Source organism: Streptomyces sp. CBMA156, assembly GCF_014596515.1.
Taxonomy (GTDB): Bacteria; Actinomycetota; Actinomycetes; order Streptomycetales; family Streptomycetaceae; genus Kitasatospora.
Genome location: NZ_MSJQ01000291.1, coordinates 57,672 through 115,342, shown reverse-complemented (window position 1 = coordinate 115,342; position 57,671 = coordinate 57,672). Strand labels below are relative to the sequence as shown.

Sequence of the window (57,671 nt, the reverse complement as noted above, 5' to 3'; positions counted from 1 at the left end):
CCACACAGCAGAGCAGGAGTCCGACCATGTCCGCCATCACCGAAGAGCAGAAGGTCGCCGCCGTGTACCGCCTCGGTGTGATGACCGCCAAGCACCCCGCGCTGAAGGGCCGCCTGGCAGACACCCGACTCGAACTTGCCGCGGCGATCATCGCCTTGGACGCGGTCGAGGAACGCATCCAGGGCGGAGAGAAGATCCACTCGCTCCAGGAGCAGACCGCCGTCGAGCAGGCGAAGAACGACTATGCCCAGGCCCTAGCCGAGCTTCTGCGGGGAGAGTCATGACCGCCGCAGAGAGCACAGCCCCGACCGCGCTGTTCCGTTGGAGCTGATCTGGCACCTTGCCCCTCCAGCGACGCCGCGTTCCCGTATTCGCTTCAAGCCTGGGCCTTTGGGCCCGTCTGCCCTGAGCTCCACGAGCTCCGCCGGACCCACTTCACCGCCCAGGCCGGCTTTCTCGCCAGATGACTGCGCGTGCGCAGCAACGTCGGCATCACCCCGTCGCGCCCAGAATGAGAGAGGCCCAGCGCCATGTACAACACCCCCTTGCGCCAACGCCTGAGTAACTCGGCGGTCACCGTCGCCGCTATCGCCATCCTGGCCACGGGCCTGGCTGTGTGGAGCAGCCACACTGGAGAACAGCGGAACCAGGAACGCGCCGAGGTGGCAAACACGAAGATCGTCTACGTCCCGGACCCCGCGCAGAAGCTCCTCAGGCGCACTGACGGCTCCTACTACAAGGCAACTCCGCACACCGGCTCCTACGACTACACGACCATCGAAGATCACGACGTCGTCGTGCACAGAAGCGTGTCGGCAGAGGAGCGCATAGCTCAGCCGTCGTTCCTGTGGTACCACTCGACGATCACCAACGACATCACGGTCCGAGTTATCCAGCCACACGCAGCAGACCGTACGCCGCGCGTCGAGCGGTTGCGCTGCACGGTCGAGCCCGTCGATGCGTCGAAGCCGAGCTACACCGGCGACCCGCACGACGGAAGTCGGCTGAAGATCGGATCCGACGAGGAAGGCACGGACGCAGGAAGCCTGAGCAGTCTCTTCTCGAACGGCGGCCGGCAACTGTGCCGGGACCAGATCACGATCCTCGTGGCGGACGGCGGCATCCAGCCGTAGCTGAGTGGAGCTGACCTGTGTGCGCAGGCGGTAATCCCGCGAACTCCCCCGCCCCGCCTGCTGAGCATGACGCTCGCCGGGTGGGGTTCTCTCTACTTCTGCCTGACAGCGGAGCTGATCCTGAATAGTTGTGTGCTGGGGGGCCGACCGTTGCCCTCCACCGTCACGGGGATGAAGCCTTCCTGGCAGCTTTGTGCGAGCCGCTGAACTCGCTTCCGGCGCCACCCACTGACCATCTGAGGAAGGCCAGGCCCGTGCTCGGCCAGCCGGACAAGGATTTCCGATGCCCATCGAACCCGACGTTGCCGCGCTCCTGGCCAGGCTCCCGGAGCGCATGCCCGAACTCCCCGTCGACCCGCGACGGAAGCTGCCCATCCCGGCTGTCTCCCAGCACGGCGACTCCCACGACTTCACCGCCATCAACGGCGAACAGAGCCTGTGGCTCGCCCAGCAGCGCCGCTGCGCGATCTGCGGCGGTGACCTCGGCTACTGGGTGGCGTTCCTCGGCGGGGAGAAGACCTTCCAGCTGCGCGGCTACTCCGACCCACCCATGCACCCTGCCTGCGCGGAGGCGTCCCTGACGCTGTGCCCGCACCTGCGGCTGGAGCGCGCCCGGCGGGCGAGCGAGAACCACGCGCTCGCCGGGGCGACGACCGGTGCCGGGTGGATGGAAGCCAAGCCACAGCGGTGGGTACTGGGCATCACGCGCTCCTACGACATTCTCATGTCGCCTGCCCGGGGAGGCGGTCAGATTCCGATGTTCCGCCCCGCACCATTCAAGGCGCACCGCGTGTTCGGGTACGGCCCTGACGGGTGGATCACCGAACTCTGACCCTGCGGTGGGCGGCTCTCACGGTGTGGCGGGGCGAGACCCAACCCCGGCTCGAATGCCCGCGCGCACCGGGGTGGACGCGTGGGAACGAGGTCGGGGAACGAAGCAGCGCCGAGGGCGTTCCCCCGGTTGGGACGCTGGCGGACGATAGCTGAGGTCCCCACCGAACCCCATCGTATGGAGCACCGTGCTCCTGCGGTGGGGTTCTTCTTTTTTGCAAGCAGATCGGCGAAGCCGATCTCGGGCGCCTCCCAGAAGAGCACTGCCTGCTGGTCAGTGCCGGGCCCTACCGAGCCTTCACAGTCCCTGTTCCACGCTCCGCGGGAGGCAACCATGTCCGAGAACAGCGAGCGCGTACTGCTGCACGTCAAGTTCCTCAACGACCAGATCGAGCCGACCGTCGAAGGCGTCCGCACCGGCGCGAGCCTCCGCATCGTCGCTCGCACCGCACCCGATGGCCGCGTGACCGTGTCGGGCTCCGTGTCGCACCGCGTGCACCGGATGCGCGCCTCCGGAAGGGTCTTCCGCCACTGGCAGACCCAGCAGGCGTTCTCGCTGCTGCGCACCAAGGCGGACCTGGTGGTGCTGCGCGTGCTGGAGAAGACCAGCCGGAAGAACAACACCCAGCACCTCTTCGCCGGCGGCGAAAACCAGCTCGCAGGGCTGCTGTACCGGCTCGGGGAGCAGACCCTGCTGACTCCGATGGGCAACTACACCTGGGACGCACACCGTCAGGACACCCGCTTCGTCGAGGGTCCCGATTTCCAGGCCGTCCAAGGCGGGATCCAGACCCAGATGCGCTCGATCCTTCAGATCCTCCAGAGCGAAATCCTGCACCTGATCGGCGACCTCCCGGCCGCCGGCGAGCGGTTCCCGCTGCTGAAGGAGATCTCTTCCTTCGGGCTCGCACACTCGGGCCAGAAGCACTACCTGGACGCCGAGGACTACAAGACGGTCGCAGAGAACGTGTTCGGCAAGACCCGGTACCGCAAGCCGCTGGCACGCGAGATCCAGCGCCTGACCGAACACATGCTGGCCGGGCAGGGCCGGCATTATCAGTTCCACGATATGAGCGTGCTGAACTGGTTCCGCCTGTTCCGCGGGTTCGTGCCGATCGACTGGATCATCGAGTCGATGCGCCGCACCGAGACGACCCACTACATCGGCCTCAAGCCGGCCGAGCTCGTGCAGGCCCGTGCGCTGTTCCGCCGCGTGCCACAGCCGATCCTGCGGCGGGTCCTCGCCGAGCCGGTCGCGCAGAGCGTCCGGATCATTGGGGACACCGTACGGGACCTCGGCAACGCCCAGACGCAGCTGCGCGACTTGTCCCTGCTGCCCGAACTGATCAAGGCCCGGGGGCAGCGCCGCATCCGCGGCGCTCAGGACCTGGAGACCCTGGTGCGCTCGATGCCCGAGACTCGGGTGGAGAGTCGCTCGCTCGCGCGCTCGAACCAGGCGATCAGCGCCATGATTGGCGAGATGAACGCGCTGCGCGAAATGCACAGCTACAACGCGCAGATCGTCCGGCCTGAAGGCCGTGACCTGCCGTTCGCGACCTGGGAGTTGTGGAAGGACCGAGCGTTCCGCGCGGCCGCCGACGATTTCCTGATCGAGCACCGGCGGGCGCTGATGACAGCCCAGCAGCGCGAATACGAGGCGCGGATCGAGCACGACCGCCAGGAGCGGCTTTCCCGTGAGAAGGAGCTGGCCGCCTGGGCCGCGCACGTCGCCGAGAGGCTCGACGGCATGCACGTGGGCGGGTTCCGGCTCGTCGTCGCCCGCGACACGGACACTCTGACCCGGTGGGGATCGCAGCTCAACAACTGCATCGCCGCCTACACGCACAGGCTGGGCCTGGACGTCTTCGTCGCCGTGATCGACGACCAGGGCGACTCCACCGGCCGCGTACGGCTCAACATCGAGATCAACCACGAGGACGGCATCATGCAGTTCCTCGGCACCAACAACCGCGACGCGGCAAGGGAGCTGGGAGAGAGCGCTGCCCAGCAGGTGCTCGACGCCATCACCGGCGTCGGGATCCCGGTTCACGATCACGCGCTCGGACTGCAGCAACTCGTGCTGCCGGTCCAGGACGCGGTGACCGCGTGATCGAGCCCTCCCCGGCGCAGCACGGGCTGCGCCGGGGAGGGCTTCTGTCCTGCACAGGTGGAGATCCGAGGCTGCGGAGCCGGGCCGACTTCGCGATTCTGGCCCCGACCTCGAGGAGACGACCGTGACCCAGACCAATGATCTGAAACCGATGTTCCGAGACGAACCCGGCTTCCTCTCCGACTTCGACGAGACGTCCTTCGAGACGACCCTTGCTCGCCGGAGGCGGCACGGTCGCCTCAGGCGAGCACGCCTTCAACGCACTGAAGACGATCGACCCCGTCGAGCGGGCCCGCGTGCTCGGCGAGGCCACGCTCGGCGGCGCGAAGCGCGAGGGCCGGTGCGTCTCGCTGCGCCCGGGATGGAACACCGGCGGCCGTGTGCGCGCGATGCAGCAGGTGCTCGTCGCGAAGTTCGCGCTGCCCGACCTGACCGCCCGGCTGGAGGCTACCGGCGACCTCGAGCTTGTGGAGACCAACCGCCGGCACGACCAGTTCTGGGGCTCGTGCTTCTGCCCGGCCCATGTCGGGACGCCGGGTCGGAACATGCTCGGAGAGCTGCTCATGGCGATCCGGGACCGCCGCCGGCAGAGCGCCAGCGGAGAGGAAGTGATCAGGGCCCAGCCGTCTGGAGTTCTGTGTCCTGGGTGGCGGGGCTTCTCGTCTCGTCTGCGTGGATCGGCGGAGCCGATCCGGATTCGCTGCCGAAGAACACCATCAGCAACCGACTTCGAAAAGCGGCCATGACCACGAACACCCAGAACCTCGCGGGCATCCGGTGTCCGAAGTGGTTCAGCGAAGAAGCGTTTGCCGTCCAGATGACGATGAACGTGATCACGTTCGACGACGGAGTCAGCCTCCTGGGTGTCTCCCCGCCGGACAGCGGCCACTTTCCAGGCCGCGTCATTCGGGACGACGGCGGATCCACGGACGACGAGCCGATCCAACGCTTCGTGCGCCGTGGCAGCTGCGGGCACCGCGGCACGGTCGATGAGCCCCCACACGAACGCCATCGCCGCAACCTGACTCGCACGGGCACAGCACACAAGGGCAGCTGATGACCGACCAACCGGCAGAGGAGACCGGGATGAGCGAGATGATCACACCGGCGAGCGCGGTCGCGAAGGCGCTGCAGGCGCTGTTCTGGACATACCCCACATACTCGGGCGACATCCCCGCTGCTGCGGCGCTGACCGTCGCCGACCCTGTCCCCGCAACCAAGCACCGCATCGAACTGCAGCCAGTGGGCCTGGTCAAGCTGCAGCGGATGGTTGAGGCGGAGGCCGACTCCCGCCACCGGGCGCGCCTGGGCGAGGACGGGCTGATCTACCACGCGAACGGCGAGGTCGGCATCAAAGCCAGTGCCGAGATGTACGCCCAGGAGGTCGACGGTCGGGACGACGAGGACGAGGAGGCCGAACTGTCACTAGGTGAATGGATGTGTGTTCACCACGGGACCGGTGGCGGCCCCGGTGAGGACTGCCCGGACTGCCGCGAGCACTGGGGACTCGACCCCGTTCGCCCGCAGTGATCCGTCGGCGGGTATCGCCTTGCCGGCCGGCGACACCTCCGCCACCTCCGGGACCGGGCGCCTTCATCAATGGCTCCGGATGACGTGGCTGCGCGGAGCCCGAACCGGTTGAGACAACTGATCAGAGACGCCCGGAGGCTATCGATGCCGCCGCAGCGTCGCGACCAAACACGGACCTCAGGAGAATCCACCACCATGAGCTTCCTCCGCAGTATCGGTTTCATCGAGTCCGGGGAGCAGGAGCGCGCCCGGCTGGCCACGGCCCCCGAAGGCTCGCTGAACCACTACCTGTCCACTCTGCCCGTGACCATCAACGAGTGGCCCAAAGACCTGCTCGTCGAACTGCCCCGGCGGCAGCCGCACACTGACCGGGCCTACCGTGTCGTCGTCGTTCCGATCGAGTTCCGTGAGGACACTCTGCCCGAGGGGGTCGAGGAGGAGCCGCTGCCGCGCAAGCTTCACCCCGGCTCCTGGTTGTGTGCCGTGGTGTTCTCCGAGCACCCGGACTACCCGGCCGGCGGTTTCCGCATTTCCGTCCCGGGCGCCCAGATCGCCCGAGGCCGGAAGGTTGACCTCGCGAAGGCTCTGGCCTCGTTGCCGTACGTGTCCGGCGATGCTCCGCACGCGCCGGAACCGCAGTGCGGCTCGTGCGGAGCATCGCCGGTCTGATCACCCGCTAACCGGTTCACGGGCGGGATCACCGGTCACAGTCCGTGTGACAACGCGCAGTGTGAGACGCGCCGAGAAGCGCGCAGCCGAAGAGGCCGCGGCGGCAGCGCACGTGTGCGCCGATCAACTCTGCTGCCTTCCGTTCTAACCTCGATCGTTGAGAAGATATCGCCGACGCGTGCCAACATTGCCGTCTGGTACGCCCTCTGGATCCGCGAGCCCGAGCAGGCTGACACACCGCGCCTGTTCGGCGGTCGTGACCTGATGTGCTGGTGTCGTGTCACGCCGACGTACTCCTCTAACTCGCCAACGGGGCCGGCCCGTGAATGAGCCGCCCACGGGTGCCGAGGCTGCAAACGTGGGATAAAGCACCGCATCCCATCAGAGTACGAACCAGTCTGTGTCCGCCGCATCAACGGCATCCCGGACCGGATCCGCACCAGCAGCCGCGTTGACTAAATGCCCGCCCAGGAGGAACTCGTCCTCGAATACCGTGCAGTGACCTTGTGGAGTTTTTGATGAACAGCACTGATTCCCGAGCCGTTCAGTTCGCCGAGTCCCGATACCACAACGGCTATGGGGCGAACGTCGCCGAATCCTGGGACGAACTCCTACCGAGCACCCGACAGTTTCTCGTCAGCGAAGCCGAGTCATGGCTGGGCGCTGCCATCGCAGCCGGACTTATGCCGCCCGCAGCTCCGATCGCCGAGGAAAACGGGCTCCGACCGTGTAGCCACGACGACCCCCACGAGCGGCACGACCGGCCCGGCGTGTGGTGCCCCGACATCGACACCGACTGACCGTGACCACCGAGTGATGCAGCCCCGTTGCTGCTGGAGGGAATCCGCCGGAGGTCTTTCAAGCAACGTGGCCTCGAATCGACAGGAAATCCCGAATGGGACGAGTTGGGGGAGAGGGAGCAGCATGAGGCACGGGCAGTGCGCTGCAAGGCAGCGCCGGGAGTCTCACTGCCGAATCCATCGCATCGGCGCCGGGGAATCCGCCATGACTGCCTCACCCTCCGCCCTCCCAAGAGAGGCCGTACCTGTGTCTGAGCACATCGTGTCCATGCCCGGCAGCACCGACCGGTTCGTGATCACCGACCGGCCGCCGCTCACCCTCACCGATCGTTACCGGCCCCTACCTGCCGGCATGGACCACACCCACTTCACCATCGTGCCCGCCCACCAGGTACGCGCCGGTGACATCGTCGCCGCGTTCTTCACCGACGGCCCCGGCGTCCGGTACGCCGAGCATGTCACCGAAGCGTTCACGGCACGCCCCTGCCCTCTCGGCCCCTGCTCGACCCAGTGCGAGTGCGAGGATTGCGCCACATGCCCGGAGGAGTGCGAGACGTGCGAGGACACCGCCGCGCGCGGTCTCCCGGCAGACCAGTACATAGCCCTGGCCGCCGCCGATCAGAAAGCGGACTGCGTCATCGTCGCCCGTGACACGCCTGTCGGGATCGTCTCCGCCAGCATCGCCGTCCGCTTCCCGTCCCTGGACTCCGCCCCGCCGCTCCCGGACCTGTTTACCCTGGACGACGGCCAGCACGGCCCCTACGAAGCGCTGCCCGTTACCCGCACGTGGCGCCCGCAGGACGCCATCAGGGTCACCCGCGCCACGGCCGAGCAGATCGTCGCCGACCTTCCCGCGAGCCGCGCCGGCCGTGGCATCCGGTTCCAGTGGATGGGCGACTGGCTGCTCATCACCGGCAGCCCCCGCTCCTGCCCTCACCCGTTCCGGGAGATCGTCGAACCGGACGCGGACGGCCGCTACCGGATCGGCGGCCTGTGGGCGTGGAAGGAGTGGCCCGGCGGGGACGTGGACCCGCAGGTCGACACCGAACCGGACCCCACCGAGGCCAGCATGGAGAAGATCTACCCCGATAACCCAACCCACGACGAACTCCCGCCTACTTCATGACCGTTGGAGCACGACCACTACACCACTCCACGGGACACGACCCCTCCGCGCCTATTGACTTCTTCGAGCCCCGCGCCCACTACGTCGACGAGGACGGCTTCAAGGCCCCCGAGTAGACGCGCACCTTCCAGTGCGAGCACATTGCCCTCCACCCCTGCCCGGGTGCCGGCCCGCGTGCCTTCGGCTTCGTGCGCAACAAGGCCCCGGACTCCGAGTGGTTCTCCACCGCCCTGACCCCGGCCGACCGCATCACGGCAGGGGCAGGCCAGTTGCGGAGCTTGCCCGGCTCCGCTCCACGGTGTGCCCAGCACCGGGCGACCGCCCGGTGCTGGGCCAGCCAGACCGACTCTCGCTGACCGCCGGGGCGATCCGTGGCGCCCTGGGCCGGATCGCCGAGCTGCTGGACGAGCCAGAGAACCGTCCGTGGCACCGCGACGTGCTGGCTCAGGACCTGGCCGCGCAGCTGCGGACGGCGCTCGACCACGCGCACGCCGTCGAGGCGACCGGGCAGACGGACGAGCAGCGGGCCAGCCGCACCTACAACCACATCCTGGCCAGCACCGTCGCGCTCACCCTCGTCCTGCCGCCCGACGGGGACTAGGTCACCGTGCACATCGAGCACACCCACGGCCGCGGCGACCGGCAGCAGAGATGGACCGTGCTCCGCTCCGACAGCCCGCTGCTGGACCCGGAGCTGGATGGCGCGGAGCACCTGGCGATCCAGGCCGCGCTGGCGACCCTGGCCGAGACCCTAGGCCAGCACCTGCTGTTCGACGACGAGAAGGACCAGAAGTCGGTGTCGCCGATCCGGATCCGATATACCGCAGACGACGCGGGCCCGCGTCTGGACCTGCCGCCCGCCCCCTTCAACCTGCTTGCCCCGCGTATGCCGCAGGACGAACCGTGCTGACCGTCGTCGACGCCGTCCGCGGCCCCGGTCTCGACACCTCCGACACCCCCTGGGCCGACCATGCAGCCGCCATGGCCGACCAGTGGCTCCACGATTTCGCGTGGCGGGGCATGCCCCTGGCTGAGTTCGTCACTGGTATCGACGTCTCCTTCCAGAGCGGCCCCGCCACGCCGCTGTGGCGCAGCAAGGGCCTGGGCCACCCCCTGCCGTCCGACCCGGCGCCGACCGAACTGGGGTCCCTGGACAACGCGCCTTTCGACATGTGGCACCTCTGGTGGTTCCACCTGGTCGGCGCCTGGCACCTAACGGGAACGTGGCTGCACCCCGAGACCTCCTTCAGCATCGACCAGTTCGCCTTCGCCGAGCAGCAGGCCCACCTCTACGTGGGCTGCCACGACCGTGAGAACCCAACAGCACCCCGCAGATACGATCCGAGCCTCAACCCCGTCACCAACGACCAGGGCGTGGTCGTGTTCCCGCTGCGGACCTTCCGCACCCTCGACTTCCACGCCGCCGGGTACGGTCCGGAAGCGTCGATGCTGCTGTGCGCCGGTACCGCCGTGGCCGAGTCCGCGATCCACGAGGCACTGGAGATGCACCAGCTGTTCCCGGGCCAGCCCGTCCTCGACCCGCACATCGCCGGTCTCACCATCGACGTGACCGTCCACTGGGCGTCCGGCACGATGCCGACCACCGGCTGGGCCCACGCCCAGTGAGCTGCATCTACTCGGGACAAGAGTCGTTCAGGCTGAGCAGCGGGGCTCCTGCGTCGCGAGAGTGGGCCTACCCCTGAAGCGTCCTCCTGTCCGACGGGGGCTTGATCCCTCGTCGGACAGGAGAACGCCGGAGCTCGTACCCGTCAGCTGACATCGTGAACATCATCGGAAACAGCTCCTCGGCGCGGGGCTCCATGAGACTGCGCAGCGTCGCACCTTTCGCGTTGACCAGCCCAACGCCGGCCCGCAACGCCTCAGAGGTCCGTCCGAGCCTGTCGTACCGTCAGACGACGACTCCGTCGCCGGCTTGCAGCTCCGCGACCAGCTCGCGCAGCCCTGTGCGGTCAGCGCCTGCTGTGGTCCCTGAGACGCCCTCGTCAGAGAAGATCGGGACCGCGCCGACCGACTTCACGTCTCGGCACGCTGCAGATCCGCGGATCCGCGCGCCGTTGCCACGTAGCCGAACATCCTTGTCGGCTGATGCGGCTCCGTAACACTGTGCGGCATCGCACCCCTCTCCTCGATCGCAGCGGCGGCGTCGCCACCCCCGACCTCGCGGTTGGAGACGGCCACCTCGTCGTCCGGCTCCAGGTCCGCGATCACCTCATCCAGGACCGGACGGTCGGAAGCCGTCGACTCCTGAAGCCGTCGCCGGTTCTCCACGGCTGTCGCAGAGTCCTCGAACGCGCACGTGTACAGGTTCAGCGTCTCTTCACGGGCGGACTCGGCACGGGCTGCGGCGTCCTCCATACGCTCGCACTCGGCGACGAAGTCCGACAGGGCGCCCGCCGCGCGGTAGACCTCGGCCGTCTCCTCGTAGTGGGCTGCGTCCGGCTTCGCGCGGTGCACGTCGTCGTACGCCTCCTCGCAGGACCGGACGGCCGACCACACGTCCCCGGCAAGCGCATCGTCCTCGCGGACCCGCTCTCCAGACTCCCGCGCCCGCTCCAGGTCGCCGACGGCGAGTACCACCGCCGCGTAGACACGGGCGCGGGCTGTCGTCAGCCGCTCCACCGCCGCCTCCCACACAGCCGCCGTTCGTCCGGACGCCGCGCGCTCTGCCCGGGCCTCGTCGCGTTCAGCCAGCCCGGCACGATCGGCCCCGGACCGAGCCTCCGCACGCTCGCCGTCATAGTGTGCGTCCCAGTACAGGGCATGTTTGAAGTCCTGATTGCCCTGGTGTGCAGTCTGGGCGGTGGTGAGTGCCGCCCACTCGACAGAGGCGTACTCCGCAAGGCGGGTCGGCTCCCCAAAGCTGTTGTGCGGGTACTTGGACCAGCCGGCCAGGTGCTTGCGGTCGTTGCTGGTGCCAAACCCCTGGGGTTCTTGCGGACGGCGGCCGCCGCCTTCCGCAGAGCCTCGGCGCCGCACCCCTCGATCTGGTCGGCCACGGCCAGAGTGAACGCCACGGCGGCGGCGTCGACACAATCACCGGCCATCAGCGAGGCTGAGGTGTACCGCGACGGGAAGTAGACCGACCGGTCCGAGTGTTTCGACTTCCCCCAGGCGTCGTACTGCGCCACGAACGACCGCAACGGATCGCCGTGCCCGGCGTGCGTGACGCCGTCGTAGTCCGTGTGGCCGTCGAACCATGCGCACCAGGCTCGTGAGGAGTCCGCGAACATTTTGATCAGCCCGGCGTACCCCCGCGCCGACGGCTCATGGCCCGACTCGGCCAGCCACCTGAGCCACTCGGCCTCCCGGGCGTTCAGCCACTCCTGCGCCTCCTCGATGATCGGAGCGGCGAGCGCCTCCCCGGCCACCTTGACGTGCTCCCCGGCCAGCACGATCGCACGCCGCCACGACGCGCACCCCCGGGCGTCGTCGCCGTTCGTCTCCACCAGCCACGCCCGCGCCGCGCTCACAGCGCCGGTGGCCGACCGCGCCACGGTCTCGGCTTCCGCGTAGGCGGCGGAGACCAGCTCTACCGCCCGTGTGCCCGTCGGCGTGGAGCCGTCGAGGGCGTCGAACACATTCCGCGCGTCGCACAGGGCGGCACTGACCTTGACCACGGCACCGTCCATCTGCCGGATCCACTCCGCGGCGTCCTTTCATCCGAGCCATCAACTGGGCGACGTCGTAGGGCGTATAGAACTGGCCGAGCCGCTCGTTGCCGAGCTCCAGCTCCATGTAGAGGTGGCCTAGTACTCCAGCCGTAGATCGTGATCTTCATGGCTGGGTGGCGGCTTGCCGTCGGTAGTGGCAGTCGCGGGCGCGGGCGCGGGCTTGGTGGCGGCGGCGCCAGTGCGACCAGCGGAGTCGGTGTGCGAGGCCGTGGGCCGGGCTAGTCAGGGTGGTGAACAGGCGCTGGATCTCGTTGCAGGTCAGGGGGATCAGGTCGTCGGGAGCGGGATGGTTGCGGCGTTCGGCGGCTGCGGTGACGGCGAGGAAGGCGTGGGCGAGCATCGCGAGGGTGACCCAACGGTGCCAGGAGGTCCAGCGGCGGACCTGGTGCTCGTCCAGCCCCGCCAGGCCCTTGCCGGCCTGGAATGTCTCCTCGACCGTCCAGCGTCGCCCGGCCACCCGCACCATGTCGGACAGCGGGACGGAGCGGGGTGAGAAGCAGCGGTAGAAGGCGAGTTCGCCGCTTCGCTGATTGCGGCGGACCAGCAGCCACCAGTGCCCGGGCCGATCGGCAGGTCCGTGGATGTCGACCTGGGCCCAGTCGTAGTACCGCTCGCCTTTGGCGCCCGCTCCGGCCGAGCGCCGCTGCCAGGCCCGCCTCGGAATCTTCGCCGCGATGGCCTTGGCCGGGAACTCCCCCGCGTCGGTGGCGACTTGGTGGGTGCTGGAGACTGCCAGGACGTAGCCGGTCCGGCGTTCTTCCAGCGCGGTCCGCAGGTGCGGGTTGTCGCCGTAGACCTCGTCGCCTGCTACCGAGCGGGCGGGAGTGCCCGCGTCGAGGGCCCATCCGATCATCCGGGCCGCCAGTACCGGCTTCGTTGCGAAGACGAGGTCGTCGGGGATGCCGGCGGCCCGGCAGCGGTCGGGGTCGCCGGTCCACGATCGCGGCACGTACAGGGCCCGGTCGATCGCGGCGTGCCCGCGGGCGGCGGAGTAGACGAGGTAGACGGCGACCTGGGAGTTCTCGATCCGGCCGGCGGTGCCGGTGTACTGGCGCTGGACGCCGACCGTGGCGGCGCCCTTCTTCAGGTCGCCGGTCTCGTCGACCACCAGCACGGCCTCGTCGTCGGCCAGGTGCTCCACCACGTAGGCGCGTACGTCGTCGCGGACCGCGTCGGCGTCCCACTTCGCGCGGTGCAGCAGGTGCTGCATACCGTCCGGGGTGGCGTCGCCCGCGTGTTCGGCCAGGGTCCAGCAGTTCTTCCTCGGCAGGTCGGACAGCAGGCCCAGCACCAACGCCGTTGCGCGGCGGCGTGGTTCGACCCGGGCGAACCGGCCCGCGATACGGCCCGTCAGCTGGTCGAACATCGACCGCCATCGGGCAGGCACTACGCTGTGACCTGCGGCCACCGCCTGATCTTCGTTTGTCGACACAACTCACGATGATCAACGGTGGCCGCAGCCGTCTCCGCACCGGCCCCGACCGGCAAGATCACGATCTACGGATGGAGCGCACACTACTGTGATCGTCCGCCGGCGGCAGCGATGGACTGCCATCACGTACGGTCTGCGGCATGACGGTAGAGGAACCGAAGACCCCAGTGCCTCGGGTACAGCTCGTTATTGGCATCATCCGCAGAGGCAACGAGGTCCTGCTCGTGCAGGAGAGCCTCGGCGCCGACGGCGAGATTCTCTGGTCGCTGCCCGGGGGCGGGGTCGAGGACGGCGAGCTCATGCACGAAGCCCTCCGGCGCGAGATACAGGAGGAGACCGGGCTGCTGGTAGGCGATCCGGTGCGGACCGCCTTCCTCATGCACATCGACTCCCAGCGGTACCCGTCGGCGCTGGCCGTTGCTTTCGAGATCGACGAGTGGTCCGGGAGCGTCCAGCCGGAGGACGACGACATCAAACAGGCCGCCTTCTTCCCTCTATCCGACGCGCTGAAGCTGCTCGGTGAGTTGGACAGCGCAACATAGCGGGAGCCCATTGTTGGCTATCTGACCGGGGATGCCGCGCCGGGGACCACCTGGCTGTACCGCAACCGGGGAAAGGTCGAGACGCTCGTCGCCCGTTGGTGACGCCAGGCACGGCCCGCATGGAGATCACGAACTACGGCTGGAGTACTAGCACCAACGCCGTTCAGTTAAGCCGGGCTGGGTGGCGTCAAGGGTCGGTCGTGAGCAGGTTGATGATGATGGTGGCCTTGTAGGTTGTCCGGTCGATGGCGGGTCCGCGTGCGTTGTACTTGGAGATCGCTCGTTTGACGATGCGGTCTTTGGTGCGGACCCGCCGCTTGGGCAGGAGCTGGGCCAGGACGTGACGGCCGATGACTCCGACCAGGTCGATGGTGGTGTCGGCGATGATGCCCGCGGCCAGCACGAGCTGGTCGCGGGCAGCGGACAGGGCGATGGTGAAGCCGGCCCGGTCGGGATCGGTGCCCGGGACGCTGTCGATGGCGTCGGTCATCGCGGTCCGCAGCGCCTGGTAGGCGACCAGCAGTGCCCAGATCTCCTGCTCGACTCCGGTCGGGGTGCGGGCGCGCAGGACCCGTCCTCCCAGGATCGTGGACTTCAGCTCTGCGTAGGCCGTCTCGATCTCCCAGCGCTCGTGGTAGAGCCGGATGAGCTCTCGGGCCGGGTGCGTGGACGGATCGGTGAGGGTGGTCAGCAGCCGGTAGTGGCCGGTGCGGACCCCGCGGGACGTGACGATGCCGATCTCGGCATCGATGACCCGCACGGTCAGCGCGCCGAGCCGGGCCAGGAACGAGCCGTCCCGGCAGCGGGCCACCGGGGGGAGCCTGCGTCCGTTCTTGCACCGCACCAGCAGGTGTGCGCCGGTGGCGGCCAGGCGGTTGAGCAGGTCCGCGGCGGCGAAGTTTCGGTCGCCCAGCAGCAGCATCCCGGCCCTCAGATCACCTGCCAGCCGGCCGGCGTACTCAAGCTCGCCGGTGGTGGCCGGGCCGAACACCGCCCCGATCACCGCCCTCGTCCCGCAGGCCACCAGTGCCGCCAGCCGGACCTGCGGATAGCCCCCGCCTCCGTTGTTGCACCGGTGCTTGGCGAACACCGCGAGGTTCGCCGGGGCATCCGGCACCGGCAGAAGTGTGCCGTCGACCGCCACCACGCACAGCCCACGCCACCGTGTCTGGGCCGCCGTCGTGGGTGCTGGGCCGCGTACCAGGTCGAACAGCGCCTTCAAGGGCGCCGGCCCCAGACGTTGGCGGGCCTGCCGTAGCGCGCTGGCACTCGGCCTGGTCGGCTCCGAGCCCGTCAGACCCGCGCACATCCGGTCGAAGACCTGCCGGTAGCCCAGCCCGGCGAACAGCGCCCCGGCCAGCAGCAGGTACACGGTGACCCGCGCCGGCACCAGCCGGACCCGCTGCTGCACCGTCTTCGTCTCGGCCAATACCTCATCGACCATCTCGAAGGGCAGGATCCGGGTCAACTCGCCGATATGACCCGGCGCGAACGCCCCGGTGGCTCCCCCGACCGTCCGCGTTGTGGCAGCCTGTTCCAACAGCGGAGCTCCCGTGGTGAGGATGTCTTGGAGTGACAGACCTCTTCTACGGGAGCTCCGCTGCTTTGCCTACCGCCCTTGACATGCAGGCCCCACACCTAACTGAACGGCGTTGGTACTAGCACGTCACGGGGAGCGTGCTGCAGCTCCATGGCCAACAGCGCCATGGCGTGCGCGAAGCGATTCAGCTCTTCTCCGCCGTAGCGACCGGCGATCTGGAGGTACTGCCTTTCGCGAGCTTCCCAGGACGTGCTTCCGCGGACGTCCACGGCGTTGCGCAGAGCAAGCGCCGCCATCTCGACAAAGTGGTCGAAGACATCGCTCATCCGCTTCGCGCCGGTGTTCGCCGCCAGCAACTTCACGATCTCGCGTAAGGCGCTCACGACGTCGGCTCGATGGTGCTTGTCTCGGCCGTTGCGACCTTCGAGACGGCACTCAGCGCCTCGCTCGTCACACCGCTTCCTTGGTGCGCTTGCCCCCGGTCTTCGCAGCGAGGGCCTGCTGCTCGACGTGGCGGGCCGCGATGTACAGGCCCTCGCGGTTCAGGTGCCGCGAGTAGCTCGAGTCGAGGTAGAGCACGGGCACGTCGCCCGCGGCCTTCAGCAGCGCCGGGTGCAGCAGGTGCTTGATCGGACCCGAGCCGCCGCCGTAGACGTAGACGACCTCGGTCGTCGCGCCGGCTTGCGAGAGGACATCGCCGAAGGAGGAGACGATCTCGTCGACCAAGTAGCCAGCTTCGTCCTCGACGAAGCCGGCGGCCCGCTGGTGACGGTTCCTCACCAGCACGGACGGCTTCGCGTGGAGGAAGTCCGCCAGCTGCTTGCGCGAGGAGAACTGCAGCGTGGCGTCCGACTCGCTCATACGCTCCATGGCGTTCATCAGCGCGGTGCCGTAGCCCTCGTCGAGCGTGGCGGCAGCCTCGGCGTTGAACCGCCCGTCGGTGAAGACCGGGAAGTTCACGGTGCCCTCGCCGACGTCGACGCCGATGGTGTGCTGGACCGCCACCAGATCGGAAGCGGAGACACTCTCGACGATGGACGCGTCACGGGCGCGCAGATCATCGAGAAGAGCCTGGGCCAGCGGCTCGCCCTTGTCGGTGATGGCGAACTGCGCGGAGGCACCCTCGGCCATCACCTGCACGTCGACGAACTGCAGGCGCACCGAGACCGGGGTGCTGAAGTTCTTGATCGTCACCAGGTGCACCGCAGGGTCGGAACTACCCAACAGGCCGACGAACTCGGCGGCGTAGGCGTGGCGGCGTGCGACGAACTCGGAGATCGGCAGCGCCAGGCCGGCACGCACGTGCACGCGCAGCTCGTGATCGGGCAGCGCGTCGTTCTCCCTGACGTAGTCGCGCAGGGCCTTCGCGGCGAAGACACCCAGGACCAGGACCTTGCTCAGCTCCTGATCGGCCTTGGAGTGCTTGCCCAGCACCTCGAACTCGGTGAACTTCGAGCCGCGTACGCTCAGCGCCGCCCGGCCGAAGATCCGGCGGTCTGAAGCCGTCACCAGGGGAGTGGTGAGCGAGCAGTCGATCTGGTTGTAGAAGTCGCCGGCCATCACGGTGGCCGCATCCGCGTCGGGGAGCGGCACCTTCGGTGAGGTGCGGGAAGTCGAGACGACCGCGCTGGGCAGATCGATCTCGTCGAAAGCGTTCTGCTTCGTGTTCTGGATGACGCCCTTGACGTAGCCGTTGCCGACGTCGATGCCGCCGGTGAGGGTGATGATGTCGGTGGTGTTCGTGCTCATGGATTCGGTCCCTCGGTGTCTGCGTTGTCTGTCTGGAAGGTGGGAGCCACCGCGTCACTCAGCGCCGAGTGCTCGCCATGATTTCGTCGATGGACGCCTGCTTCGGCGGCTCCGGCGGTGGGATGGGGGCGGAAGCCCCGGTCGTCTCGACCAGTGCGGGGGCCGGCTCGGGCCGGGGCACCGGCGCTGGGGCTGTCCGCTCGACGACGACGTCGGCCTGGTCGGTGACGAAGGGTTGCTGCTGTGGCTGGACTGGCCGGACGGCCGGACGGGGCTCGGCTGTTGCTTCGTCGTCCTCACGCTGCTCGGCAATCTCCAGCGGAGGTCGGCCACGCCGCGGCAGCTGATCGACGGGCTTGTAGAAGACGTCGATATACCCGTCGCGCTGAATGGACTCCCGAATGAGCTGTCGCAGCGACTGTGAGATGTTCTCCTGCCGATCAAGCCACTCGATCACCGAGGTATCGGCAGCGGGCACGGTCCAGCGAACCTTACGAGGTTCACCCGACTGATTTGCCATCGCACTCACCTCGCCCGGCTGCTTGCTCATGCACTTCATCCAGTCGCTCACCGAATGTCTCGCGCCCTGCCATATGGACTCACCGCCTTCCATGTTTCTGCTCGAATGCGAGTTGATGCAGCGTCACTCTAGTGGCTCTATTGAGTCGTTTGCAAGTCCCATTCCGTACGCGAGTGAGGCACTATTGAGGTCCCTGTCGAGTACTGGCAGGTACACCAGCGAGACGCCGTCGCGCCCCACCCGGGACGACCGCATGCAAGCCGCCGACGCCGTGCGCCGACAGGCTCTACGTGTGACGTGACGAGGGCTCCCGCAGGATATCCGCGAGACACGTGAGGTCACTGCGCCGTCCCCGGGGGAACCGCATTCGAGTGCATATGGCGTCCCGCGGGCGTCCTGGCTGTGGCTCCTGAAGGAACTCACCGGTCGCCGCTGCCCAGTCGTGTACTCCACGAGCATCGCGTGCGACACCGGGACGGCATTGTTGGAGCGCTCGCGACACGCTGTGAGGACACTCCTGGGACTCTGAGAGGGACAGTGGCGACAGTCCGCGTCTCACGTGTGTCGCAATCGCGTCTCCTGTACGTCCCAATGGGTCGCCTCGAAGACGCGAAGGAGACGCCTTTCGCTGCCGTTTCGTAGGAAGGAAACGCTTGTCTGCGCTTCACGCCGAATCGCGGCGGTCGGTAAGCGGTGGGTGCCATCGGCTCGCTCGATGGACGGACGGGACGGGTGTTGTGCCCGCCGTTCCTTGAGTCGGCGCTGTCTCACCCAGGCGCCGCGCCCGGCCGCGGCAACTCTGCCGCCAGCTCCTCGCGAGTGAAGCCGATCGACTGGTCACAGGCACCGGGGTGGTCTTCGACGAGCAGGCACACCTCAGAGACGACGACCTTCTCGCACCCCGGCGCGATCCGCAGCTCCCGTCGGCCCTCGTCGTCCCAGAACAGCCACCACAGCGCGAGTCCCCCGGGCTCGTACTGCATCTGCGGACACACTGCGTGCTGCGCAGCGGACCCGTGTGCACCGAAGTCGCAGCCGAGCGGCTCGGTATCAACCTCGAAGTCCGCGCCAGGCAGTGCGTTCAGGGCGCGCACCTCGTCGTCCGTCGGCGCCACTTCCGCTGTGCAAGGCATGGGCATGGGGTTCTCCGACTCCAAATCGAGTGACAGCGTCACTCTTCAGGCTCGGTAGACACCGGAAACGGCAATAGATCTTGAAAGTGTCATGGCGACCTGCATCACAGTGGCTTGTGGGGTGGGGGGCCCTGGGCACCGCAGTCAGTGCCACACGATGGTGCAAGGCCAGCTGCGCTGGCCGCGGCGCACGATGGAGCGGAGCGCTATCCAGAACCGAAGCAGCAGCGTCGCGAGAGACCGGATCCACTGCGCGGCGAGGGCTCTGCCATGTGCGGCAGCAGAGCGATGAACCGGGGTTGCGCCCGTCGGGAGCAGACCCGTACCCCATGTTCATCCGTCCACGTTCGTGCCTTACGTGGACGGATGAACATGGGGTACGGCCGTATCACGGACGGCAAAACAACAGTACAGCCCCAAGGCGCAATGACCAGGGGAAACAGGCCGTACCGTACCCCCGCTGCTCGCCGAAGGGGAGGGGTACGGGTGCAAGGGGTACGGCCTGTTTCCCCTGGTGTTCCAGGCATTCGCCAACGCTCCAGCCGTGGAACAGCGTCGGCCACGACACGGAAGCGAAAGGGCATAAGGGAACCTGATAACACGTGTCCTGCGGACCCTTGCTTCGCTCGGCCTCTCCTCTTCGCTCCGAGGGCGTGTTGGCCGGCATAGCCGATGGGTTCCACCGTTCGCTTCGCTCACCGGTCCGTCGGTCGTCGGCGCTCCCTCCGGCTGTGCCCAGCGCTGTGCTTGAGACAGGAAGCCCGCCTGGTGCTGCGCGTCCGGCTCAGGTGAGAAGTGACGACCCGTGCGACGGCCCGCTATGCGATCCATCCGGGATCAGATCACGCCGGCAAGATCTTTCGGATCGTCGGCCAGCGGGGCTGGCCCGGGAGCTGGGTCGACCACGAGATCACGCGGACCCCACCGGGATCCGCACTCAATGGTCACCACCCGTACCCGAGCCACGAAGAGGCCCATCATGGCGCAGTCCCAGCCCGAATTATCGCCCCACGACACCGGCGCCCGGTGCGAGCCGAAGCTGTGGCAACCGAACGATGAAGCCGTCGCCGAAGTGATGCGCTCCGGCGAAGCCGAGGACATCGGCAACGTCGACTTCACCAACGGCGAGGGCAGCACGATCGTCCCGGTGCACGTCTCCCGCGGGATGTACACCGTCCACCTCATGCCGATGTGGAGCGACGATCGAGTCCGGGCTGAGCTTCACCGGGAGATGGGCCTGGCAGTCATCGAACCCTGTAGCAGTCGGCCGGTATGAGCCAGCGACCGGCCGCCAGACCTGCCCGGGCCTCAAGGCCGCGGCTCTCGACTCCAGCTGCGGAGACCACCGAGACACAGAGAGAGGAGGCTCGAATGATTGCTGAAGTGATTCAAGAATCGTTTTCGCACGTCGTCCTCGTCACCGGTTCCCGCAGCTGGAACGACGAGAAGAGCATGTGTGAGACGTTCAACGACGCCTGGCGCGAATGGGGCCCCGAGAACGTCACCCGACCAGTGCTCCTCTCGGGGCACTGCCCCGAGGGTGCCGACTCCATGGCCGAGCTGTTGTGGCAGGACGCAGGCTTCGAAGTCATCCCCTTCCCCGCCGATTGGTCGACCCGCGGGAGAACAGTCGGCTTCCGGCGCAACTAGGAGATGGTCGACGCCGCCCAGGTCTTCCGTGAGACCGGGGCTCAGGTGCTGTGCAGGGCCTTTCTCGACCTCTGCCGGATGCCCGGATGCCCACAGCGAGGTCAGGAGCAGCTCATGCCGCATACGCCGGGGCACTTCTCGCACGGCACCATCCACTGCAGGTCTCGAGCGCGAGCCGCAGGGATCAAGACGACCGACGTGATCCATCCGTCGCCGCCGCCGTTCTGAGACGCGTGAAGGGCCCTGCAGTGTGCTGCAGGGCCCTTCGGGGCTGATGGGGGATGACGGGGGAGGCCTGGAGGCGAACACCAGAGCTCGGCGCTACTTGCTCCGATCGATGCCGTGCGCCTCGTCATAGGCCTTCTGGACCTTCTTCGGGATGCGTCCGCGCTCTGCGAATTCGTGACCCGCCTGCTTGGCCCACTCGCGGATCGTCTCGCGCTCCTCGACGGTCGTCTCGGGCACGATTCGCTTCTTGGGCGCCGACGGCGCCGGCGGCGAGGGCGGCCCGGCCTTCCGGCTGACCTTGAGGTACGACTGCAGCGCATCCTCAAGGTCCTTCTTCTCCTCAGGGGTGAGGTCGACTTCGTACCAGGTGTCACCCAGGCCGAAGGTCACGGTAGCCGCATCCGGCTTACCACTGAGATCTGACTCGACAACGGTTCGAATGGCCATATCAGCGACAGTAGCCGATACGTAAGAATCTTGGAAAGTCTGTCGTGGTCATTCGGGATAAGTGCGTCACTCGAAGCCCGAATGAGACCCGAAAACGCTGCTAAATGAGCAGAAGCAATGAATGACACTGCTAAAATCACAGCATGGCCGGGGTTGTTGCATGCCCGTCCGCCACCGACCAACGAGTCCGGATCGAGAGGTCCCCACCATGCCGATGCTCCGCACCGTCGACGACTATTCGCTCACTGACGAGGACACCGACCTCTTCGAGCTGCTGTGCCGGCGCAGGGGGTGGTCGGATCAGTACCTGAAGGACATCGAGTCCACCGAGCACGACGAGCTCCTGGACCTGGCCGAGATGGTCGAGGCCCTCCATGACGCCCGGACCGGGGGCAAGAAGGTCACCATCGCTCCCGACTTCGACATGGACGGCATCGCCTCCGGCGTCCTCGGCTACGCCGGCCTGTCCGAGCTCGGCTTCGACGTCGAGCTGCACCTGCCCGACTACCGCCGCGGCCACGAGCTCGCGCCCGAGGACATCGCCGAGATCCATGCGAAGTGGCCCGCCACTCGGGTCCTGCTCACCTGCGACGGGGGAGTGAACTCCCACCGGGGCATCGCCGCCGCGCGTGCCCTGGGCTGGACAACGCTGGTGACCGATCACCACGAGGAGCTCGCGCCGGGCTCGACCGCGGACATCACCGTCGATCCGTGCCGGATCGACGAGACCTACGCACACACCGGGATCTGCGGTGCCCACGTGCTCTACCAGGTGATCGATGCCTACACCCGCGCGCACCGGCCCGAGAAGCTCTGGGAGATCCATCTGCTGCGCCTGTTCGCCGGCCTGGGCACCGTCTCCGATGTCATGCCCGCGCTGTACGAGAACCGCCAGTTGGTGCGGGATGCGATCTCGATTGCCCGTCTGCTGCGCGTCGCCGCGCCGAAGACGATTCCCAATTCCTGGGGTGGGTTCGACGCCGACCCTGATGCCATCGACGTCGAGCAGTCGATCCTGATGCAACTGCTGCGCACCGAGCCGCACCACCCCGTCTTCCTCCGGGCCTTCGAGGGCTTCGCGATCGTACTCAAGGCCTTCGCGCAGGCCGGCAAGATTCGAGACATAGGCGACCTCGACGAAGGCTTCTTCGGCTTCTACCTCGCCCCGGCGATGAACAGCCCCCGGCGCACGGGAGCCTCGCTTGAGCCGTGCTTCGCGGTGTTCACGGCTGCCGGTGCTGACGTCAAGCTCAAGGCCACCCGCCAGGTGATCGAGACCAACGAGCTGCGCAAACAGCTGGTCATCACACACATGGAAGAACTCGTCACCGAGGAGCAGCCCTTGGCCCCGTGGGTGTACTTCTCGGACGCTTACCCAGGCATGTACGGCTTGCTGGCCAACCGGATGATGGAACTCAACGGCCACCCGGTGGTCGTCGTCAACAGGCCCGCCGGACCCGACGATTTCGTCAGCGGCTCAGGTCGCGCGCCGGGGTGGTTCGACATCATCGCCCGCCTGGAGCCGCACGACGGTCTCAGCGCCATCGGGCACCAGCAGGCCTGTGGTGTCCGCGTTGCGAAGGCCGAGAAGCTGGACGACCTCGTCGCCGTGCTGCGGGAGGCCACCCAGGTCGCCCAGCTCGCCGTCAGCACCGCCGGACGGAACGCTGATCTCGTGCTCGGCCCGGATACCGACTGCGACGTCGGCCTCGAGGACCTGCAGCCGCTGTTCGAGCTGGTACGCCGGACCGAGGGGCTCAAGCCCTTCGGGCACGGCTTCACCGAGCCGGTCGTCGAGATCGCGATCGAGCCCCTGGGCCTGCGCGTGGACCGGATCGGATCCGAATCGCAGCACCTGCGCCTGGTCACCCGGTCCGGCCTGTCCTGTCTGTGGTGGAACGTCGCCGAGGAGAAGTTCGACGCGGTCCAGTGCTTCGTGCGGCGCGCCAGCCGCACCGAACTCGGCACCCTGCGCTTCACGGCGACGCTGCAGCTGAACACCTTCCGAGGCGACACCCGCGTCCAGGCCGTCATCAACGAACAGATCAACACAGCTGCTTGAACCCCGCAGAGGAGGGGACCATGACATCGCCGCCGATCACTTCGCGTCTGCTCGACATCGGGTGGTGCGCCCTCGTACCGTTCGCCGTCGTCGCGCTCTACCTCGGCCTCGGCACCTTCGCGGTCCTCCTCATCGGAGAGCCGATCGTCGCGACCTCCGTCCTGGGCATGCTCTTCGTCGTCCTGGTCGGCTGGGTGAGGATCCAGCGGCCGCGGTGGCTCGCGCATGCGCCGACCCCGCGGCCGGAGTCGGAGATCCCACGCTTCGGCTGGACCGTCCTCGGCTGCGCGGTCCTGGCCTTCCTCGCCGGTCAGTCGCTGGCCGTGTGGATCCACGTCACGGCCGGGTCTGCAGGCTTCGACGCGTCGAACCAGACCAGGCACGCGGCGGGTGCCCTGGCGACCCTGCTGCTCACCCTGGTTGCGGCTCCCGCGGGTGAGGAGGCCCTGTTCCGGGGGCTGATCCACCCGTTGCTGCGCAAGCGGGTGCACATCCTCGCCTCCACGCTGATCACCGCCGTGGTGTTCGGCCTGCTGCACGGCAACGCCGTGCAGTTCGCCGCGACCCTGCCGTTGGCGGTGCTCCTGTCCCTGGTGTACGAGCGCACGCGCGTGCTGTGGCCCTGCGTGGTCCTGCACCTGGGCTTCAACCTCACTGCCGTCCTCGTCCCGGCGCAGATGCTCGGCGCTCTGGCGAGCCCCGTCTCCGCGGTGCTGCTGTGCCTGGTCTTCGCCGGTTGTGCGGTAGGGCTCTACCGGCGGGTCGCCGCCGGGACTGAGCCAGGCGCAGCCCCGGGCGCGGGAGGCGAGTCCGCAATGCGGTGAGCGAAATACCGAGCCTCTCCCAAGGAACGATGGCGCCCTCCGCGCGGGACCCGGCAGCCTTTCCGGCCCCGGTCCCTCGTGCGGAGGGCGCCATCGTGGTGACCGGGGTGATCCGGCCACCGGGGGTGTGACTGAAAGTAACTATTCAGGCATACTCGTCGGGAGAGGAGAGGATCTCACCATGGCTATCGTCAGCACCTGCGCGTACGACTCACAGGGACGGCTCGTCCGTCCCGACACGCTCGACATCAGCAGTGCGAAGATCCGCCTGGACCTCGACACCGGCGAGAGGGCGACCTTCGACCGCGGTCACACGCACGTCTTCGTCGTCTCCGGCACGGGCATCACGGCCGAACAGGCCCGTGAGCGCGTGGACACGAGGCTGCGCCGGTTCTTCGATCGCGCCGAGGCTGTACGCGGCTTCCGCAGGATGACGACGAAGAGGAGCCAGAGCAAGAACCTGCTCAACCTCAACACCACGATCTCCTACGAGATCCTCTACGTCGTGGAAGCGGACGAGCGATCCCGCCGCCGTACTCCCGAGTCCCCCAGTGAGGGACGCCGGCGAGGCTGGAGCACGGTTACCCCCGGGTGATTCGCGCCGTCCGCGCCTCACCTGCATCAGCACATGCAAAGAGGCCGGAGAGCTCCCTTCCCACGGGGATGCTCTCCGGCCTCTTTGGTTTCACGTTCCGGTGCAACATCGATCACCTGCCGCCAACGATAGCAGTGTCGCGGATTGCTCACAATGGGCGGCGAGTGCCAGTCCAATGCCATCCATTATCGAGTAGAGCCTCGTAATCGATCGACTCGGACAGGATTCCGACTCGCGCCCGGCGGGCGCCCCAAGGGCCTTCTGTGAGGCTCGGTCAAGCCGCCTGAGGGCTTACATGGCGGCTTGGTATGGAGGTCTGCCTCGAACCTGGTCGCTGGAAGGCATCGGCTGACAGCTGTACCACGAGACGTGGTACACCCTCGAGAACCGCGTCCGACCTGGGCAGGCACCTGTACCGCGAGACTCTCTCCCGCACCGGGTGTACCACGTGGAGGCGTCGGCGTGGTACGACGTTTTGCCTGGTCAGCCAGCATTGCTTGCCCGCGTACCACGAGTACCACGTCTTTCTGGCCGTTTCCATAAGGGATGCGTTCGGAAGCGGTCAGGCACTCCAGCCTCGGCTCGCCAGTTCGTTCGACTGTCTCCCCGCGCGTGTATCTAGTCCCCATTTCCTGGTACAAGTGGCACAGGGGGTATGTAAACACTGCCTGACCAGGCAAAACACCTGTACCACGTAGAGAATGCCGCGTGGTACACCCTGCCCTTGAACGCCCGCAGCTATCGCTCTGACCAGGAAAGACAGGTGTACCACGCCAAGTGGTACACGACCTGATACCTGTAGAGGGTATGCGGCTCTCGTGATTCTCCTGGAGGGCATTCGGTCGATGCCCTGGCGGCAGCCGACTCGGCCGGTCAGAAGAACTCCTCCGAACCCCGACCGCAGGCCGGGCGGCTCACGCCGCCCGCGGGTGCATGGTCGAGCGTGAGGGTCAGTGCCTCCGGATGCGTGCTCCACGGAGCCGCCGGCCTCTCGCATCCCATCCGCGCTCACGACGCGTGCGGCCGTAGTGGTTGCACATACCCTCTGCGACCCCTACTGGTTACCCTTTCTGTCATCAGTCGAGAGTCATCAGATGCCCCACTCGACTTGCTTGTTGATTGATGGGTCAATCGTTGCGAAAGAATGTCAGGGTGGCATAGTGTCGAGATCACGTTCCATTCGATTGCGAGTCGAGTCGGCTTCCCACGCATCGCCGGCAGGAGCTCGGTCACGATCGAGAAAGCAGCAACATGACACCTCCTGATGCCCCCACAGCTGTATCTGCCGCCGGTTCCAGTGCCGGACCGCGCACCAACCCCGTCGCTGACGTCCTGGCCAGCGTCATGGGGTACTTCTCGCAGCGCGACGACATGGCTCCGCCGAACGAGATCGTCACCTACGCCACCGCCGCCTACCTCGACCGGATCGCCCCGGCTGATCCTCCGGCGCCCCGCGTGCTGGAGAAGGAACTGCTAGCGATCGTGGGCGGCGTCATCAAGGCCGAGAACTTCAAGGCGGCCATGGCCGCCGAGAAGTACCCCCTGCCGAGATATCTGACGTACTGGCAGGTCGCACAGATCCTCCTGCGTCTGCACCATGTCATCCGCATCGCACCCAACGCCAAGGACACCGACCGTGAGTACGACCTGCTGGCGATGTACCAGACCACGGGCCGCGCGCGTGGGACGTACATCACCAGCGAGGACGACATCCGTACCACGGCGCGCATGTACAACACCCAGCTGTCTCTCAAGGAGTTCGCCGAGGTCCTGGCCGTCCTACGCGAAGACAGCCCGCGCCGCCACCAGAGCACGAACCGCGACTTCATCGCCGCGCGCAACGGCATCGTCTTCTATGGCACCGAGCCGCTGGACGTCACGATCTTCGACAAGGACTTCCACTTCGAGCCCAAACAGGTACACCCCTTCGACCCCGCCATCGTGCTGCTGACAAAGAACGACGTCGACTACGTGGATGACGCCCCGCAGCAGACCATCACGCACGCTCGGGACGGAGACTGGGAAGTCGTCGCCTGGATCGAGGAACTGTTCGACCAGCCCGGTGACGAGGGGCTCGCCGACCTGATCTGGGAGATCATCGGAGCGATCATCCGACCGCACGTGCGCTGGGGCAAGACCGCCTGGTTCTACTCCGAGCAGGGCAACAACGGCAAGGGGACGCTCTGCGCGCTCATGCGCAACCTCGTCGGCAGCGGCGCGCACACCTCGATCCCGCTCTCGGACTTCGGCAAGGACTTCGCACTCGAACCGCTGGTGCGCGCCAACGCGATCATCGTCGACGAGAACGACGTCGGCACCTTCATCGACAAGGCGGCCAACCTGAAGGCGATCGTGACCAACGACGTCATCCAGATCAACCGCAAGTACCGGATGCCGATTGCCTACCAGTTCTTCGGCTTCATGGTCCAGTGCCTGAACGAGTTCCCGCGTGTGAAGGACAAGTCCGAGTCGTTCTACCGCCGGCAGCTCTTCGTGCCCTTCACCAAAAGCTTCACCGGAGCCGAGAAGAAGTACATCAAGGACGACTACCTCCAGCGCCGCGAGGTCTTGGAGTACGTCTTCTGGTACGCGATCAACTGCGCCGGCACGTCGACTCCGGGTGACTACTACCAGCTCTCCGAGCCCGTGGCGACCAAGGCGGTCCTGGCCGAGTACAAGGAAGCCAACGACCCGGTGCGCGCCTTCTGGGAGGAGTTCCGCGATCGGCTCGCCTGGGACCTGGCACCGTTCACGTTCCTCTACGACCTGTACAAGGCATGGTTCGCCGACGTCTCGCCGTCGGGCTCACCGGTGGGCAACAAGCAGTTCATCGCCGACCTTGTGGCGATCGTCCGGCCGGATGCCCTGTGGCACTGCCCGGACAAGACCCGCAAGATCCGGCCCGGCCAGATGATGCACACCCCCGAGGTCCTCATCGCCGAGTACGAGCTGAAGAAGTGGATGCACCCGGGCTACACCGGCAGTGATCCGAAGAAGAGGTCGCAGCCGGTGCTGCAGGCCAACTACCGCGGACTGCTACGGCAGACGGGCGCATCCGCGCCGACCGACGACACCACTGACGACCAGGACTGATGCGCCCATGGCCAAAACCGCCGGCGCACACGGCGAACTCACCCAGGATGTAGTCGAACCCACCTGCGCCCAGGTCCGCCTGGTCACGGCGATGGCGGACGACGGGCGCGAGCAACGGACCACCACCTCACCGTCCACCCGCAGATCACGGCAGACCCCTTGGAGAAGGCCCCGGGCTCACGGGTGAGGCGTCCTGGCGCACGGATGCCCCGCGCCTGCCTCCTCCCCAGACACCGGCCGTGACGGTCGGACCGACGAAAGGAGATCCTCACCATGGCCACACAGCGAACACCCGTGACGGCCTCGAAGTCACGCTTCACCTTCTACGACATCGAGTCGCTGTCGGACGTCTTCACCCTGTGCGCCTATACCCCGCAGCCGGACAGAGCCGTCGACGACCTGGAGATCTTCTTCCTCTCCGACGTCCGGCAGCTCTCCGACGCCGTGGACCCGCGGGCGCTCTACGAGGCAGTGGTGCGCTCCAACCCGGGCCTGCCCGCGGTGAGCGTCCAGCTGTGGAACCTGCGCGGCGAGCGGGGCAACCTCCGGCTCGCCGAGCTGATGGGCCTCTCGAACGCCGACCAGGTCAACGACCGCGGCGAGGCCTCGTCCTATCCAGCCAGCCTGCGCCCCGTCTGCGACACGGATCCCGAGTACGACCCGCTGAAGCACCCGTTCCTGGCGGGGTACAACTCGTTGAACTACGACACGACCATGCTCGCGCTCTACCTGATGGAGACCTTCCCTGCTCCGCACTCCGCTCGTCTTGTCCAGCCGACCACCGCGCGCGAGATGCGTGAACACAGCGACAAGCTGTTCAACGAGCACATCGAGTACATGCCCGGCTACCTCGGCTGGGACGGCGCGGCCGCCAAGATCCGCCGCGCCATGATGCACTCGGGCCGGCACCTGGACGTCGCCCGCCTCAACGAGCTGCAGACCAAGGTGAGCCTCAAACGCCTGCTCGGAATGCTCGGCCGCCAGATCAAGGAGTCCGAGAAGCTCCACCACGACACCTCGATCACCACGATCGAGGACCTCCACGAGCTGCTGGCCTACAACGTCTCCGACTGCCTGGGCCTGGCCCAGCTCTTCCAGCACCCGGCCTACGCCAGCAACTTCGACCTCAAGGCCGGCCTGCTGGCGCAATACTCCGAGACCGTCTACGCCAAGAACGGCTCGGTGCGCCGGGACCGCCTGACCATCGACTCGTCCTCCGCGAAGTTCGTCGGCCGCATCCTCGCGCCGTACACCTCGCTGAACGACATCGAGGCCGTGTCGTTCCTCTATCCGGCCAAGGAGGTCGCCGAAGAGCAGGACATCCCCCAGGTCAACGTGCTCGACGAGTGCGTGCGCTTCTTCGAGGAGAACGTGGCACCTGACCCGGCCAAGAACCCGGCCGCGACGCCGGCACAGGCAAAGGCACACCGCCAGTTCATCCAGGTCGTCAACTACTACCGCGTGATCGAGGGGCAGAACTTCAATGACTCCGAGGGGTACCGCGACCTGTTCGACCTCCCGGCCAGCTCCTTGCGCGAGCTGCCGAAGACGCCGAACAACGTGCCCTACTTCCACCGCGACGCCTCCCCGTCATCGTGTTTCGCGACGTTCAGCACAGGCGGCATCCACGGCGCTGAAGCGGACATGAAGGTCTTCGACGCCGACTCCTTCGAGCACCGGGAGCAGGCAGCCATGATCGGCCTCGCCAAGCTCCTCTATCCGGACGCCAAGGACTTCGCCGCCGAGGCCAAGCGCCAGCACAACCTGCTCGTGCTGCCCGACGGCACGGCCGTCGACAAGCGGCTCGTGCTGCTGGGCTCGGACCCGAAGAAGGTGAAGTACCGCAAGCCGAAGAAGGACGACCCGGACCAGGCTGAACAGCTCGCGCGTGCGCAGGCCCAAGCGCCGGACCCAGCGCAGCTGTTGGGCACTCAGCGTCCGGACACCGAGGCGATGCACGTGCGCCTGGCCGACGGAACCGTGCTCGACGGCAAGGTCGTCCTGGCCGTCACCTCGGCGGTCAAGGCCGCCTACCGGGATGAGCCGGCGAAGAGGGCGCCCGAGCTGTTCACCACGAAGACCGACGGGTCCACCAAGCTGCACCCGAAGTTCGCACGGACCTCGGCGGGCCTCGTCATCCACGAGGACTTCACGAGCTACTACCCGAACCTGCTGCGCAACATGAGGGCGTTCTACAACCCCGAGCTGGGCGAGGACCGCTACACCACGATCTTCTTCGAGAAGGAACGCCTGGGCCTTGAGACGAAGAAGCCAGGCATCTCCGCCGAGGAGAAGGCCCGGCTCACGACCCTGCGCAACGGCACGAAGCTGATCCTCAACTCGGCCTCCGGAGCCGCTGACGCCACACACCGGACCCCGATCAGAATGAACAACCGCACCATCTCGATGCGGATCATCGGCCAACTGTTCAGCTGGCGGATCGGGCAGGCCCAGACGCTGGCCGGTGCACGGATCATCTCGACGAACACCGACGGCCTCTACTCCGTCGTCGGCGGCGACAACGGGTTCGACGAGACCACCAACAACCAGGTGCTCGCCGAGCAGCAGGCCGCCATCCGCATCGACATCGAACCCGAGCCGATGTTCCTCATCAGCAAGGACTCGAACAACCGGCTCGAGCTGGAGTCGCCCGGTGAGGACCGCAGCGTCGCCGACAGCCCGATCATCACCGCCTCCGGCGGGACACTGGCCTGCCACGCGGGTCCTACCCCGACGAAGTCGCTGGCCCACCCGGCCGTGATCGACTTCGCCCTGGCCCGCTACCTGCAGGCTGTCGCCGGCAGGGGAGAGGAAGCTCTTGCCGAGCCCTTCGATCCCCTGCTGGGCCGCAAGGTGATCGAGGAGGCGATCGATCCGGCCGACCCCGCCCGGACACTGCTGCTGTTCCAGAACGTCCTCGCCGCCTCGCGTGGATCGATCACCTACCCGTTCGCCGCTGACCCGGTCTGCGCCGGGCCCGACCGTGACGACAACGAGGACGCCGACGCGCAGCTGGTGAACCCGCGGGCCCTGCAGATGGTCAACCGGGTCTTCATCGTCCGCGACGGCACCGATGGTGCCGTGAGCCTGCACAACGCCGGCGCATGGAAGGTGAACCCGACCAGCCAGAGCAAGCGGCGCGAGTCAGGCAGCGCCGGGGTGCGACGTGATCCGGTCGCGCTGAAGATCCTGCGCCACCACGGGTGGGCGAAGAACCGCAGTGAGGCCAGCACCTCCGACGGCCTCAGGCTGCTGCCCGATGACCAGGACGCCGTAATCCGCCGGATCAACGGTATCGACCCGTACTGGCCGGTCGTCGTCGTCAACGACGACCTCCGAGCGCTGCCGCCCGCCCGGGTCGAGCAGCTCATCGAGGCGCTCGATCTCGGCATCTACACCCGGATGCTCGACGAGACGTTCACTAACAACTGGAAGAACGTCACCTGATCAGCAGTGCCCCGCCACCGGACCGCGGGTGCCGGACCGTGTTGTCGACGTGACGCTGCCCGGTGCCCGAGTTGAATTTGGGATGAAGGCGAGTCTGCCTCGCCCTGGCGAGAGAATCGAGAGACGTCATGTTCCAGACCACACTCCCCGTCCGCATCGTCGAGGGGGCGACGAGTTGTGAGTGCCCCGGCCGAATCAGTCCAGCCCGGTCAGCGCTGGCGGCGCAAAAGCGACGGGATCCTGACCGAAGTCATCTACGTCGATTCACCCTACCGATTCCGGCGCCGTGCTCGGTCCATCACCAAGCACGGCGCCGGACGATCACCGAAATCGGCCCCTTCCTGAAGAAGTACGAGATGGTGCCCGGCGCCCCGCCGGCCGACGCCTCCGCCCAGGACGACGATGCCCAGGCCCAGCGGGAGAAGAACACGACCTGTGAGGGCATCCTGGTCCGGCGGGGCCAGATCTGGGAGAACCTCGACAACGGGCAGAGCAACCGCCACGTCGTCATCGAGTCCGTTGCTGACGGGGAGGCCCAGGTCCGGGATCACTACGGCACGAGGCGCTCCACCCTCAGCGTCTCCCGGATGCACACCCACCCCACAGGCCTCCGGCTCGTCTCGCCCGGCGAGCTGAAGTACGGTGCGCCGGAATCCCCTTCGGGCGAGACGCGTGAGAGCCGATGACGTCCCCGCCTGAACGGGACATCGAGGGCTACCTTCTTGCCCAGTGCCGGGCACACGGTTTCCTGTGTCTGAAGTTCGTCTCGCCGGCCCGCGGGGGAGTGCCCGACCGGATCGTCGTCGCCCCCCGCGGCACCGTCTTCGTCGAGGTCAAGCGCCCCGGCGGCCGGTTGCGGAAGCTGCAACAGCTCACGCATGCCAAGTTGCGCCGACACGGGGCAGAGGTCCACGTCGTCGACGATAAACCGGGCGTCGACGTGTTCATCGCCCACCTCCTCGGGCCGCAGCCGATCAGCAGCTGACTGCATCGTGATCCAGCGGTGGCCGGCCGGTTCCGATCAGCTTGATGCGAGACCTGACAGTCCGCTTGCACCAGCTTGGGCGTTTCTCAGGATCGACGAAAAGCACGCCACCGTCGTGCTGGTCATCGGCCGGCATCACGCCCTGGTCGCACCTGCCCCGTTCAGTTCCGCCCGGCCAGCACCGACCATCTGCACACCGCCATCGAGGAGATCCGACCGTGATCCGTGAAGAGCGCATCCCACTGGCTGATCTGACGAAAGATCAGCTTGAATCCCTCTACACCCACATCGACTCCCTTACGAACACCCCGGTGCTGCGCATGTGCCTGGTGCCCGGTTGTCTGCGCCAATTCGACGCCATGGCGACGATGGCCGACTCGCCTATGCACCCCGGGTGGTCGGGGGAAGGCTGGTGCACGCTCGGCGCGGGCAGTATCTTCCCCATGGGCGGCCACATCTGCCCCGACCACAAGGACCTCGTCACCAGTCACTGGCCGCGCCGTCTCGAACTGCCTTCCGGCCGTTGGTCCGTGGCCTGCCCGTGCGGCTGGTTCCCCGTCCCGCAGCGCTGGCACCGTCTTCTCGCTGCCCTTTGGGAGCAGCACCTCCTCACCGAAACCGGTGCGTTGCCAGCCGCCCCGCCCGCTACCGACCCCGAACACCGACTCCCCCTGGCTGGACACACCGAGGAGTCCCTCGCAGAGCTGTACGACCGGCTCTGGGACGCCGAAGCCGACGTGTCCGAGCTCCGCAGCCTGGCCCGGGCGTATGCCATGGGCTACAGCCTCACGGCGCCCGCCCTCCTCGGAGTGAAGACCGCCCTCGACAATCTCCGCAGGCGTATCGTCCTTGACCGCCGCGACTGGGCCGCCGACAAGCTGGACGTCTTCCTCTGGGCCGTCCTCGTCGGCTGGAACTGTGAGAACACCGACCCCGATCACGCCCACAACGACATCGACTGTGCCGGCGACCAGACCCTGTGGACCATCGCCGCCCAGCACAGCATCCCCATCGACCAGACCATTCAGGCCAGTCAACACCGCTGGTGGATCGCCAACGCCATCAAGGCCGCCCAGCAGATCGAGGGCAATAACATCGTCATGGAGGGCTAGGTTCTGTCCGCTCATGATCGCGCGGACAGAACCTAGGATGCCAGCAGCAGGCTCGGATCAGCCACTACAAACGGCAAGGCCACAGCCCAAGGGCTGTGGCCTTGCCGCGACAAGCACCGTTGCAGTACTAGAGGAGCACACCGATATGCAGATGACGTTCCGCGTGGAGGATCTCGCCAGCAACATCAGACCCGGCCTCGTGATCCGAACGCTCTTCGCCGACGAGTCTGTCGACTCTAAAATCATTGCTCGACTGCTCGCTACCGGCAACGAGGCCGCTATTCCGGAGCTCATCCTGGCCATCGACAGCCGCTCCGCCGACTGGGACGTCACTCGGAAGATCAATAGCTGGCTGACAAAGGCGAAGCCACTCATCCGCAAGCCAAATTTGGCAGCCTCTGCACGTGAACCCGGCAAGGCGTTCACGTTGTCGGTAGAGGTCGACAGTTTTGACGGCGATGATGTCTGCGTCGCGCTGTTGGAAGTGGCCAGCGGCCGGGAACTCTGCCAGCAGCTTGTATACGAGCTCATCAAGTACTTGAATGCCGAGCAACTGAACGAGTTGAGAAGGAAGTTCCGAGCCATGCTGGAGAAGGAGCGTGGCGAGATCCAGTCGGCGTAGGCCGGTGGGCATCGACGCCAGGTAGCGGCTGAGAGAGTTACGAATCCCCGGGCGACGGCCTGATCCGCGCCTTGTGGCTCCTCGCCATCGCTGGCGAACACCTTGATCCGACTGAGCGGATCGTCACCGGGCCCCCTTTCGGGCGGCGGCTCTCATTGATGACTGAGGGCTCGGTACCCTCTATCTGCACCGTGCCCTGCCCTTCGACGGAGATCGCTCAGCCATCGATCGGACAGATCACCGACTCCTCAGCAAGGTCGGAACCACCGTTCAGAAGACAGAGCAGGCCAACGCCGCTCGGCGTTGGCCCCGCGTACAGTCGGACCCTCACTGACGATGTTGCTTCTGGCTTACCACATGCCGTGACTGCCACCAGGCCGCCGCCCTGAACACCCGGGGAAGCTGATGATCACCACCGCCGCGTTTCTCGCCAGCCTCATTGCCCGCGAGGAGGAGTAGTACCGGGTCGAGATCCAGCGCGTCGCCGACCTGGCTGCGTTCCTGGCCGCCGAACCCCGGACGCCGCGCGCCCCCACCGGCGACCTGACCCGCCTTTCCCAGTACGTCACCGACAGTCTCGCGCGCGCCGCCAAACTCGCCGCCCTGCGGGAAGCTTTCAAGCTCCTGGAAGCCGACACCACCACCCCGGCCGAGGAGCCATCGCGGCGGGAAGCGCACAGCGCACTCAAATGAACCTATCGATCGTGCGTTCGCGCCGTGCGGGCTGCACGACAGGCCACCGTCGTGCAGCCCGCACGCTGGCGCTGAACCAGTCGAAGGAAGAAGTCGATGTCCCAGCTCAGAGTAACCCCACACGGCGCCACACCGCTCGTGGGCCCGACCCTGCCGACACTCGTCCCCTACCTCCCGCCCATGATCCGGGACATGGAACGCTGCCTGTGCGGCCAATCCGGTCTCACCTGCGAAGAGTCGATGTGCAGGCCCTGCCGCGAGGACGCCGTCGCCGTCCACGGCCAGCACCTCGCACGGCTCCTCAGCACGATCCGCTACGAGCACCGCGGTGTCACCCTGATCTGGACCGAGGCCAGCGGTCACGCATCCGCCTTCACCCCCCGGGTCAGCTTCCTGATGCCGGATGTGGACGACCCCCAGGGCCCGCCGCACCTATTCCGCGGCTTTGCCTACTGGGAAGACGACCAGCTCATCGCCGCCTGCGCCAGAGGAGCCAGCGACGATACGATCTTGTCTCTCGCCCTGGCCATGGCTCACTACGCCCTCGCCACGCTAGCCATCCACGAAGTTGATGAGTGGTATACCTATCAGTCGGTCCAGGTGTACCCCCCGCACCGGCGCGACCAGCACCTGCCGCACGAAGAAGATCGCGGGCCCGACGGGAACGGGGCGGTCGTTCTGTGGCTCACCTATACCGGTCCGGCCCACGTTGAGGCCGGTCAAGTCCCGGATGCCCCGCTGATTCCGGCGTATCTCCCCATGTGTAGAGAAGACGTGGCGATCATGCCCGGCCAATCCCTGCGCATGGGAGCCACCGCAATCCAGGTCACCCCGCCGGGGAGCGCGGTCACCACGAGTAACCAATGGACGGCCCCCCGCGAGGGTGAGGATGTCCTCGCGGCAGCGCTACGCGACATCCATTACACCATGGTGCTGTCAGAACTCCGCGTGGTAGCACGCAACCTCACCCTGGCGGGCCGCCCCGCCCTCGCCGCGAGGCCTGGTTCAGCAGAGGGCGACCGCCCAACCTGGTACGCCTATCTCACGTACGACGGGTGAGCGGCACGCCGCATGCGCCTGATCTCCCACCGGGTCAGGGAACCCCAGGCGTGCACGATCGCTGCAACTGCCGGCATCGAAATCCCCTGACGAGCCTGCCTGTTCGGACCAAGGCACGGCCTCGACCGGGCCTTGACCGATGCTGGTCCGCCACAGCTAACCCTGCCCTCGCTGGGCACGACGCTGATTCCGCTGAACGCAACAAGGAGAGATGTGAATCCCTACCGAGATCCAGACTGCTCGTGTGGCTGGAGCCCCGTTAGGGGTCACCTTCAATGCCAGAACTGCAGCCTGAATGGGCCTCTGCCCGGCAGCCGCGCCGACCCGGACTGGCAACTGAACATGTGCGATCCCGAGAAGCTCCGGGCGGCCGCCGACCGGCTCACGGGAAGGGTTCCACCGATCACCGCCGGGCCTCGGACAGTGCAAGATCGCCGCATCCTGGCCCAGGCCGAAAGCCTACGGGAAGAAGCGGATCGGCTTGCCAATGAGGCCAGTGCATGACGACGCCAGTACACAGGACTGTCCAAACGTCATACGGCGACGAGGAACCACGTGGATCTTGACCCTGAATCCTACCCCTGCTGACTTGAGGGCGTCCATGAATGTCCTGTCTGTGTACTGGGCTTTGTAGTCGGTGTGCGTGATCGATTCGACGAGCCTGCTGTGGGCGCGGATTGCCGCGGCCATGGCGCCGGACGAAGTCCGCGCACGATGTCGCTGACCGCTTCGCCGTTCGTCTCGCAGTGCTCGGCCCCGGCCGCCCGAGCGGCGGCCGGGGCCGTCTGGGGCGCTCCACGAGTGCCGTCCGAGTCCTGGTGCACCGTCCGTATCCGGGCTGACGGGCACAGGTAGCGGAAGCGCGGCTGGCTGACTCCGAGAATGCTGCACGGCCGCATCGCGCCGTAGCGGCTCTGAGGTCGGCGACGCACTGGCAGCGGCTCCCGGCAAGATACTTCGCTGCCTTCCGCAGGATCTCGCGCTTCTCCTCCCGCTCGCAGACCTGCTTCCGCGGAGCCGCATTCGCCGCTTCCGGCGGGCCGACGGCAGGGCCGGCTCCTGTGTCCGGCGTCCCCAGGGACGGCTGGCTCCGGCAGCCTCACCCGGCTCCGCAGTGTCTCCGGATTGATCCCGAGTTCGACAGCGGCCGACCTGATCGTCACTTTGAACTGCGACCTGTACGGCTCGACCGCGTCCGCTGGAATGCCGGCAGACAGTTCTTCATGACCACGAGATGTCCGTTCTCAGATGCTCAGTACTGAGCATCTCGCGTGATCAGCAACTGTGGCTGAAGCCCGGCTGCCACCTACCCCCGTAGCCAGCGCTTTGCGCTGGCCTCCAGGCGGGCTGCTGGTGGTCTGCCGTCGGCTACCGCAGAGGTGCTGCCCGAGGTCGTGAGCATCCAGGGTGGGCACTGGCTCCCGAGCGGCCGTCGAAGCTCCGCCACGACACGAACAAGCCCAACCACCACTGGAAGAACAGTCAGGACAAGCAGCATGAATACGTCTACCGCGGCATCCCCGATCGCACTGATGCCGCATCAGCAGCAGATCCACGACTTCCTCGTCGACCACCCCTTCGCCGGCGCGTGGCTCGGCGTCGGGGCCGGCAAGACGCTCACGACTCTGAGTGTCCTGCAGACGGTTCGACCGATGGGGCACATCCTCGTCGTGGCGCCCGTGGCGATCGCCCGCTCCACCTGGATCGACGAGATCGAGAAGTGGGGGTTTCCCATACGGACGAAGTCGCTCATCGTCGACGAGAACGACAGAAAGCTCTCCAAGGCCAAGCGCCTGGAGCGCTTCCGGGAGGTTGCCATCGATCCACCGACGATGTACTTCATCAATCAGGAGCTGCTGACTCAGCCGTCCCAGGAGACGAAGCTGCTCACGCCGGTGCCGGGAGCAGTGCCTGCCCCGGCCATCTCACCGGAGGCGACGGCGATCCTGGGTCTGCTCCAGGCACAGGGACCACTGGGCCGCGACGAACTGATCGACGAGTACCGCGCTCTGATCATCGGCAGCGGCAACGACCGAGGCCCTGCCAGGGCGCAGATCCGCGCCTGGATTCAGGAGCTGGTCAAGTCGGCTCTGGTGACGTGGGGGGTCTATGACTGCCGTTCCTGTGCCGGCGGAGGCTGTGTTCAGTGCCGCTTCGGTCTGGTCGACCAGCTGCTGGTCCAGAAAGTCAACGGCCAGGACACCATCATCTGGCCCTTCCAGACGGTCATCATCGATGAGTCGCAGGGCTTCAAGTCGCATGACTCGCGCCGCTTCCTGGCCCTGGCGTCGGTGCGGCCGGCCATGACCCGGCTCATCGAGCTGACCGGAACGCCGAGCCCCAACGGTCTCCATGACTTGTGGAGCCAGGTCTACCTGCTCGACCAGGGCCGGACGCTGGGCCAGAACGTCACCGCGTTCCGCGATCGCTGGTTCACCCCGAAGATGGTGCCGGGCACCACGATCCCGGCGAAGTGGATCCCCACGGCCAGCGCCGAGGCCGAGATCCATGAGGCCATCTCGCACTTGGTGATGAGCGCGCAGAACACGAGCCTGCAGCTCCCGGCGCTCAGCATCCAGGACGTCAATGTCACCCTCCCGCCGGATCTGCTTCGGGCCTACAAGGACTTCAAGCGCGACCTGGTCCTGGACATCGTGCAGACCTACAACGGCGGCGATGGGAAGTTGACGCAGAGCGTCGAATCGATCGTTGCCGTGAACCAGGGGGTGCTGGCGAGCAAGCTGATGCAGTTCGCCTCGGGCACGCTCTACACCGCGGATCCTGACGACCCGACCACGAGGGGTCGATACGAGGTCATCCACGACAAGAAGATCGAGATGGCCGAGTACTTGGTGCGGAACAACGGCGGGGAGCCCGTGCTCATCGCCTATCACTTCAAGTCCGACAAGGAGCAACTGCTCACGCGGCTTCGGAAGGCCGGGGTCGACGCGCAGGCTTTCGACGGCTCGCGCGACATGGTCCGCCGGTGGAACGCCAAGGAGATCCCAGTGATGCTGCTCCACCCTGCCGCAGCCGGGCACGGCCTGAACCTGCAGCACGGCGGCTCGACGATGATCTGGTTCACGCTGCCGTTCTCGCTTGAGCACTACCTGCAGACCAACGGACGGCTCTTCCGCACTGGCCAGACGAAGCCGGTGACCATCCACCGGCTCATCGCCAAGGGCACGCAGGACGAGCGGATGCCCTCGGTGCTTGCCTGTAAGCAGCAGCTCCAGGACGACCTCATCAAGGCCGTTTCCGGGGACCTCAACGCCGAACAGGCGCTTCTCGCCGCCCTGGAGGAAGAGATTCGCGAGGACCTCAACGATCTCTGGGCTGCCGAGAGGGTCTAACTCACACTCACCCGACGACGGACGGCCCGGTTGTGACCCCACAGCCGGCCCGTCGCTGCGGCGACCGTTCACCAAGCATGCGTGATCAAGAAGAAGACCTCCTGATGAAGACGATCACCGCCTCGACACCTCGATCCGCGACCGACTACGGGTGACACTCGTCGGCAGCGGCTGGACCAGCCCCCAGCCCCGCCCCCTGATCGGCCACGGGGCGGGCCCAACGCCAGGAGCTGAACACCATGACCGACCTGAACCACTGCGGTGGCAACGAGATCCATACGCTCCGGATCATCTCCCGGGCGCTGGGTGACCTGCCGGACGCGGACTTCCTCGTCGCCGCGGCTGCAGACCTGCGGCAGATGGTCGATCTGACTTTCGTCCCTTGTAGGTCGCCCCGTCGCCCGGGCGGCCCCCAGACCCCGGAGACCCACCATGGACCGCATCTACGTGAACAGCATCGACGGCCAGCGCCGCATCCACGTCGAGATCTACGACAACGAGATATCCGACCTCATCGACGACCTCAAGATCGGCCCTGAATCCTTCGCCGCAACCCACGCCTTCCTGGGCATCCTACGCACCACCGAGGAGACGCTCAGGCCGGCCATCGTCGAGGGGCACCACGACCGAGCTGCCCGTCAGGCCACCGCTCAGGCCGCCGGTGGGCTGGACCCGAGCACCCTCGACGACCCGGTCCCGCTCCGCTGGGGTGACGGCGACGTCCTCCGCGGCGACGACGACACCATCATCGTCTGCCTCTCCGGGCCCAATCGTCAGCCGTACTGGCTGGAGCTGGAACCCGAGCGGGTCCAGGCACTCCGCGACGACCTCACGCCGCCCGCCGCCGAACCCCACGTCCACCCCGCTGCCGAGGTGGATCAACTGCGGACGCGCGTCGAGGAGGCCGAGCAGGATGCCGAAGAGGCGGTCACCGCAGCAGCGCACCTCATCAGGCTCATCGGCAAGCGCTCCGAGAAAGCCGCGCGGAGCGCTAAGAAGCAGCGCAGCCGGGCCAGGATCGCCGAGACCGAACTCCACGTTCTCCGCCGTGGCCTCCGTGCGAGCGGCGCCGATCCCACCCAGATTCAGAACCTGTGGGCGCAGATCCGCCTCCGCAACCGCCAGTGGCGCGAGGAGAAGCAGCGTGCCGAGCGAGCTGGGGCTGCCCTCAACGCTGTGCGCACCCTCGCCAACGAAACCGACGCCCTCGGGTACGGCGCCGGTGGACCCCTCACCGTCACCGCCGTCCGCGCCGCCCTGGACGCTCACGCCAACCCCGGAGCACACCCGATGACTACTCCCGCCGACGAACTCCGGGCTTCCGCCCAGACGCTCCGTCAGCACACAGATGCCGCCGAAGCCGACATCGACACCAACCCCGCCTGGCGATCCACCCTCACCGACCGGCTCAATTGGTACGCCAACGGCGTCCGCAACGGCCTCGGCGGACCCTCCGGAGAACTCGCCGCCCTCATGAGTCCCAAGACCTGCCGAGCCCTCGCCGAACTCCTCGACGACCAAGCCGACGGCGACGACGAAGGCGTCATCAACCCCTGGGCCCTCGCGCTGGCCCGCGCCCTGAACGGAGACTGATGACCACGGCCGAACCCTTCCTGGACCGGCCATAACCGATACCATCACCGGCGGCATCTGACGAGGGTGTACGACCACACCGACTGCGTGATCAGACTCGCCGCCATGCTGGAGACCTACACCGATGAACAGCGCGAGTGCGCTGAAAAGGCCGAGGCTGAGATCCGCGCGCCGGAAGGGCTGAGTATGTCCGGCTCGCCACGGCAGCGTACGGACGGCGCCCGCCGCCCGGTGTCGGGGGAGAGGTCGGTCGAGGTCATGACGCGGTTCTCTTCGTACACGAGGTCGGTGGCGGTCGGCCGGGAGTGCTGCACGGCGGCGGAGTGGGCCCGGGCGGAAGCAACGGCTGGGTCGGCGGTTCGGCTCAGCGCGCGGGCGCAGCCTCGGCAGGGGATGCCGCACAGGGCACGCTCGACGTCGCGGGGATTGACCGGCAGGCTGCCGCACACCATCCGCCACTGGCCGAGCTGTTGCTCGCGGGCGGCGTGGTCGACGCGGCCGCCGTGCACCCGGACGTTTCGGGTCTCCTTGGCCGCCGCGCTGCGCTCAGCGCCAGTCTCGTCGCGGGTGACGACCGGCGATTGGCCGGAGGGGGCGAACTAAGCATCGGTGGGAACGCGGTCGGACGAGAGCCTGGCCATGCCGCTGTGGGGCGCGAAGGGGCCCTGGTCCGCCAGGCAGGCGGTGCACCAGCGCTGTCCGGGTGCCGTGATGTTCTCGGGTACGTCGGTGATGCCGCCGGGCACGTTGATACCCGGCTCTCCGCAGGCGACGGGGTGGTAGTCGCAGTCGCAGTCGCCGTCGCACGCGTCAGGGTCGGCCGGCCGGTGCCAGAGAATCTCCACCGTGCCGAGAGCGCCCCTGGGGTGGATACGTTCGGCGGTCGCGAGCATGGTCATGCCTCCCAGCGGGTCTGCGAGGCGGTGGGTTGGGCAGGAGCCAGGGCGGTGACGGGCAGTTCGGTGCGCAGGACCTCATTGAGTTGGGCCCGGAAGGGGTTGGCGCCGTAGGTCAGGACGGCGTCGTCGCCGCGGCCCTGGCGGTGCTCGGCGCGGAACGCCTCGGCCAGCGGCAGGCCCCAGTACAGAGTGGCGTAGCCGTCGGGCAGAGCGGGGTCGGCCACCCGACCGTCGTTGGTGAGGCACCAGGCGTGCTCGGTCGCGCCGTGCGGAACATGGCCGGCGGACGAGGGTACGAGGGCGAAACCTTCGCAGTAGGTCCAGCCCTTGCGGTCGGCGAGGGCGTGCGCGGCGGCGAAGCACTGGCCCGGACGCTGGGGGCCGCCGGGCCAGGGAGCCGGGGCGTACAGGCGGCCGTGCGCGAGGATCAGATCCGCGAAGGTGGGGTAGTGCCAGTCGCGGGAAGTGTCGGATGCCAGTGGGCGGTAGAAGTCCAGTCCCGCGCGCAGTCGGCGTACCGTGTCCACGGCGACTCCATCGGGCGGACGGGGGCGTGTGGGCGGACGTTGCCACGAGTGCTTGGTCAGCTGGTCCCCAGGGGTGGCCGGGGCGAAGCCGTGGCGGCCGTAGAGATGTTCGAGACGATGCCGGTCGGCACCGAACTCGTCGGTGGGCGTGTACACCACGGTCAGCTCGCGGGCGTCGGCCTCGGCACAGATCCGGCCCAGGATCCGGGCAGCGTGCCCCTGGCCGCGGTGACCGATCGAGGCGCGGAGCAGCTCCAGCTCCAGGACGGTGCCGTCGCAGTCGAGGACCAAGCCCAGCAGGGCGCCGGGCGGCATCGACCGTTTCAGCTCTGCGGTCAGCGCGTCGATCCACCCCATAGTCCTGCACTCCTCCGCGAAGCAGTGGTCGTCGACGAAGCGCTGCAGCGGCACGAGGTCGGCCGTGGCCTGCTCCGTGGCGACGCCATTGACGGCGGCCATCTCGGCGTAGGAATCGTACAGCTCGACCCCGTCCGGCAGCTCAGGGCGGGTGATCTGTCCGGTGGCCATCAGCGCCTGCACTTCGGCGTTGCCCTCGGCGCCGCGGAGCAGCCACCCCGCGCATACCCGGGGACGGTCAGGGGTGGAGGAGTGGCAGCCGAACCGGCGCGTGGAGCCAGCACGGCTGGTGGCGGCGCTCAGCTCGCAGGCCGCAGCCGGGAACTGGCCGGGCGGAGCATCACGCCGCCACGGACACGGCTCCTCGCCGCCGCACGGCTGCCGGGGAACCGACGGCACACTGTCGCTCGCCAGGCTGACGACACTCCAGACGTCGTCAGCCGGCCGTACTGCCAGGACGATCGCAGATCGGTCCGGGCAGAGCCTTCGAGGGTGTTTCCTCAGCCGGCAGCAGACTCCGCCCGGACCGGAGATGACCGTTCAGATCCGCCAGCAGCGTCTCGACTGAGACTCGCCGCTCGCCCCCGAGATAGCCGTCCGCCGCGGTGTTCGGGGTGACGACGGTCAGCTTCCCGGCTCGGTCGGCGACGAGCGGGGTCAGTGCCCGCAGGTGCTCCGGCTTCACGACGGCGGGCGTCCAGGCTCGTGACGCCGTCTCGTCGCCGAGCGGTAGAAGGCGGGCGTTCACGCGGCACCTCCGTGGTCGGTTTAGGTGGTGGGCGGCTGTCGGCAGGTGAGGTGCTCCAGCGGGTAGCGCGTCGAGCCTATCCACTCTGGGACCCGGGCGGCGTCATCGGCCGGCCTGCCGGTCAGACCATCCCCCGCTTGCCCTATGGGCGTTGACCTCGGGGTTTGGGTCGGCAAAGCCGACCCGGGTGCGGAACTGACTCCGGAACAGGCCGGGGGTTCGTGCATCGACAGGCTTCCCCACTGCTGCCGCGGAGTCTCGTCAGGGATGTTCCTGGGGTCTGGTGATGTCCCTGACGAGACGCTCCGCTGCCACCGGCTGGACGTGACAGCGACGCTGATCACCGAAGCCCCGAACAAGACACTGACGGGACCCGTCAATGCGTCAGCCGGGGCGCGCTGCGGCCTCTAACCAGACCCCTGACAGCCTCCCGCGAGCAGGCCCTGTCGATGGCTCTGGCCATTGACACGAAGGAACAGAGCACCTTTCTACGTCATGCGGGGGAGATCAATCGCGAAGGTGCCCTTTGACAAGACGATCAACGGAATTGGCATCTACCGATGGACGCTCCAGCAGAAGAACTTGATCCGGGAGGCCAGGCAGCCCGAGGGGCCGCCGCAGCCGTCTGGAGGCCCTACCGGGCTGGTCCACGAGCTGACCGGCGCGGCCCGGGTCGCGCCGGCTGGGTGCCGCCGAACACTTGCCCCGAAAACAGGAACAACACATGACGCAGCACGTCGTTCAGTTCAGTGGAGGCCTCGGCAGCTTCGGCGCCGCCCTCCGCGTTGCGGAGAAGCACGGTACGAGAGGCATGACCCTGCTGATTGCGGACACACGAGCCGAATGCCCGGATCTCTGGCGCTTCGCCGACGAAACGTCCCGCCTGCTCGGAGTGCCGTTGACGAAGGTCGCCGATGGCCGAAATCCGTGGGAGCTGTTCCGAGACAAGCGATTCCTCGGCAACGACAGGGTTGCACCCTGCACGAAGTACTTGAAGCAGATGCCGTGCCGGAAGTGGATGAGGTCGTACGCCCCTGTCAGCGATTCCCTTGTCTACATCGGCATCGAAAAGACCAAGCGCGACCGGGCACGCGCTCGTGCCATTGCACGGAATTGGAAGCCGTGGCAGGTCCGGTTCCCGCTGTGCAACCGGTGGGAGCCGGAGCTGAGTAAAGAGGAGTCCAAGGCCCGGCTCATGGACCTTGCGCGGTGGCACGGAATCGAGCCGCCTCGCCTGTACGAGCTTGGCTATGGGCACAACAATTGCGGCGGGCTGTGCGTTCGGGCCGGCCAGAAGCAGTGGAAGCTCACCCTGAAGGTCCAGCCGGAGGGTTTCGCGCTCGCTGAGGCCCAAGAGCAGGGCATGCGAGACCTGTTGGGTAAGCCGGTGTCGATGCTCAGGCAACGACGCAATGGTATTGCCTACCCGCTCCCGCTGTCCGAACTCAGGCGCCAGTGCGAGGCTGCCGAGTCCACTTCTGCCTCCGCATCCTTTCCGGCTGTCGAATAGTGCTCGGGCTCGTCCTGGGAGCCCAGTCCGGCATCGTGACCTACCTCGATGCAGAGGTTTCGTTAGGAGATGTCAGGAGGACCCCTGATTTCGGTAGGTTCTACCGCCCCGGCGGGGGAGGAATCGGGGTGTGTCCTCGGGCGTTGCGATCGTCTCGGCAGCTAAGTGGAGCTCCGCTCGTACGGCTGCGGACTTCAGGTCCACGTGTAGGGTGTCTTCGATCTTGGAGAGCCACTCAGTAAGTGTGCTTCTGCTCAGTCTCAGTTCGGAGGCGGCAGGGGCTGTGCGGCCGCGGTGTTTGAGCCAGCAGCGAAGTGCGATGCGGAGCGGAGTATTCAGGGGTTCCAGCACATCAGCTGCCCACCGGTAGGCGTCGTCGGGACTTAGGAGTTCCATCGGTAAAGGCGGGTGGGTGACTAGACGTCTGGTTGGGCGAGGCTTGATGGAAGCCGTAGGCGCTCGCACGGCGAGGAGTAGCTGCGCCTGAACAGTGGCGTTGTCCAGTTCGAGGGCCAGTGCGCTGCTGATCCCCCGTAGTCGGCCGCGCACCGTCCCCTCAGAAACGTCAATCGCTGAGGCTGCTATTTGTACTGAGCCAGACCGCAAGTATGCCTCCAGAGTCCGACGCTGGTCATGGCCCAAGGGTTGGAGGATGGCTGCTGACCACGAGCTCAGCCGATGCGTGGGGACGAACTGGAGAAGACCCTTGGCTCCCATCCTTGTTGCGGAGATGATCTGCCCCGCATTCACGTTGAGACGTGCGATCCCGGCGTCGGACCACGCTGTGGCGATCATGTCCAGAGGGACCGGGTCTGACACACCGCCGGCCAGATGATGCCGCTCGGCTATCGCGCTGAGGCGAGCAAGGACCTTGTGGGTGTCAGGCCTGCACCTGTGCAGAAGGACGATTACCAGATCGGAGCCTTCCACGCAGACCAGCGCGCGAGGGGTGCCCTGCGGCGTACTGGCCTGCGCTGTTCGCCACAAGGTCTGATGAGCGTCTTGAATGGTGATGCCAGCGAAACGGCTCACAGTGGCGTATCTGACGCCGACGCGGCCTAGGACCTTGAGGGCCAGTACCGCCTGGTCGCTGAGGAAGAGATGCAGTGCGGCGCCGTGAAGGCGCTGTTCGGCGCGAAGGGTTTCTTCGGCTCGGTGGACGCGCGTCTGCATGCGCAAGAGATCAACACAGGTCTGTGCGATGAGGTCGACGCGAGCCGTCGTAGCCGTCGGGCCGGGGCCGACGACGAGTACCGCGTCGGTGGTCCTGCGGACGGTGAGGTGGGGGAGCGATCGGGGGTGCGCGGCGGCTCGCACCCCCTCGGGCCCGGCAGCGTGGGGGGTGCTACAGATGACGTCGCCCATGAGGTCTACCAGTACGGCCGAGTCGCCGACGAGGGCTGCCGCCTCAGCGATCAGCTGAGCATCGGAATGGGCTGCCGCACGAATTAGTCGTCGCATCACCTGGTACCGACTTGCCTCGGGTGCGACGGACTCCGGGCTGCTCGTGTTCACGGGATCAGTGCCACCCCTCCCCATCCGGCGCGGTCGGTGAGAGTCCCGGTGTTGGCATCCGGACGCCATCGCGGCCAACTGGTGAAGCCTGGCTCCACCAGTTCGGTACCTTCGAACAGCTCGATTGCAACAGACGGCTCGCGTAGCAGGTACGGGATGGCGCCCGAACTGTTGTAATTGTCCTGCACGACCTGGTGTGCTGCATCGGCGGCCGTGGAGTGGCTCAGAGCGAGGTAACTGCCCGAGGGAAGGCGGTCGACCAGGCGCTTGACCAGACCGCAGGCCTCATCCCACTCGACGATGTGGCCGAGCACGTCGCTGATGACGAGGCCGATCGGCTGGGTCATGTCCAGAGTCTTGGCTGCCCCGCTCAGTACCCTTTCGGTGTCGCGCATGTCCGCCTCGACGTAGGCAGTGGCACCTTCGGGCGTGCTGGTGAGCAGCGCATGAACGTGCAACAGGACGATTGGGTCGTGGTCGACGTAGACAACCCTGCTGGTGGGGTCGATCCGCTGGACGACTTCGTGCGTGTTGTTGGAGGTGGGAAGCCCTGCACCGAGGTCTATGAACTGCCTGAGACCGGCATCCCTGGCCAAGAAGGTTGTGGTGCGACGCAGAAAGTCCCGTGATTCCCCGGCGAAGGGGACGATCAGGGGGTACTTGCTGCTGTAGGCGTCGCCGGCGGTCTGGTCGGCGGGGTAGTGGTCCTTGCCGCCTAGCCAGTAGTTCCAGACCCGGGCGGAGTGAGGGACGGACGTGTCGATCTGCGGGGACAGCCGTGTTGGTTCTGTCATGAGAGCAGCGCTTCCTTTGACTTGTCTGGATGAGGTGCGATAAGGCACGCATGATCGAGCAGTATGTGATAAGCCGTCACAGTATCTAGTGTGCAGGAGACTTCAGCGGTCCCAGGCAGTCCACCTTCTCTGACCACATGATCTGGAATCTCGGGAACATCCACGCGGTAGAGGGTCACGGTCGGCATCCCGGTCATGACATGCAGGGGCCCGTCGAGGGGGTGGATCTGCAAGGTCACATTCATGCGTTCGACGGCAGCGCGGAGTGCGAGCCGTTGGTCGTTCATTACCTTGGCGTCACCGACCTCGGTGTTCAGCGCGGCGGCGGACATGAGCGCCCAGAGGCGTGTGTTGCGTTCCCGCAGCCGTCTTTGCCGTTCCATCAGCAGAAAGGCTCGCTGATCCCTGGCCTCCTGGGAGAGGTCCGGCCGACGAACGTCGTCAATCGCGCGGGCGTAGGCCTGGGTGCGCAACAGGGCAGGGATGAGAGCCGGCTCCCAGACTCGGACGATACTCGTCGCAGACTCCACGCTCATCAGGTCGAGTTGCCAGGGGTCCATGACCGAGCGCCAGGGGTGCCACCAGCCCGGAAGGTTCGCCCTGGCGAGCTGCCCAAGGACCTCTTCGATCTCCGCGTGCCCTGCTCCGTATGCCCGCAGAAGAGTGTGAACTTGACCCTCGTCCAGAGAGGTCTCGGCCAGTTCGATACGGCGAACGGTTGCCGCGTGAGCCCCGAGCGCCTCAGCGGCCTCCCCTCTGGTCATCCCTGCTGCCTCTCGCAGGGTTTTCAGCCGGGTGGCGAGAACCAGGTGCGCGACGGTCCGACCAGACCTTTCGCGGGCCACGAACTCTCCCTCCGACACTTTCTGCAAACTGTGGACACTGCCTACCTTGTACCTTGCATTCTCTGTGCGCAACCCCTGAGTATGTCTAACCTGCCGCAGTTGCAGCGCAGTTGGGTAACCCGCAGTCAGGTCGAACGGCCGCCGCCAGCCCGCTGCTTCACACAGGCTGCGTTTCACAAACCGTTGGTGTACCAGGCCAGGGTTAGCAGTTCGGAAGTTCGACGGGGGAGGACGGATGGCTACGGCCTACCGAAAGAGGATGTGCTGGATGCCTCGCGTGGCTGAGAAAGCCGCTGCTGCAGCGGTCGTTGAAGTGGCACTGCGGGCCTTCGGCACGGTGGTGAGGACGTACTCGAACGCGGCTTGCGGTCGCTGCGGTTCCGGTTCGTCCATGATTTGGCCACCCACTGACTCAAGGTCAGTGCCGTGCGCCGGAGATCCGTCGGCAGAATCGGGCGAGGGAGTTGAGGATCTCGTCGGCGGTCTTGGTTCAGGTGAACGGCCTGGGGTCCTCGTTCCACGCCGATGATCGACGCCACGTCCGAACCGTCACAGGCGAGCACGATCCGGGCTCGCAGCGCCAACGCCTGGGCGGACGAAGCCCTGCGGGACCTCCGCGTCAACACGGCCCGCTCCTCGTCGGACAGCAGCGACGGCCGCAACGCGGGACCACGACGGCGCACCGGGAGACCAGGAGAAGGGGAGCCCACACTCAAACTGTCGACGGATCTCCAGCGCAGGCCATTAGCTGCTTAGAGGCAGGTGGCGTCCAGTGCCTCCCGGGGCATTGCAAACCTTTCTGATCTTGCATATGGAGAAGCACACCGATGATCCCTCCTCACCCAGAAGCGTCCGATTCTGACGAGTTCAAAGGCTTCAATGAAGCCCGGCGCATCATGTGGATTCATGAGGCTCGTACCCGTGTGTACGAGCGCTTAGGGCAGACGAACTTCATCCGTGACACGAACGTTGCTGCGGTTCACATCGACAACACCACGAGGGCAGACCGTGCGTTCATCATGGCATTCGACAAGTCCGGCCAGCAGGTCGGCGTCGACACGCTCTACATCGACGAGCCGAATCAGCACCTCGACATCGCGTCCGAGTTCGACCACGACTTCACCGGCATGGATGTCGTACCGGACTCTCGGCTTGACCAGGCCATCTCTCGTGAGAACGGCTGGGTCGTCAATCTGAAGGTACTGCGCGAGTACGAGCCCTTGGCTGATCGCCGGGCCACGCAGCGCGCGGTGTTCCTGGCGCATCTGCGGGACATGGTGAAGAGCGGCGGGGTCCGCGGATTCCTGTTTGGCCGGGGTGAGTCCGGCGACACTGATGCGGCGTGAGAGGAAACAACCTCGTATCTCAGACGTCCCCGCCGGCCAGACGGCGGGCGGGGACGTCTGGTCTCTGACGCTGTTGCAGTGCCGTACACCCGCAACAGGGGGATCAGCACAGCTGATCCGGGTGTCGAACCAAGGCCGGGTGCTTAGTGGGGGACATGCTATGAACCGGCTCACGCCGGTCCCGGGTGGCACCGTGAGGCGAACCATACGAGGCCACGCAGTTCGTCTCAACACCGTCGACTTCCAGGAGCTGCAGCCATGAGTAGACCGCTGGGCGTGGACGACCTCACGGCCAGTTCCACAGCAACTGCACTGGCGCTACCGCCGCGAGCCCACACCCTGGCAGGCTCCTGAGGGGAAGCCCCGGCCGCGCTGTCCAGTGTCTGATCCGGCTGAGTCTGGGATCGCGGCTCTCACCCCCGCCCTGGAGCACGTTTCTGACGCTACACGGGGAAGCAGATGGCGTCGCCGGACAGGGTGAGCCGATAGATCACTGGTTGGACATCCAGAACCTTCCCCCGGCCTCAAGCCGTCGCTGGGGGTGCGGCTGCGCCCGCGAATGATGGACACACAAGCCCGCGGGGGAGCGGTGGAGTCCATTGCCTGAGAAGACGATGATGCCCTGACCGCCTCGTGGCGGTCAGGGCATCGATTCAGGCTCGGCCCGCGACAGTTCCGCCCTGCCTGATCGTCACACCTGAGGGATGAGCAGTGAAGCCCCCGCGTAGATGAGATTCGGATTCTGGATCTTGTTCGACTCGACCAGGATGCCGATCGGTACCCCCGTCGCCCCCGAGATCGCGGTGAGCGTATCGCCTGGTTCGATGGTGTACGGCTTCGCCTTCGGCGCGGACTTCTCCTTGGCCGGCGCGCCCGATCCGTTGGGTTTGTCCTCGTCGCCGCGACCGGGCGCTGGATTCCGACTCGCCCCACTCTCCTCATGCCTCCCCATGCCGCCCTCGCCCGGCTGCTGGGCGCTGCCGCCTCCGGCGTTCTTCTCGCCAGGATTCCCCGATGGTTCGACCGGAGCGTGATTGCCCTGTAGCGCCTGGATGAAGCCGCCGTCGGACGTCGCGAGCTGTATCAGGCCCCATCCGGCGAAGAGCGCTGCTCCGCCCACCATGACGCTGGCGGCGATGACGGGCCCGCTGCCGAAGCCCATCGGGCCGACTCGACTCCCAGCGGCCGCTCTGGTCTGCGCCGACGGCTTCAACGTGGTCCCCACCGGCCTCTGAATCGTAGCTGTCATCTCTGCCCCAACTCCTCTTCGAATAGCGCAAGCAACCATTCATGTCCGACATCTACATTCTACTCATGGTCGAATCGAAGTTGATGTAATAGGTGGCTGAATGGCAGTTTGAATCGTTTCAGATAAGCCGCTAGTCAGCTCCTGAACTGTCAGACCGTTAGTCCGAACGAAGGAACCGCATCGCCATGGCCAACTACTCCATCTCCGCCGGCCGGATCGCCGAGGGTAAGAACATCTTCATCCGCGGGAGGCTCGGCTTCTCCGTACTCGCCCGCCTCATCGATGGCGCGGAGCTCGTCGCCATCGATGAGCGCAGGACGAAGAACGGCATGACCCCCGTCGGCAGGCCGCACACCACCGTGACGATCACTCACGCCGAGGTCCAGTTCGCCGATCCGAACAACCCCACCCTTGAGGAGCAGTTCGTCTCCGAGCGCCGCTTTGACTCCCCGAAGCGGCCCGAAACCGGGGCCAACTACTCCATCGACTCCAAGGGCAGCACCCTGCCGGTCATCGCGATCCCTTCTCCGAAGGGTGATGGCACCTACGACCAGGACGAGTCCGGCCAGGAACTCGCGCAGGGCCTCGACGTCACGCTCGTGCTGCGCACCTACAAGCCGAAGAACTTCAACAACCGCGGCCTGGCGCTCGAACAGGTGATCGTTCACGAGGATCCGCGCTACTACAGCGCCGGCGGAATCGACCAGGCCGAGCTGGCTGCACGTGGCATCGTGCTCAACGGGACACCACGCCCCGTTCAGGTCGCTCTTGCCCCTGTTGCCGCGGTCCCGGTGGCGACAGAGGTCGAGGACGGCCTGTCCTTCCCCGCCCCGCAGCCGACATCCGCGCCTGCGGCCGTGGCAGCGCAGGCTCCGGTTCAGAGTGCCCCGGCGACCGCTGCTGTTGCTCTTGCTCCTGTCGCGGCCCCGGGGCCGCGGGAGAGCCTTGAGCAGAAGCTCGCGCGTCTCGAGTCCGAGAACACCGCCCTCAAGGACGCCGGTTCGGCCGTGGGCTCGCCTGTGGCCACCGGCCCCTGGGACGGCTCCGGTCCGGCACAGCAGGCGGGGATCACCTACCAGGGCTGATCCACGTCGACTACCGATGAGGCCCCCGTACTCGCATCCGTGCCGTACGGGGGTCCTGTCTTTCCCCTCTCCTCCTGACTCCTCCGATCGAGAGTGCGCGTCCCATGATGACTCCAGTCGACCCTCATGCCTGGTTTCCGCAGTTCTACGGCAACCCCGCGATCCGCACGCTCGCCGGTGCCTGTCGGTGGACCATCTCCGGACAGATCGGGGAGGAGACCCCCGGCGATCCCGTCAGGCCGCCGAAGCGCAAGGTACCGATCGACGTACGCCATCTGCTGGACGGCTGCTCGTCCAGCTGCCAGCACGCCGGCCCACTACGCGGAGCCTTCGCCCTGGACGAGACCTGCCTGCTGACCCTTGACGAACTCACCACGGCGATTCCGAATGCCGCGAACACCGCTTTCTACCTCCAGGCCCAGACAGACGGGGTGCTCGTCCTCGATATCGAGGCCGACTGCCCACCAGCTGTGGCCACGGACCTGTTACGGCTGCCGGCCAGCCTCTACTCGGAGCTGTCGATGTCCGGCCGGGGTTTCCATCTCGTCATGCCGCTGCCGAAGAATTTCCACGACTTCCCTGTAGCTGCCGACAAGCGCGTCCTGCGCGAGGAACACGGATGGTACGAACTGCTCCTGGACCACTGGTCGACCTTCACCCGCCAGCCGGTGCCCGCTCACATCGTCGCCCGTGGCAACGCAGCAACTACCGCGCCGACCTTCGCCTCCATCGAGGACCTCTATGCTCAGCTGGCCGTGAACGCCAGCGAGAGCTCCGGTGCTTCCGCATCAGTTGTAGACACCGCCGAGGACATGCCCGACATCCCGTACTCGCAGGCCATCGTTGAGCAGGCCCTGGCCAGAGCACGCCACCAGCTCCGGGACCCTGGCGACTTCAACCACGACATGTCCCGCTGGGAGTTCTCGGTTCTCGCGTCGCTCCACGGCTGGATGCGGACGCAACTGCGCGCCTACAGCGCCCTCGGAGTCGAGTACTCGGCGGGCGAAACCGCGTGGTTGCTCTACAAGGCGGCGCTCGACGTCATCCCCGCGCGCCCCAAGCACAGCGAGCGGCGCAACGGCCGGCCCTTCCTCCTCGATCGGGCGGCTGCACTCGTGGCCGACCGAGAGGCCCGCTCCTCGTCAGCCAACTGACGCTTGGTACCTCCTCCTCTTCTTGCTGCTTCTGTTCCTGGCCTGTCCGCTGCTTCTGGCAGCGGGTGGGGTGGGTGACGGTTGCTGTGGCGGGGCCGATGACAGGTGAGACCAGTGCTGGATCGCGCGGAGCGCGATCGGGTGGCGATGTGCAGCGGGGTTCCATCGCGACCCATGGCTGGAGTGCCAGTCTCAGCAGGGTTCCGACGGCTCGGCTCGTGCCACAGGACCGTTCACGGCCTATGCGGCTTCGGCATCGCCGAGGGCAGCAGCGCCGGCCTCCGTCATTTCGTTCTCTCCCACATACAGAAAAGACAACGACATGAAGTTCAACGACACCCTGACGACCCTCATCAAGCAGGCCCTTGAGGTCGGCGCGACGCCCGCCCTCATGGGCGAGCCCGGCATCGGCAAGTCCAGCTTCGTGCAGGCCCTGGCCTACTCCATGGGCACGCAGGCATTCACGCTGCCGTGCAACCAGCTCGCCGACAAGGCCGACCTCACCGGTGCGCGTCTGGTGCCGTACACCAAGGGCGACGGCACACAGAGCTACAAGCAGGTCTTCTACCCGCACCAGGTGATCCAGGAGTGCATCGACTACGCCGAGAAGAATCCGCGCGAGTGGCCGCTCCTTTTCCTCGACGAGATCAACCGCACCACCTCCGACGTCACCTCCGGTGCATTGACGCTCGTGACCCTGCGCAAGATGGGTGACGTCGAGCTGCCCAAGAACGTCCGCATCGTCGTGGCCGGCAACGACAAGGGCAACGTCACCTCGCTCGACGAGGCAAGCCTGTCCCGCTTCGCGATCTTCCACGTCGAGCCCGATGCCGCCACCCTCATGTCCGTCCTCGGCGACAACATCAATCCCTGGGTGAAGACGGTGCTCACGCAGTACCCCGGGCTCATCTTCCAGAAGTCGACGCCCACGGCCATCGTCGCCGACGGCCAGGACGACGACGACGGCAACGTCACGATGGCCGAGCTGTTCGACGGCGGTGAGGAGATGAATCAGCTCACCACGCCGCGTACCATCGACAACCTGTCGGAGTGGCTCAACGTGGCCGACCCGCAGCAACTGGCACATTACCTGGCGACCCCGATCCAGATCGGGGACCGCGAGACCTCGCTGTTGAACGAGGCCATCGAGGCCTACGTAGGGGACACCGTGTTCACCACGCAGCTCGTGGCCACTATCGCTCAGGACCTGGCGAGCAATGCCGGAGGTGTGCAGCAGCACCGGGTGAACGTCCCGAAGCCGAACTGCTATCAGAGCCTCAAGGCCGCAGCGACCGTGACCGCTCAGTCCGTGCTCGTCGCGACGCTGACCGACAACGAGAAGTCCGGGTCGTTGCTGTACGCACTCAAGGAGAGCAAGGACAACGCGCGCCTCATCGAGCAGCTGGCCCAGGCCATCACCCAGATCGAGCCGGAGCACACCCGCACGCTCATCGAGATGGTGACCAGCCAGCAGATCGACCGCCAGAACCTGGAGGCGTTCATGGGGATCGATGCTCCGATCGTCAACCAGGCCAAGCCGGTCCTCTCGGCTTTCCTCTGATCGATCGATCACCGGTGGTGGGGGCCGCTGCGGCCTGCCGCCCTTGTTGCACCTCCCCACCACCGGCGGCGCTTGGGCGCCGCCTTGTCCTCAGAGAGAGGCCACGACCCATGACGATCACCGTCACCAACCAGAAGCCGGCTGTACTCGACGCACTGCACACGATCTCGTGCACCGGTGATTACGACCCGATGCCGGTTCTCCGGCAGACTCTCGTCGACCCGCTGCTCGAGCCGTTGAACCCCAACGCCCCGGCGAGCATCACCGACGCCCAGGGTGCTGATCTGACGGGGGACATCCCGGATCTGGTCCTGAGCTGCCTCGGCGACACGCTGGACGTGACCAGCGAGCAGACGGTCAAGGAGGTGCTCGGGCAGACCCTGATCAACTTCGACCAGGGCACGCCGTTGCCGGTTGCCGAGCTCTTCGCCGTCCAGGCCGGGCAGCAGAACAAGATGCCCGCACCCTCCCCACGGGTGCTCTACACCGCGCAGGCCGATGTCTTGCCGGCCGCGAAGGCCCTGCTGGCGGGGACCGGCGAGGAGAGCGCCTTCTTCGCCTCCGTCGCCTACACCTTCCATCCCGACACCCTAGGGTTCTGGTTCCAGTCCTCCGCGGCGTTCGACGGCTTCAAGACCTGGCTGTCCCAGCAGACTCAGACGATGGCCAGTGCGCTGCCGCCGGCCACCACCAAGCTGCTCACCGACTTCACGGCCCTGTCCCTGAAGGGGCTCACCGAGTCGCTGCTGGTGCGCAAGGACGACTCCGACGCCAACGACGAGCACTCCTTCGCCCGCGTACTCGTACACATGCTCATGAACTACGTCGAGCAGCAGCGGGCGCAGGCCAGCCAGCAGAACACCACCCTGAACACCGGCGTCCTGCCGTTCACGGTCGGGGAGCTGTTCTGCCCGCGCTCCCTTGTCCTCGTCAACGTCGAGGCCCATGCCCGGGCCACCGCGGCGAAGATCACGGGAGAGTGGAACCTCATCAACCAGTCGCTGGCTTCGCCGGTGAAGGTCGTCTCGAACACGTCGCTGTCTAAGCTCACGTCGCTGCCACGGGCCGCCGCCAGGGCCGCCGCTCTGGTAGCCAGGCAGCATCCGGGACAGCCCGGCGGCCGCAGCGCCCAGGTGGCGTTCCGCAAGCAGCCGCCGAGCAAGCTGGACCTGTTCAAGGACATCACCCGTGTACTGCGCCGGATGGGCAAGGTCAACAAGTCGCAGAACATCTTCCGCACGACGAAGGCGACCTTCCTCAAGGCCAACCGTCGAAACCCGGACGACTTCAACAAGCCCGGCAGGCTCGCCTCGGTGCAGTACATGCCCGACCTCCACATCTACATCGACACCTCCGGCTCGATCTCCGAGGAGAACTACCAGGAGGCGGTCATGATGCTCATCCGGATCGCCAAGAAGCTCAACATCAACCTGTATTTCAACTCGTTCAGCCACTTCCTGTCCCAGGAGGTGATGCTGCGCACGGAGAACAAGTCGACGGCTCAGATCTGGAAGGAGTTCCGCAGGATCCCGAAGGTGTCCGGCGGAACCGAGTACATGCAGATCTGGCAGTACATCAACGCCAGCCGGGTGCGCCAGCGCAGGCTCTCGCTCATGATCACCGACTTCGAGTGGTCGCCGCCGTCCAAGCGTCAGGACCACCCGAAGAACCTGTACTACGCGCCGTGCTCCGCCATGGACTGGTCGACGATGGTGAACCTGGCCAAGCGCTACGCCGACTCGATGAAGCACATCGACCCGAGCATTCGGCAGAGGCTCCTCGGCATGGTCGTCTGACCCCGCGGGTCCTCGAAATCCGTCACGAGCGGTGCTGGCCAACTCTTCTTATTGGCACTGCTCGTGATGGCCCTGATGCTCTCTCATCCGCCCAAATCCCTACCCGCAGCTCTATCAGACCGCGCCAAGGCTGACGGACATCGCCTGATACGGGTCGGCTCCCGCATGGTGCCCACCCTGGACCAACGGGTCAACGAGGTCCTCGAACGATCGGTGGCCGGTGGACGAAGACTGACGGTGTCGAATTTTTCCCATTGGCGCTGCCGAGGCGCCCGTCCCCGGGCCTGCCACAGGTGAGTCGAGTGGTTCGTCACTCAGGGAGTAGTCAAGCTGACCGCAAACCCGGAAGAAGACTGAAGACTATGAAGCTGTGGCAGGTCACCCGCACGGACGGCTGGGGGCGTGACGAGTATGACGCCGTCGTCGTCCGTGCCGAGAACGAAGACGAGGCGCTGCGTACCGTCTGCGGTGGCCCCAGCAGAGACCCCGCACTGGCATCGATTCAATGCTTCAATGACAAGCCGTTGCGGGGGTTCCGCCTCGATCGGTCCAACGCCAAGGTCGAGGAGCTTAATTCCGAGGGGCCGTCCGGCATGGTCATCGGGAGCTTCAACGCTGCATAACCCGTGCTGAAATCGAACGCTACTCTGGCCGGCGCGTGACATCCACGCTCGGGATGCGGAAGAACTCGGAAACCCGGCCGACATCGCCGCGGAGATCGTCGCTGATCTTCGCAAGGCGATCGCGGCTTTCGAAAAGGTTGCCGACATGCTCACCAAACCTGGGCCCACCACCGTGCCAGGCGATATCGAGGTCAGCTGACCACGCCACTCCTCGAAATCTGTCAACGGCAGCACTGCTTCTGACGACCCCTGCCTCCCCTCTCACTCATCCATATCCCTGCTCGGGACACCGTGGCGCCTCCACCGAGCGCGCCACCACGCCGAGCGACCCGCACCGAAGGAGGACCCGGTGGGTCTCAGCAACTTCACGCCCGGCGGCTCCGACGACGACAAGGGCAACGGCGGTGGCGGCAGCTTCCCTCCGCAGTTCCCGTTCGGGGGACTGCCGTCCAGCGGTGGCAGCGCCGATGACGTCAAGGAGCTCCTCGTCGACTACAACGAGAAGTTCAAGAACGCCGATCCGACCATGTTCCGTGACACGCTCATCGGGCAGGTCCTCTCGGTCATCATCAGCAAGACCAAGCCCAACACGCTGCTGGTCGGTTCCGCCGGCGTCGGCAAAACGAAGATCGTCGAGGACATCGCCCGGCGCATCGCGCTCGGCGACACCCTCATTCCCGACCAGCTCAAGGACTACACGATCTACGAGCTGCCTATCACCAACATCATCGCCGGGACCGGCATCGTCGGCTCGCTGGAGGAGAAGGTCAAGGCGATCGTCGAGTTCGCCTCGGACCCCAAGAACAAGGCCATCCTGTTCATGGACGAGATCCACCAGATCACCGGAGGGTCCGGCAGCCATGGCGACGCCGTCGGCCGCAAGATCTCGCAGATCCTCAAGCCGGCCCTGGCGCGCGGCGACATGTCCGTCATCGGTGCGACCACCAGCACCGAGTCCCGGGCCTTCGACGAGGATCCGGCCTTCGCCCGTCGCTTCACCCGGCTCATCGTCGACGAACTGAGCGTGGAGCAGACGCTGGCTGTGATGACCACGGTCCGTCCCGGCCTGATGGCGCACTACCATCACCAGAT

At 66.6% G+C, this 57,671-nt stretch carries 55 protein-coding genes (1 of these 55 only partly in view); 37 read left to right on the top strand and 18 right to left on the bottom strand.

The features are described from left to right. Positions 1-26: 26 nt before the first annotated feature. The 13 genes from BU198_RS25495 (at position 27) to BU198_RS25430 (ending at position 9,825) form a co-directional block, all read left to right on the top strand. Positions 27-284 (top strand): hypothetical protein, encoded by a 258-nt coding sequence (locus tag BU198_RS25495; RefSeq protein WP_188299201.1) that lies wholly within the window; start codon positions 27-29, stop codon positions 282-284. A 246-nt stretch (positions 285-530) separates the two neighbouring features. Then, positions 531-1,133 carry a hypothetical protein gene (locus tag BU198_RS25490; RefSeq protein ID WP_188299200.1) on the top strand — a complete coding sequence of 201 codons (603 nt, stop codon included), beginning with the start codon at positions 531-533 and terminating at the stop codon, positions 1,131-1,133. A 283-nt stretch (positions 1,134-1,416) separates the two neighbouring features. Further along, the gene (locus BU198_RS25485; RefSeq protein WP_188299199.1) at positions 1,417-1,965 is read left to right on the top strand and encodes a hypothetical protein; all 549 of its coding nucleotides are present in this window, start codon (positions 1,417-1,419) and stop codon (positions 1,963-1,965) included. Positions 1,966-2,298: 333 nt separating this feature from the next. Further along, a complete protein-coding gene (locus BU198_RS25480; RefSeq protein WP_188299198.1) occupies positions 2,299-4,074 on the top strand; it encodes a PcfJ domain-containing protein in 1,776 nt (591 codons plus the stop codon). Positions 4,075-4,286: 212 nt separating this feature from the next. Then, entirely contained in the window at positions 4,287-4,820 is a 534-nt protein-coding gene (locus BU198_RS25475) for an NADAR family protein (RefSeq protein WP_188299197.1), read from the top strand. Beyond that, the gene (locus BU198_RS25470; RefSeq protein ID WP_188299196.1) at positions 4,817-5,131 is read left to right on the top strand and encodes a hypothetical protein; all 315 of its coding nucleotides are present in this window, start codon (positions 4,817-4,819) and stop codon (positions 5,129-5,131) included. Before BU198_RS25475 ends, BU198_RS25470 begins: the two co-directional genes overlap by 4 nt. Positions 5,132-5,160: 29 nt before the next feature. Continuing rightward, complete coding sequence (locus BU198_RS25465; protein WP_188299195.1) at positions 5,161-5,604, top strand: hypothetical protein; 444 nt, start codon at positions 5,161-5,163, stop codon at positions 5,602-5,604. Between the two features lie 195 nt (positions 5,605-5,799). Continuing rightward, on the top strand, positions 5,800-6,273 hold the full coding sequence (locus BU198_RS25460) for a hypothetical protein (RefSeq protein ID WP_188299194.1): 474 nt from the start codon (positions 5,800-5,802) through the stop codon (positions 6,271-6,273). Between the two features lie 518 nt (positions 6,274-6,791). Beyond that, entirely contained in the window at positions 6,792-7,073 is a 282-nt protein-coding gene (locus BU198_RS25455) for a hypothetical protein (protein WP_188299193.1), read from the top strand. Positions 7,074-7,320: 247 nt separating this feature from the next. Then, positions 7,321-8,199: a hypothetical protein gene (locus BU198_RS25450; protein WP_188299192.1), complete on the top strand. Its 879-nt coding sequence runs from the start codon at positions 7,321-7,323 to the stop codon at positions 8,197-8,199. A gap of 325 nt (positions 8,200-8,524) precedes the next feature. Then, on the top strand, positions 8,525-8,800 hold the full coding sequence (locus BU198_RS25440; RefSeq protein ID WP_188299191.1) for a hypothetical protein: 276 nt from the start codon (positions 8,525-8,527) through the stop codon (positions 8,798-8,800). Positions 8,801-8,806: 6 nt separating this feature from the next. Then, positions 8,807-9,109, top strand: coding sequence for a hypothetical protein (locus BU198_RS25435; protein WP_188299190.1), 303 nt, complete (start codon positions 8,807-8,809; stop codon positions 9,107-9,109). Beyond that, on the top strand, positions 9,103-9,825 hold the full coding sequence (locus tag BU198_RS25430) for a hypothetical protein (RefSeq protein ID WP_188299189.1): 723 nt from the start codon (positions 9,103-9,105) through the stop codon (positions 9,823-9,825). Before BU198_RS25435 ends, BU198_RS25430 begins: the two co-directional genes overlap by 7 nt. A gap of 283 nt (positions 9,826-10,108) precedes the next feature. On the opposite strand, the gene BU198_RS44310 is transcribed toward BU198_RS25430, so the two are convergent. The 4 genes from BU198_RS44310 to BU198_RS25410 all read right to left on the bottom strand — a co-directional run bounded on the left by BU198_RS44310 (position 10,109) and on the right by BU198_RS25410 (position 13,257). Next, positions 10,109-10,237 carry a recombinase family protein gene (locus BU198_RS44310; protein WP_411293231.1) on the bottom strand — a complete coding sequence of 43 codons (129 nt, stop codon included), beginning with the start codon at positions 10,235-10,237 and terminating at the stop codon, positions 10,109-10,111. After that, positions 10,234-10,839 carry a hypothetical protein gene (locus BU198_RS25420; protein ID WP_188299188.1) on the bottom strand — a complete coding sequence of 202 codons (606 nt, stop codon included), beginning with the start codon at positions 10,837-10,839 and terminating at the stop codon, positions 10,234-10,236. Before BU198_RS25420 ends, BU198_RS44310 begins: the two co-directional genes overlap by 4 nt. Further along, positions 10,827-11,849 (bottom strand): hypothetical protein, encoded by a 1,023-nt coding sequence (locus BU198_RS25415; RefSeq protein WP_188299187.1) that lies wholly within the window; start codon positions 11,847-11,849, stop codon positions 10,827-10,829. Before BU198_RS25415 ends, BU198_RS25420 begins: the two co-directional genes overlap by 13 nt. A 145-nt stretch (positions 11,850-11,994) precedes the next feature. Beyond that, a complete protein-coding gene (locus BU198_RS25410; protein ID WP_188299186.1) occupies positions 11,995-13,257 on the bottom strand; it encodes an IS701 family transposase in 1,263 nt (420 codons plus the stop codon). A gap of 206 nt (positions 13,258-13,463) precedes the next feature. Here BU198_RS25410 and BU198_RS25405 point away from each other — a divergent pair, with 206 nt between their 5' ends. After that, complete coding sequence (locus BU198_RS25405; protein ID WP_223244916.1) at positions 13,464-13,865, top strand: NUDIX hydrolase; 402 nt, start codon at positions 13,464-13,466, stop codon at positions 13,863-13,865. A 187-nt stretch (positions 13,866-14,052) separates the two neighbouring features. Here the strand turns inward: BU198_RS25405 and BU198_RS25400 are convergent, their stop codons facing one another. The 5 genes from BU198_RS25400 to BU198_RS25380 form a co-directional block, all read right to left on the bottom strand. Further along, positions 14,053-15,405 (bottom strand): IS4 family transposase, encoded by a 1,353-nt coding sequence (locus BU198_RS25400; protein ID WP_188299185.1) that lies wholly within the window; start codon positions 15,403-15,405, stop codon positions 14,053-14,055. Between the two features lie 98 nt (positions 15,406-15,503). Continuing rightward, the gene (locus BU198_RS25395) at positions 15,504-15,788 is read right to left on the bottom strand and encodes a hypothetical protein (protein ID WP_223244914.1); all 285 of its coding nucleotides are present in this window, start codon (positions 15,786-15,788) and stop codon (positions 15,504-15,506) included. Positions 15,789-15,855: 67 nt separating this feature from the next. After that, complete coding sequence (locus BU198_RS25390; protein WP_188299184.1) at positions 15,856-17,154, bottom strand: hypothetical protein; 1,299 nt, start codon at positions 17,152-17,154, stop codon at positions 15,856-15,858. Positions 17,155-17,212: 58 nt separating this feature from the next. Next, positions 17,213-17,704 carry a hypothetical protein gene (locus BU198_RS25385; RefSeq protein ID WP_188299183.1) on the bottom strand — a complete coding sequence of 164 codons (492 nt, stop codon included), beginning with the start codon at positions 17,702-17,704 and terminating at the stop codon, positions 17,213-17,215. 737 nt (positions 17,705-18,441) lie between these two features. Next, positions 18,442-18,849, bottom strand: a complete 408-nt coding sequence (locus tag BU198_RS25380; RefSeq protein ID WP_188299182.1) for a hypothetical protein — start codon at positions 18,847-18,849, stop codon at positions 18,442-18,444. A 937-nt stretch (positions 18,850-19,786) separates the two neighbouring features. Between BU198_RS25380 and BU198_RS25375 the strand changes: the two genes are divergently transcribed. Both BU198_RS25375 and BU198_RS42535 read left to right on the top strand, forming a co-directional pair. Continuing rightward, on the top strand, positions 19,787-20,083 hold the full coding sequence (locus BU198_RS25375) for a hypothetical protein (protein ID WP_188299181.1): 297 nt from the start codon (positions 19,787-19,789) through the stop codon (positions 20,081-20,083). A gap of 95 nt (positions 20,084-20,178) precedes the next feature. Further along, positions 20,179-20,457 carry an SLOG family protein gene (locus BU198_RS42535; protein WP_223244913.1) on the top strand — a complete coding sequence of 93 codons (279 nt, stop codon included), beginning with the start codon at positions 20,179-20,181 and terminating at the stop codon, positions 20,455-20,457. 321 nt (positions 20,458-20,778) lie between these two features. On the opposite strand, the gene BU198_RS25365 is transcribed toward BU198_RS42535, so the two are convergent. After that, the gene (locus BU198_RS25365) at positions 20,779-21,132 is read right to left on the bottom strand and encodes a histone-like nucleoid-structuring protein Lsr2 (RefSeq protein WP_188299180.1); all 354 of its coding nucleotides are present in this window, start codon (positions 21,130-21,132) and stop codon (positions 20,779-20,781) included. Between the two features lie 208 nt (positions 21,133-21,340). Here BU198_RS25365 and BU198_RS25360 point away from each other — a divergent pair, with 208 nt between their 5' ends. The 9 genes from BU198_RS25360 to BU198_RS25320 all read left to right on the top strand — a co-directional run bounded on the left by BU198_RS25360 (position 21,341) and on the right by BU198_RS25320 (position 33,872). Then, on the top strand, positions 21,341-23,194 hold the full coding sequence (locus BU198_RS25360; RefSeq protein ID WP_188299179.1) for a DHH family phosphoesterase: 1,854 nt from the start codon (positions 21,341-21,343) through the stop codon (positions 23,192-23,194). A 20-nt stretch (positions 23,195-23,214) separates the two neighbouring features. Then, a complete protein-coding gene (locus tag BU198_RS25355; protein WP_188299178.1) occupies positions 23,215-24,018 on the top strand; it encodes a CPBP family intramembrane glutamic endopeptidase in 804 nt (267 codons plus the stop codon). A gap of 181 nt (positions 24,019-24,199) precedes the next feature. After that, a complete protein-coding gene (locus tag BU198_RS25350) occupies positions 24,200-24,613 on the top strand; it encodes a hypothetical protein (protein ID WP_188299177.1) in 414 nt (137 codons plus the stop codon). A 1,251-nt stretch (positions 24,614-25,864) separates the two neighbouring features. Continuing rightward, positions 25,865-27,706, top strand: a complete 1,842-nt coding sequence (locus BU198_RS25345) for a phage/plasmid primase, P4 family (protein ID WP_188299176.1) — start codon at positions 25,865-25,867, stop codon at positions 27,704-27,706. Between the two features lie 273 nt (positions 27,707-27,979). Next, positions 27,980-31,153, top strand: coding sequence for a hypothetical protein (locus tag BU198_RS25340; RefSeq protein ID WP_188299175.1), 3,174 nt, complete (start codon positions 27,980-27,982; stop codon positions 31,151-31,153). Between the two features lie 356 nt (positions 31,154-31,509). Further along, positions 31,510-31,839: a hypothetical protein gene (locus BU198_RS25335; RefSeq protein WP_188299174.1), complete on the top strand. Its 330-nt coding sequence runs from the start codon at positions 31,510-31,512 to the stop codon at positions 31,837-31,839. Next, on the top strand, positions 31,836-32,138 hold the full coding sequence (locus tag BU198_RS25330; protein WP_188299173.1) for a VRR-NUC domain-containing protein: 303 nt from the start codon (positions 31,836-31,838) through the stop codon (positions 32,136-32,138). Before BU198_RS25335 ends, BU198_RS25330 begins: the two co-directional genes overlap by 4 nt. Before the next feature lie 218 nt (positions 32,139-32,356). Beyond that, complete coding sequence (locus BU198_RS25325) at positions 32,357-33,250, top strand: hypothetical protein (protein ID WP_188299172.1); 894 nt, start codon at positions 32,357-32,359, stop codon at positions 33,248-33,250. 145 nt (positions 33,251-33,395) lie between these two features. Continuing rightward, complete coding sequence (locus tag BU198_RS25320) at positions 33,396-33,872, top strand: hypothetical protein (RefSeq protein ID WP_188299171.1); 477 nt, start codon at positions 33,396-33,398, stop codon at positions 33,870-33,872. A gap of 327 nt (positions 33,873-34,199) precedes the next feature. Here the strand turns inward: BU198_RS25320 and BU198_RS25315 are convergent, their stop codons facing one another. Then, positions 34,200-34,550, bottom strand: coding sequence for a hypothetical protein (locus BU198_RS25315; RefSeq protein ID WP_188299170.1), 351 nt, complete (start codon positions 34,548-34,550; stop codon positions 34,200-34,202). 207 nt (positions 34,551-34,757) lie between these two features. On the opposite strand from BU198_RS25315, the gene BU198_RS25310 reads away from it, so the two are divergent. From BU198_RS25310 to BU198_RS25300, 3 genes are all read left to right on the top strand, one after another. After that, positions 34,758-35,624 (top strand): hypothetical protein, encoded by an 867-nt coding sequence (locus tag BU198_RS25310; RefSeq protein WP_188299169.1) that lies wholly within the window; start codon positions 34,758-34,760, stop codon positions 35,622-35,624. A 1,496-nt stretch (positions 35,625-37,120) separates the two neighbouring features. Continuing rightward, positions 37,121-38,977 carry a DEAD/DEAH box helicase gene (locus tag BU198_RS25305; protein ID WP_188299168.1) on the top strand — a complete coding sequence of 619 codons (1,857 nt, stop codon included), beginning with the start codon at positions 37,121-37,123 and terminating at the stop codon, positions 38,975-38,977. Positions 38,978-39,409: 432 nt separating this feature from the next. Then, positions 39,410-40,570, top strand: a complete 1,161-nt coding sequence (locus BU198_RS25300) for a hypothetical protein (RefSeq protein ID WP_188299167.1) — start codon at positions 39,410-39,412, stop codon at positions 40,568-40,570. A 599-nt stretch (positions 40,571-41,169) separates the two neighbouring features. Here BU198_RS25300 and BU198_RS25295 read toward each other — a convergent pair. Genes BU198_RS25295 through BU198_RS25285 form a run of 3 tightly spaced genes read right to left on the bottom strand, consistent with a single transcriptional unit; the run spans position 41,170 to position 43,101 of the window. Further along, a complete protein-coding gene (locus tag BU198_RS25295; RefSeq protein WP_223244912.1) occupies positions 41,170-41,469 on the bottom strand; it encodes a hypothetical protein in 300 nt (99 codons plus the stop codon). After that, positions 41,466-42,752 carry a DUF6283 family protein gene (locus tag BU198_RS42530; RefSeq protein WP_317620314.1) on the bottom strand — a complete coding sequence of 429 codons (1,287 nt, stop codon included), beginning with the start codon at positions 42,750-42,752 and terminating at the stop codon, positions 41,466-41,468. The genes BU198_RS25295 and BU198_RS42530 overlap by 4 nt, the downstream gene beginning before the upstream one ends. A gap of 37 nt (positions 42,753-42,789) precedes the next feature. Continuing rightward, entirely contained in the window at positions 42,790-43,101 is a 312-nt protein-coding gene (locus tag BU198_RS25285; protein WP_188299166.1) for a hypothetical protein, read from the bottom strand. Positions 43,102-43,825: 724 nt separating this feature from the next. Between BU198_RS25285 and BU198_RS25280 the strand changes: the two genes are divergently transcribed. After that, positions 43,826-44,611, top strand: coding sequence for a hypothetical protein (locus tag BU198_RS25280; RefSeq protein WP_188299165.1), 786 nt, complete (start codon positions 43,826-43,828; stop codon positions 44,609-44,611). A gap of 72 nt (positions 44,612-44,683) precedes the next feature. On the opposite strand, the gene BU198_RS42525 is transcribed toward BU198_RS25280, so the two are convergent. Continuing rightward, on the bottom strand, positions 44,684-45,328 hold the full coding sequence (locus BU198_RS42525; protein ID WP_223244923.1) for a helix-turn-helix domain-containing protein: 645 nt from the start codon (positions 45,326-45,328) through the stop codon (positions 44,684-44,686). Between the two features lie 399 nt (positions 45,329-45,727). Here BU198_RS42525 and BU198_RS42520 point away from each other — a divergent pair, with 399 nt between their 5' ends. Next, a complete protein-coding gene (locus BU198_RS42520; RefSeq protein WP_223244926.1) occupies positions 45,728-46,063 on the top strand; it encodes a hypothetical protein in 336 nt (111 codons plus the stop codon). Positions 46,064-46,122: 59 nt separating this feature from the next. Here BU198_RS42520 and BU198_RS25270 read toward each other — a convergent pair whose 3' ends face one another. After that, positions 46,123-46,920: an SAM-dependent methyltransferase gene (locus BU198_RS25270; RefSeq protein WP_188299164.1), complete on the bottom strand. Its 798-nt coding sequence runs from the start codon at positions 46,918-46,920 to the stop codon at positions 46,123-46,125. Further along, positions 46,917-47,765, bottom strand: coding sequence for a helix-turn-helix domain-containing protein (locus BU198_RS25265; protein WP_188299163.1), 849 nt, complete (start codon positions 47,763-47,765; stop codon positions 46,917-46,919). Before BU198_RS25265 ends, BU198_RS25270 begins: the two co-directional genes overlap by 4 nt. A gap of 827 nt (positions 47,766-48,592) precedes the next feature. On the opposite strand from BU198_RS25265, the gene BU198_RS25260 reads away from it, so the two are divergent. Then, a complete protein-coding gene (locus BU198_RS25260) occupies positions 48,593-49,111 on the top strand; it encodes a hypothetical protein (protein WP_188299162.1) in 519 nt (172 codons plus the stop codon). Positions 49,112-49,802: 691 nt separating this feature from the next. Here BU198_RS25260 and BU198_RS25255 read toward each other — a convergent pair. Next, a complete protein-coding gene (locus BU198_RS25255) occupies positions 49,803-50,273 on the bottom strand; it encodes a LysM peptidoglycan-binding domain-containing protein (protein WP_188299161.1) in 471 nt (156 codons plus the stop codon). Positions 50,274-50,545: 272 nt separating this feature from the next. On the opposite strand from BU198_RS25255, the gene BU198_RS25250 reads away from it, so the two are divergent. The 6 genes from BU198_RS25250 to BU198_RS25225 form a co-directional block, all read left to right on the top strand. After that, positions 50,546-51,445, top strand: coding sequence for a hypothetical protein (locus BU198_RS25250; protein WP_188299160.1), 900 nt, complete (start codon positions 50,546-50,548; stop codon positions 51,443-51,445). Between the two features lie 104 nt (positions 51,446-51,549). Then, the gene (locus tag BU198_RS25245; protein ID WP_223244911.1) at positions 51,550-52,599 is read left to right on the top strand and encodes a hypothetical protein; all 1,050 of its coding nucleotides are present in this window, start codon (positions 51,550-51,552) and stop codon (positions 52,597-52,599) included. 322 nt (positions 52,600-52,921) lie between these two features. After that, complete coding sequence (locus BU198_RS25240; protein WP_188299159.1) at positions 52,922-54,160, top strand: AAA family ATPase; 1,239 nt, start codon at positions 52,922-52,924, stop codon at positions 54,158-54,160. A 110-nt stretch (positions 54,161-54,270) separates the two neighbouring features. Then, positions 54,271-55,956: a hypothetical protein gene (locus BU198_RS25235; RefSeq protein WP_188299158.1), complete on the top strand. Its 1,686-nt coding sequence runs from the start codon at positions 54,271-54,273 to the stop codon at positions 55,954-55,956. Positions 55,957-56,318: 362 nt separating this feature from the next. After that, positions 56,319-56,579: a hypothetical protein gene (locus BU198_RS25230; RefSeq protein ID WP_188299157.1), complete on the top strand. Its 261-nt coding sequence runs from the start codon at positions 56,319-56,321 to the stop codon at positions 56,577-56,579. 349 nt (positions 56,580-56,928) lie between these two features. After that, positions 56,929-57,671, top strand: partial view of an AAA family ATPase gene (locus tag BU198_RS25225; RefSeq protein WP_188299156.1) — the 5' end (the start) only. It continues 1,165 nt past the right edge of the window; the window shows 743 of its 1,908 coding nt (coding positions 1-743); its start codon is at positions 56,929-56,931; its stop codon lies beyond the right edge, outside the window.

Excerpts from the sequence above, each read along its gene's own strand:
- BU198_RS25495 (WP_188299201.1), top strand. The coding sequence starts at position 27 with ATGTCCGCCATCACCGAAGAGCAGAAGGTCGCCGCCGTGTACCGCCTC.
- BU198_RS25490 (WP_188299200.1), top strand. The coding sequence starts at position 531 with ATGTACAACACCCCCTTGCGCCAACGCCTGAGTAACTCGGCGGTCACC.
- BU198_RS25485 (WP_188299199.1), top strand. The coding sequence starts at position 1,417 with ATGCCCATCGAACCCGACGTTGCCGCGCTCCTGGCCAGGCTCCCGGAG.
- BU198_RS25480 (WP_188299198.1), top strand. The coding sequence starts at position 2,299 with ATGTCCGAGAACAGCGAGCGCGTACTGCTGCACGTCAAGTTCCTCAAC.
- BU198_RS25470 (WP_188299196.1), top strand. The coding sequence starts at position 4,817 with ATGACCACGAACACCCAGAACCTCGCGGGCATCCGGTGTCCGAAGTGG.
- BU198_RS25465 (WP_188299195.1), top strand. The coding sequence starts at position 5,161 with ATGAGCGAGATGATCACACCGGCGAGCGCGGTCGCGAAGGCGCTGCAG.
- BU198_RS25460 (WP_188299194.1), top strand. The coding sequence starts at position 5,800 with ATGAGCTTCCTCCGCAGTATCGGTTTCATCGAGTCCGGGGAGCAGGAG.
- BU198_RS25455 (WP_188299193.1), top strand. The coding sequence starts at position 6,792 with ATGAACAGCACTGATTCCCGAGCCGTTCAGTTCGCCGAGTCCCGATAC.
- BU198_RS25415 (WP_188299187.1), bottom strand. The coding sequence starts at position 11,849 with ATGGACGGTGCCGTGGTCAAGGTCAGTGCCGCCCTGTGCGACGCGCGG.
- BU198_RS25410 (WP_188299186.1), bottom strand. The coding sequence starts at position 13,257 with ATGTTCGACCAGCTGACGGGCCGTATCGCGGGCCGGTTCGCCCGGGTC.
- BU198_RS25405 (WP_223244916.1), top strand. The coding sequence starts at position 13,464 with ATGACGGTAGAGGAACCGAAGACCCCAGTGCCTCGGGTACAGCTCGTT.
- BU198_RS25390 (WP_188299184.1), bottom strand. The coding sequence starts at position 17,154 with ATGAGCACGAACACCACCGACATCATCACCCTCACCGGCGGCATCGAC.
- BU198_RS25385 (WP_188299183.1), bottom strand. The coding sequence starts at position 17,704 with ATGAGCAAGCAGCCGGGCGAGGTGAGTGCGATGGCAAATCAGTCGGGT.
- BU198_RS25375 (WP_188299181.1), top strand. The coding sequence starts at position 19,787 with ATGGCGCAGTCCCAGCCCGAATTATCGCCCCACGACACCGGCGCCCGG.
- BU198_RS42535 (WP_223244913.1), top strand. The coding sequence starts at position 20,179 with ATGATTGCTGAAGTGATTCAAGAATCGTTTTCGCACGTCGTCCTCGTC.
- BU198_RS25365 (WP_188299180.1), bottom strand. The coding sequence starts at position 21,132 with ATGGCCATTCGAACCGTTGTCGAGTCAGATCTCAGTGGTAAGCCGGAT.
- BU198_RS25360 (WP_188299179.1), top strand. The coding sequence starts at position 21,341 with ATGCCGATGCTCCGCACCGTCGACGACTATTCGCTCACTGACGAGGAC.
- BU198_RS25355 (WP_188299178.1), top strand. The coding sequence starts at position 23,215 with ATGACATCGCCGCCGATCACTTCGCGTCTGCTCGACATCGGGTGGTGC.
- BU198_RS25350 (WP_188299177.1), top strand. The coding sequence starts at position 24,200 with ATGGCTATCGTCAGCACCTGCGCGTACGACTCACAGGGACGGCTCGTC.
- BU198_RS25345 (WP_188299176.1), top strand. The coding sequence starts at position 25,865 with ATGACACCTCCTGATGCCCCCACAGCTGTATCTGCCGCCGGTTCCAGT.
- BU198_RS25340 (WP_188299175.1), top strand. The coding sequence starts at position 27,980 with ATGGCCACACAGCGAACACCCGTGACGGCCTCGAAGTCACGCTTCACC.
- BU198_RS25335 (WP_188299174.1), top strand. The coding sequence starts at position 31,510 with ATGGTGCCCGGCGCCCCGCCGGCCGACGCCTCCGCCCAGGACGACGAT.
- BU198_RS25330 (WP_188299173.1), top strand. The coding sequence starts at position 31,836 with ATGACGTCCCCGCCTGAACGGGACATCGAGGGCTACCTTCTTGCCCAG.
- BU198_RS25320 (WP_188299171.1), top strand. The coding sequence starts at position 33,396 with ATGCAGATGACGTTCCGCGTGGAGGATCTCGCCAGCAACATCAGACCC.
- BU198_RS25310 (WP_188299169.1), top strand. The coding sequence starts at position 34,758 with ATGGAACGCTGCCTGTGCGGCCAATCCGGTCTCACCTGCGAAGAGTCG.
- BU198_RS25305 (WP_188299168.1), top strand. The coding sequence starts at position 37,121 with ATGAATACGTCTACCGCGGCATCCCCGATCGCACTGATGCCGCATCAG.
- BU198_RS25300 (WP_188299167.1), top strand. The coding sequence starts at position 39,410 with ATGGACCGCATCTACGTGAACAGCATCGACGGCCAGCGCCGCATCCAC.
- BU198_RS25295 (WP_223244912.1), bottom strand. The coding sequence starts at position 41,469 with ATGACCATGCTCGCGACCGCCGAACGTATCCACCCCAGGGGCGCTCTC.
- BU198_RS25280 (WP_188299165.1), top strand. The coding sequence starts at position 43,826 with ATGACGCAGCACGTCGTTCAGTTCAGTGGAGGCCTCGGCAGCTTCGGC.
- BU198_RS42525 (WP_223244923.1), bottom strand. The coding sequence starts at position 45,328 with ATGGGAGCCAAGGGTCTTCTCCAGTTCGTCCCCACGCATCGGCTGAGC.
- BU198_RS25270 (WP_188299164.1), bottom strand. The coding sequence starts at position 46,920 with ATGACAGAACCAACACGGCTGTCCCCGCAGATCGACACGTCCGTCCCT.
- BU198_RS25260 (WP_188299162.1), top strand. The coding sequence starts at position 48,593 with ATGATCCCTCCTCACCCAGAAGCGTCCGATTCTGACGAGTTCAAAGGC.
- BU198_RS25255 (WP_188299161.1), bottom strand. The coding sequence starts at position 50,273 with ATGGGCTTCGGCAGCGGGCCCGTCATCGCCGCCAGCGTCATGGTGGGC.
- BU198_RS25250 (WP_188299160.1), top strand. The coding sequence starts at position 50,546 with ATGGCCAACTACTCCATCTCCGCCGGCCGGATCGCCGAGGGTAAGAAC.
- BU198_RS25245 (WP_223244911.1), top strand. The coding sequence starts at position 51,550 with ATGATGACTCCAGTCGACCCTCATGCCTGGTTTCCGCAGTTCTACGGC.
- BU198_RS25240 (WP_188299159.1), top strand. The coding sequence starts at position 52,922 with ATGAAGTTCAACGACACCCTGACGACCCTCATCAAGCAGGCCCTTGAG.
- BU198_RS25235 (WP_188299158.1), top strand. The coding sequence starts at position 54,271 with ATGACGATCACCGTCACCAACCAGAAGCCGGCTGTACTCGACGCACTG.
- BU198_RS25230 (WP_188299157.1), top strand. The coding sequence starts at position 56,319 with ATGAAGCTGTGGCAGGTCACCCGCACGGACGGCTGGGGGCGTGACGAG.